The 54,775-nt window shown below is 71.8% G+C and carries 54 protein-coding genes, 1 pseudogene and 1 riboswitch (2 of these 56 cut by a window edge); of the genes and pseudogenes, 26 read left to right on the top strand and 29 right to left on the bottom strand.

What is annotated here, in order from left to right; genetic code table 11:
- On the top strand, positions 1–292 hold the end of the coding sequence (locus BG418_RS34060; protein WP_188277922.1) for a CbtA family protein. The gene continues 473 nt to the left of window position 1, outside the view; only the last 292 of its 765 coding nucleotides appear in the window; its start codon lies off the left edge, out of view; its stop codon occupies positions 290–292.
- 105 nt (positions 293–397) lie between these two features.
- On the opposite strand, the gene BG418_RS34055 is transcribed toward BG418_RS34060, so the two are convergent.
- Both BG418_RS34055 and BG418_RS34050 read right to left on the bottom strand, forming a co-directional pair.
- A complete protein-coding gene (locus BG418_RS34055; protein WP_317453853.1) occupies positions 398–682 on the bottom strand; it encodes a hypothetical protein in 285 nt (94 codons plus the stop codon).
- Between the two features lie 186 nt (positions 683–868).
- Positions 869–1,267 carry an RNA-binding S4 domain-containing protein gene (locus BG418_RS34050; RefSeq protein WP_188277921.1) on the bottom strand — a complete coding sequence of 133 codons (399 nt, stop codon included), beginning with the start codon at positions 1,265–1,267 and terminating at the stop codon, positions 869–871.
- 24 nt (positions 1,268–1,291) lie between these two features.
- On the opposite strand from BG418_RS34050, the gene BG418_RS34045 reads away from it, so the two are divergent.
- Positions 1,292–1,744, top strand: a complete 453-nt coding sequence (locus BG418_RS34045; protein WP_188277920.1) for a helix-turn-helix domain-containing protein — start codon at positions 1,292–1,294, stop codon at positions 1,742–1,744.
- On the opposite strand, the gene BG418_RS34040 is transcribed toward BG418_RS34045, so the two are convergent.
- Positions 1,741–2,184, bottom strand: coding sequence for a PaaI family thioesterase (locus BG418_RS34040; protein ID WP_188277919.1), 444 nt, complete (start codon positions 2,182–2,184; stop codon positions 1,741–1,743). The genes BG418_RS34045 and BG418_RS34040 overlap by 4 nt on opposite strands.
- 90 nt (positions 2,185–2,274) lie before the next feature.
- On the opposite strand from BG418_RS34040, the gene BG418_RS34035 reads away from it, so the two are divergent.
- On the top strand, positions 2,275–2,505 hold the full coding sequence (locus BG418_RS34035; protein ID WP_188277918.1) for a DUF2277 domain-containing protein: 231 nt from the start codon (positions 2,275–2,277) through the stop codon (positions 2,503–2,505).
- Positions 2,506–2,544: 39 nt separating this feature from the next.
- Here BG418_RS34035 and BG418_RS34030 read toward each other — a convergent pair whose 3' ends face one another.
- The 3 genes from BG418_RS34030 to BG418_RS34020 all read right to left on the bottom strand — a co-directional run bounded on the left by BG418_RS34030 (position 2,545) and on the right by BG418_RS34020 (position 5,717).
- Complete coding sequence (locus BG418_RS34030; protein ID WP_188277917.1) at positions 2,545–3,174, bottom strand: VTT domain-containing protein; 630 nt, start codon at positions 3,172–3,174, stop codon at positions 2,545–2,547.
- Between the two features lie 146 nt (positions 3,175–3,320).
- Positions 3,321–3,803, bottom strand: coding sequence for a DoxX family protein (locus BG418_RS34025; protein WP_188277916.1), 483 nt, complete (start codon positions 3,801–3,803; stop codon positions 3,321–3,323).
- Between the two features lie 234 nt (positions 3,804–4,037).
- Complete coding sequence (locus tag BG418_RS34020; protein ID WP_188277915.1) at positions 4,038–5,717, bottom strand: alkaline phosphatase D family protein; 1,680 nt, start codon at positions 5,715–5,717, stop codon at positions 4,038–4,040.
- A gap of 103 nt (positions 5,718–5,820) precedes the next feature.
- On the opposite strand from BG418_RS34020, the gene BG418_RS34015 reads away from it, so the two are divergent.
- Together BG418_RS34015 and BG418_RS34010 are read left to right on the top strand one after the other, a co-directional pair.
- Entirely contained in the window at positions 5,821–6,564 is a 744-nt protein-coding gene (locus tag BG418_RS34015) for an ABC transporter permease (RefSeq protein ID WP_188277914.1), read from the top strand.
- A 321-nt stretch (positions 6,565–6,885) separates the two neighbouring features.
- Positions 6,886–7,467, top strand: a complete 582-nt coding sequence (locus BG418_RS34010; RefSeq protein WP_188277913.1) for a TMEM165/GDT1 family protein — start codon at positions 6,886–6,888, stop codon at positions 7,465–7,467.
- A 132-nt stretch (positions 7,468–7,599) separates the two neighbouring features.
- Here BG418_RS34010 and BG418_RS34005 read toward each other — a convergent pair whose 3' ends face one another.
- Together BG418_RS34005 and BG418_RS34000 are read right to left on the bottom strand one after the other, a co-directional pair.
- On the bottom strand, positions 7,600–8,265 hold the full coding sequence (locus tag BG418_RS34005; protein ID WP_188277912.1) for an HAD-IA family hydrolase: 666 nt from the start codon (positions 8,263–8,265) through the stop codon (positions 7,600–7,602).
- A 179-nt stretch (positions 8,266–8,444) separates the two neighbouring features.
- On the bottom strand, positions 8,445–9,479 hold the full coding sequence (locus BG418_RS34000) for a peptidoglycan-binding protein (protein WP_188277911.1): 1,035 nt from the start codon (positions 9,477–9,479) through the stop codon (positions 8,445–8,447).
- A gap of 149 nt (positions 9,480–9,628) precedes the next feature.
- Here BG418_RS34000 and BG418_RS33995 point away from each other — a divergent pair, with 149 nt between their 5' ends.
- Positions 9,629–11,716 carry an MDR family MFS transporter gene (locus tag BG418_RS33995; RefSeq protein ID WP_188277910.1) on the top strand — a complete coding sequence of 696 codons (2,088 nt, stop codon included), beginning with the start codon at positions 9,629–9,631 and terminating at the stop codon, positions 11,714–11,716.
- A 3-nt stretch (positions 11,717–11,719) separates the two neighbouring features.
- Here BG418_RS33995 and BG418_RS33990 read toward each other — a convergent pair whose 3' ends face one another.
- The gene (locus BG418_RS33990) at positions 11,720–12,223 is read right to left on the bottom strand and encodes a GNAT family N-acetyltransferase (protein WP_188277909.1); all 504 of its coding nucleotides are present in this window, start codon (positions 12,221–12,223) and stop codon (positions 11,720–11,722) included.
- A 104-nt stretch (positions 12,224–12,327) separates the two neighbouring features.
- On the opposite strand from BG418_RS33990, the gene BG418_RS33985 reads away from it, so the two are divergent.
- Both BG418_RS33985 and BG418_RS33980 read left to right on the top strand, forming a co-directional pair.
- Positions 12,328–12,891, top strand: coding sequence for a hypothetical protein (locus BG418_RS33985; RefSeq protein WP_188277908.1), 564 nt, complete (start codon positions 12,328–12,330; stop codon positions 12,889–12,891).
- Positions 12,891–13,298, top strand: a complete 408-nt coding sequence (locus BG418_RS33980) for a hypothetical protein (protein WP_188277907.1) — start codon at positions 12,891–12,893, stop codon at positions 13,296–13,298. Before BG418_RS33985 ends, BG418_RS33980 begins: the two co-directional genes overlap by 1 nt.
- A gap of 264 nt (positions 13,299–13,562) precedes the next feature.
- Here the strand turns inward: BG418_RS33980 and BG418_RS33975 are convergent, their stop codons facing one another.
- Complete coding sequence (locus BG418_RS33975) at positions 13,563–13,889, bottom strand: antibiotic biosynthesis monooxygenase (protein WP_188277906.1); 327 nt, start codon at positions 13,887–13,889, stop codon at positions 13,563–13,565.
- Between the two features lie 282 nt (positions 13,890–14,171).
- On the opposite strand from BG418_RS33975, the gene BG418_RS33970 reads away from it, so the two are divergent.
- Positions 14,172–16,172: a bifunctional glycosyltransferase 87/phosphatase PAP2 family protein gene (locus tag BG418_RS33970; RefSeq protein ID WP_188278328.1), complete on the top strand. Its 2,001-nt coding sequence runs from the start codon at positions 14,172–14,174 to the stop codon at positions 16,170–16,172.
- Here BG418_RS33970 and BG418_RS33965 read toward each other — a convergent pair.
- The gene (locus BG418_RS33965) at positions 16,076–16,765 is read right to left on the bottom strand and encodes a pyridoxamine 5'-phosphate oxidase family protein (RefSeq protein WP_188277905.1); all 690 of its coding nucleotides are present in this window, start codon (positions 16,763–16,765) and stop codon (positions 16,076–16,078) included. The genes BG418_RS33970 and BG418_RS33965 overlap by 97 nt on opposite strands.
- 43 nt (positions 16,766–16,808) lie before the next feature.
- The gene (locus tag BG418_RS33960; protein ID WP_188278327.1) at positions 16,809–17,240 is read right to left on the bottom strand and encodes an ATP-binding protein; all 432 of its coding nucleotides are present in this window, start codon (positions 17,238–17,240) and stop codon (positions 16,809–16,811) included.
- A gap of 118 nt (positions 17,241–17,358) precedes the next feature.
- Here BG418_RS33960 and BG418_RS33955 point away from each other — a divergent pair, with 118 nt between their 5' ends.
- Together BG418_RS33955 and BG418_RS33950 are read left to right on the top strand one after the other, a co-directional pair.
- Positions 17,359–18,210, top strand: coding sequence for a Scr1 family TA system antitoxin-like transcriptional regulator (locus BG418_RS33955; RefSeq protein WP_188277904.1), 852 nt, complete (start codon positions 17,359–17,361; stop codon positions 18,208–18,210).
- Positions 18,167–18,436 carry a DUF397 domain-containing protein gene (locus tag BG418_RS33950; protein WP_188277903.1) on the top strand — a complete coding sequence of 90 codons (270 nt, stop codon included), beginning with the start codon at positions 18,167–18,169 and terminating at the stop codon, positions 18,434–18,436. The genes BG418_RS33955 and BG418_RS33950 overlap by 44 nt, the downstream gene beginning before the upstream one ends.
- On the opposite strand, the gene BG418_RS33945 is transcribed toward BG418_RS33950, so the two are convergent.
- A complete protein-coding gene (locus tag BG418_RS33945) occupies positions 18,426–19,667 on the bottom strand; it encodes a cytochrome P450 (RefSeq protein WP_188278326.1) in 1,242 nt (413 codons plus the stop codon). The genes BG418_RS33950 and BG418_RS33945 overlap by 11 nt on opposite strands.
- A 290-nt stretch (positions 19,668–19,957) precedes the next feature.
- Here BG418_RS33945 and BG418_RS33940 point away from each other — a divergent pair, with 290 nt between their 5' ends.
- Entirely contained in the window at positions 19,958–21,127 is a 1,170-nt protein-coding gene (locus tag BG418_RS33940; RefSeq protein ID WP_188277902.1) for a steroid 3-ketoacyl-CoA thiolase, read from the top strand.
- Positions 21,128–21,269: 142 nt separating this feature from the next.
- Here BG418_RS33940 and BG418_RS33935 read toward each other — a convergent pair whose 3' ends face one another.
- The 6 genes from BG418_RS33935 to BG418_RS33910 all read right to left on the bottom strand — a co-directional run bounded on the left by BG418_RS33935 (position 21,270) and on the right by BG418_RS33910 (position 28,088).
- On the bottom strand, positions 21,270–21,695 hold the full coding sequence (locus tag BG418_RS33935; protein ID WP_188277901.1) for a transglycosylase SLT domain-containing protein: 426 nt from the start codon (positions 21,693–21,695) through the stop codon (positions 21,270–21,272).
- 310 nt (positions 21,696–22,005) lie between these two features.
- On the bottom strand, positions 22,006–22,854 hold the full coding sequence (locus BG418_RS33930; RefSeq protein ID WP_188277900.1) for an ECF transporter S component: 849 nt from the start codon (positions 22,852–22,854) through the stop codon (positions 22,006–22,008).
- Positions 22,851–24,683 carry an ABC transporter ATP-binding protein gene (locus tag BG418_RS33925; RefSeq protein WP_188277899.1) on the bottom strand — a complete coding sequence of 611 codons (1,833 nt, stop codon included), beginning with the start codon at positions 24,681–24,683 and terminating at the stop codon, positions 22,851–22,853. The genes BG418_RS33930 and BG418_RS33925 overlap by 4 nt, the downstream gene beginning before the upstream one ends.
- Complete coding sequence (locus tag BG418_RS33920) at positions 24,680–26,131, bottom strand: energy-coupling factor transporter transmembrane protein EcfT (protein ID WP_399001354.1); 1,452 nt, start codon at positions 26,129–26,131, stop codon at positions 24,680–24,682. The genes BG418_RS33925 and BG418_RS33920 overlap by 4 nt, the downstream gene beginning before the upstream one ends.
- Positions 26,132–26,145: 14 nt before the next feature.
- Positions 26,146–26,841: an SCO2322 family protein gene (locus tag BG418_RS33915; protein WP_223185817.1), complete on the bottom strand. Its 696-nt coding sequence runs from the start codon at positions 26,839–26,841 to the stop codon at positions 26,146–26,148.
- Positions 26,841–28,088: a prenyltransferase/squalene oxidase repeat-containing protein gene (locus BG418_RS33910; protein WP_188277898.1), complete on the bottom strand. Its 1,248-nt coding sequence runs from the start codon at positions 28,086–28,088 to the stop codon at positions 26,841–26,843. The genes BG418_RS33915 and BG418_RS33910 overlap by 1 nt, the downstream gene beginning before the upstream one ends.
- Before the next feature lie 130 nt (positions 28,089–28,218).
- A riboswitch (cobalamin riboswitch) is annotated at positions 28,219–28,291 on the bottom strand.
- Positions 28,292–28,702: 411 nt separating this feature from the next.
- On the opposite strand from BG418_RS33910, the gene BG418_RS33905 reads away from it, so the two are divergent.
- Positions 28,703–28,948 (top strand): hypothetical protein, encoded by a 246-nt coding sequence (locus tag BG418_RS33905; RefSeq protein WP_317453851.1) that lies wholly within the window; start codon positions 28,703–28,705, stop codon positions 28,946–28,948.
- A 148-nt stretch (positions 28,949–29,096) separates the two neighbouring features.
- On the opposite strand, the gene BG418_RS33900 is transcribed toward BG418_RS33905, so the two are convergent.
- On the bottom strand, positions 29,097–30,122 hold the full coding sequence (locus BG418_RS33900; RefSeq protein WP_188277897.1) for an MBL fold metallo-hydrolase: 1,026 nt from the start codon (positions 30,120–30,122) through the stop codon (positions 29,097–29,099).
- A 210-nt stretch (positions 30,123–30,332) separates the two neighbouring features.
- On the opposite strand from BG418_RS33900, the gene BG418_RS33895 reads away from it, so the two are divergent.
- The 6 genes and pseudogenes from BG418_RS33895 to BG418_RS41025 form a co-directional block, all read left to right on the top strand.
- Positions 30,333–31,796, top strand: coding sequence for an aldehyde dehydrogenase (locus tag BG418_RS33895; protein ID WP_188277896.1), 1,464 nt, complete (start codon positions 30,333–30,335; stop codon positions 31,794–31,796).
- Entirely contained in the window at positions 31,796–32,029 is a 234-nt protein-coding gene (locus BG418_RS33890; RefSeq protein ID WP_188277895.1) for a ferredoxin, read from the top strand. The genes BG418_RS33895 and BG418_RS33890 overlap by 1 nt, the downstream gene beginning before the upstream one ends.
- Positions 32,030–32,185: 156 nt before the next feature.
- On the top strand, positions 32,186–34,810 hold the full coding sequence (lanKC, locus tag BG418_RS33885) for a class III lanthionine synthetase LanKC (protein ID WP_188277894.1): 2,625 nt from the start codon (positions 32,186–32,188) through the stop codon (positions 34,808–34,810).
- A 42-nt stretch (positions 34,811–34,852) separates the two neighbouring features.
- A complete protein-coding gene (locus tag BG418_RS33880; RefSeq protein WP_188277893.1) occupies positions 34,853–34,978 on the top strand; it encodes a SapB/AmfS family lanthipeptide in 126 nt (41 codons plus the stop codon).
- Between the two features lie 165 nt (positions 34,979–35,143).
- Positions 35,144–36,868 (top strand): ABC transporter ATP-binding protein, encoded by a 1,725-nt coding sequence (locus BG418_RS33875; RefSeq protein ID WP_188277892.1) that lies wholly within the window; start codon positions 35,144–35,146, stop codon positions 36,866–36,868.
- Positions 36,861–38,225 (top strand): annotated as a pseudogene (locus tag BG418_RS41025) (ATP-binding cassette domain-containing protein); the annotation flags it as partial. The gene BG418_RS33875 and the pseudogene BG418_RS41025, both read left to right, overlap by 8 nt.
- Before the next feature lie 261 nt (positions 38,226–38,486).
- On the opposite strand, the gene BG418_RS33865 reads toward BG418_RS41025, so the two are convergent.
- Positions 38,487–39,095 carry a response regulator transcription factor gene (locus BG418_RS33865; protein WP_317453850.1) on the bottom strand — a complete coding sequence of 203 codons (609 nt, stop codon included), beginning with the start codon at positions 39,093–39,095 and terminating at the stop codon, positions 38,487–38,489.
- A 248-nt stretch (positions 39,096–39,343) separates the two neighbouring features.
- Positions 39,344–39,976, bottom strand: a complete 633-nt coding sequence (locus BG418_RS33860; RefSeq protein ID WP_188277891.1) for a TetR family transcriptional regulator — start codon at positions 39,974–39,976, stop codon at positions 39,344–39,346.
- A 224-nt stretch (positions 39,977–40,200) separates the two neighbouring features.
- Here BG418_RS33860 and BG418_RS33855 point away from each other — a divergent pair, with 224 nt between their 5' ends.
- From BG418_RS33855 to BG418_RS33845, 3 genes are all read left to right on the top strand, one after another.
- On the top strand, positions 40,201–41,544 hold the full coding sequence (locus BG418_RS33855; RefSeq protein ID WP_188277890.1) for a glycosyltransferase family 4 protein: 1,344 nt from the start codon (positions 40,201–40,203) through the stop codon (positions 41,542–41,544).
- Positions 41,545–41,650: 106 nt separating this feature from the next.
- Positions 41,651–42,412 (top strand): class I SAM-dependent methyltransferase, encoded by a 762-nt coding sequence (locus BG418_RS33850; RefSeq protein WP_188277889.1) that lies wholly within the window; start codon positions 41,651–41,653, stop codon positions 42,410–42,412.
- Positions 42,409–43,485 (top strand): prenyltransferase/squalene oxidase repeat-containing protein, encoded by a 1,077-nt coding sequence (locus tag BG418_RS33845; protein WP_188277888.1) that lies wholly within the window; start codon positions 42,409–42,411, stop codon positions 43,483–43,485. Before BG418_RS33850 ends, BG418_RS33845 begins: the two co-directional genes overlap by 4 nt.
- 34 nt (positions 43,486–43,519) lie before the next feature.
- Here BG418_RS33845 and BG418_RS33840 read toward each other — a convergent pair whose 3' ends face one another.
- Entirely contained in the window at positions 43,520–43,813 is a 294-nt protein-coding gene (locus tag BG418_RS33840) for a hypothetical protein (protein WP_188278322.1), read from the bottom strand.
- A gap of 171 nt (positions 43,814–43,984) precedes the next feature.
- On the opposite strand from BG418_RS33840, the gene BG418_RS33835 reads away from it, so the two are divergent.
- Positions 43,985–44,551, top strand: a complete 567-nt coding sequence (locus tag BG418_RS33835; protein ID WP_188277887.1) for a hypothetical protein — start codon at positions 43,985–43,987, stop codon at positions 44,549–44,551.
- A 131-nt stretch (positions 44,552–44,682) separates the two neighbouring features.
- On the opposite strand, the gene BG418_RS33830 is transcribed toward BG418_RS33835, so the two are convergent.
- The 4 genes from BG418_RS33830 to BG418_RS33815 form a co-directional block, all read right to left on the bottom strand.
- The gene (locus BG418_RS33830; RefSeq protein WP_188277886.1) at positions 44,683–45,693 is read right to left on the bottom strand and encodes an LLM class F420-dependent oxidoreductase; all 1,011 of its coding nucleotides are present in this window, start codon (positions 45,691–45,693) and stop codon (positions 44,683–44,685) included.
- A 225-nt stretch (positions 45,694–45,918) separates the two neighbouring features.
- Positions 45,919–46,752: a DUF5336 domain-containing protein gene (locus BG418_RS33825; RefSeq protein ID WP_188278321.1), complete on the bottom strand. Its 834-nt coding sequence runs from the start codon at positions 46,750–46,752 to the stop codon at positions 45,919–45,921.
- Positions 46,753–46,937: 185 nt separating this feature from the next.
- The gene (locus BG418_RS33820) at positions 46,938–47,936 is read right to left on the bottom strand and encodes an N-acetylmuramoyl-L-alanine amidase (RefSeq protein ID WP_188277885.1); all 999 of its coding nucleotides are present in this window, start codon (positions 47,934–47,936) and stop codon (positions 46,938–46,940) included.
- Between the two features lie 125 nt (positions 47,937–48,061).
- A complete protein-coding gene (locus BG418_RS33815) occupies positions 48,062–48,709 on the bottom strand; it encodes a class I SAM-dependent methyltransferase (RefSeq protein WP_188277884.1) in 648 nt (215 codons plus the stop codon).
- A gap of 190 nt (positions 48,710–48,899) precedes the next feature.
- Between BG418_RS33815 and BG418_RS33810 the strand changes: the two genes are divergently transcribed.
- The 3 genes from BG418_RS33810 to BG418_RS33800 all read left to right on the top strand — a co-directional run bounded on the left by BG418_RS33810 (position 48,900) and on the right by BG418_RS33800 (position 53,852).
- The gene (locus tag BG418_RS33810; RefSeq protein WP_188277883.1) at positions 48,900–51,056 is read left to right on the top strand and encodes an acyl-CoA dehydrogenase; all 2,157 of its coding nucleotides are present in this window, start codon (positions 48,900–48,902) and stop codon (positions 51,054–51,056) included.
- Positions 51,057–51,067: 11 nt separating this feature from the next.
- Positions 51,068–52,255, top strand: coding sequence for a lipid-transfer protein (locus BG418_RS33805; protein WP_188277882.1), 1,188 nt, complete (start codon positions 51,068–51,070; stop codon positions 52,253–52,255).
- Between the two features lie 166 nt (positions 52,256–52,421).
- Positions 52,422–53,852, top strand: a complete 1,431-nt coding sequence (locus BG418_RS33800) for an MFS transporter (RefSeq protein WP_188277881.1) — start codon at positions 52,422–52,424, stop codon at positions 53,850–53,852.
- On the opposite strand, the gene BG418_RS33795 is transcribed toward BG418_RS33800, so the two are convergent.
- The gene (locus tag BG418_RS33795; RefSeq protein ID WP_188278320.1) at positions 53,853–54,485 is read right to left on the bottom strand and encodes a response regulator transcription factor; all 633 of its coding nucleotides are present in this window, start codon (positions 54,483–54,485) and stop codon (positions 53,853–53,855) included.
- A 100-nt stretch (positions 54,486–54,585) separates the two neighbouring features.
- Positions 54,586–54,775 carry the 3' portion of a hypothetical protein gene (locus tag BG418_RS33790; RefSeq protein WP_188277880.1) on the bottom strand. It continues 68 nt past the right edge of the window, so the window shows 190 of its 258 coding nt (coding positions 69–258); its start codon lies off the right edge, out of view; the stop codon is at positions 54,586–54,588.

Raw genomic sequence — 54,775 nt, 5'->3', positions numbered from 1 at the left:
CCGGCTCGCGCCGCGCCTCGGCAACTGGAACGCGACCATCGCCGCGTCGGCCGCCTTCCTGGTCGCGGTCGGGCTCGCGTACGCGTTCCTGCCCGCCGTCAACGAGGTGCCGAAGGACTTCCCGGCGACGCTGCTCTGGCAGTTCCGCCTGGCGGCCCTCGCGATGCAGGTCACCCTGTGGGCCGGCTTCGGTCTGGTCTTCGGCCATCTCGCCGAACGGCTCCTGGTGCCCGCGAAGGCCGAGCGCCCGGCGGCCACGTCCGCCAACAGCACGGCGGCGTCGGTGCACTGACAGCGCTGACGCAACGGCACGCACGAGGGCCCCGGAACGTTCGACGTTCCGGGGCCCTCGCGCGCGTGGGTCGTGCTCCTTGCAGATGGTGCGGATGGCGCTCGTTCAGTCCGGGCGGCGCAGCGAGAAGAAGCGGCTCTGCCGCTCCCTGCGATAACGCCGCTCCCACCGGGCCATACGGTCCCGGCGGTCACGATACGACCGGTAGTCCGTGTCCATGCCACGGCCCGAGCCGCCGGCTCCGGACGAGCCGGCGGACGGCGCCGTGGAGCGGCCACGGCGTGAGGCGCTGAAGAGTACGGCCACCACGGCGACGCAGAGCACTATGCCGCCGAGACTGAAGCCGAAGCCGTACAGGACCAGCGCCAGGACGAGAATCCACAGGATCATGGCGTGTTCCTCTGGGGACGGATCGGGGGCTCCCCTGGCCCCCTGGCCCTCCAAGTTACTCCCGTACGGCGGAAGTTCGCCTCCGAGTTACGTTCCGGCCAACGCCCTACGCAGGGCCGTGTCCGGCTGATGTCGTACGCAGGATCGTCCCCCGCGCGTCTTCCCGGCGGCCACGCGCGCGTGCGTTCACAGCCCGCGCAGGCGCTCCATCTCGCGGCGGTCGCGCTTGGTCGGGCGGCCCATGCCCCGGTCGCGCACGCCCGCGGCCAGCACGTCCGCGCGCGGGGGCGGCGGCGGGCTGTTGTCGACGTAGGCCTCCACCGCGACCGCCGCGCCCACCCGCTTGCGGATGACCTGCGAGACCACCACGATCCGCTCGCGCCCCTCAAGGCGCAGCCGCACCTCGTCGCCGACCTTCACGGTGTGCGCGGGCTTCACGCGCTCGCCGTTGAGCTGGACATGGCCGGCCCGGCACGCCGTCGCCGCCATGGAGCGCGTCTTGGTGAGCCGTACGGACCAGATCCACGCGTCGATCCGTACCGGTCCCGCCGACCCCGCTGCCTTCACCTCGTCTGCTGCCGCCATGCCCCCGACTCTAGACTCATCACCATGCGGTGGAGCGAGATCGGGACGGCGAACTGTTCGGTGGCCCGCGCCCTGTCGGTGGTCGGCGACCGCTGGACCCTCCTCGTCCTGCGCGACGCGTTCCGCGGTGTACGGCGCTTCGAGGACTTCCGGGAGAGTACGGGGGTGTCGCGGCCGGTGCTGACCGAGCGGCTCACCGCGCTGGTGGAGCACGGGGTGCTGCGCCGCGAGCAGTACCAGGACCGGCCCGAGCGGTACGAGTACCGGCTCACCGAGAAGGGCGTCGGGCTCTACCCCGTGATCGTCTCGCTGATGGGCTGGGGCGACCGCTGGATGGCCGGGGACGACGGGCCGCCGGTGCGGCTGCGCCACGAGCCGTGCGGGCACACGGTGGTACCCGTACTGGCCTGTCCCGAGTGCCGGGAGGACATCGACCCGCGCGCGATGCGGCCCGTCGTCGAGGGCGACGTCTGCTAGCGGATGATCAGGCAGGTCGTGGTGGCGTGCGCGACCAGCTTGCCCTCGGCGCTGAGCACCTTGCCCTCGGCCGTGGCGGTGCGGCGCCCGACATGGATCGTGGTGCCCTCGGCGGTGAGCCGTCCGGCGTCGAGCGCGACCGGGCGGATGTAGTTCACCTTCAGTTCGAGGGTGGTGTAGCCGACGCCCGCCGGGAGCATGGTGTGCACCGCGCACCCCATCACCGAGTCGAGCAGGGTTGCCGCGATGCCGCCGTGGACCGTGCCGAGCGGGTTGGAGAACTCGGGACGGGGATCGAGTGACATCACCGTGCGGCCCTCGTCGATCTCGTCGAAGGTCATGCCGATGAGCTTGCCGATGGAGGGGACCCGGCCGGGCTCGCGCTGGGCCCAGCGCAGCAGTTCGAGGCCGGACATGGTGGAGAAGTCAACGGTCGTCATGGGGCCGAAGCTATCAGTTCGAAAAGAGAACTGACTGGGTCCGCGAAGATCTCCGGGTCCGTTGTCAGTGGTACCCGTCACACTTGAGGCATGTGCAGAAGCATCAAGACACTCAGGCCGCCGGCCCTCCCCGAGGAGGCCACCGACGAAGAGATCCGCGCCGCGGCTCTGCAGTACGTACGCAAGGTGTCCGGCTTCCGGGCGCCCGCCGAGCACAACCGCGAGGTCTTCGACCGGGCGGTCGACGAGATGGCCGAGGCGACGGCCCGGCTGCTGGAGGGGCTGGAGATACGGGGAGTGCCGGTCAGGACGCCGGCGTAGCGCGGCGGCTCGTGGTGCGCTGGGCCGTGGTGCGCCCGGTCAGGCGGCCGTGGCCGGTTCCGGGCGGCGCATGACGTACGCGGCGAGGGAGCCCGCGGCGAACAGGGCGAGCACGGAGATGCCCGTGCCGAGCCAGGTCGCGCCGAGCCAGCGCCCGCCGAAGTAGCCGAGGCCGACGCTGTAGCCGGCCCAGGCCACCCCCGCGAGGGCGGACCAGGGCAGGAACTCCCGGGGGGTGCGGTGTGCCGCGCCCGCGCCGAGGGAGACCACGGAGCGGCCCGCCGGGGCGAACCGGGCGATGACGACGAGCGCGCCGCCGCCCCGGCTCAGCGCGGCGCCGAGACGTTCCTGTGCGCGGGTCAGACGGCGCGAGCGGGAGATGGCCCGGTCGAGCCGTGCCCCGCCGCGCCAGGCGAGGCGGTACGCCACGAGGTCGCCGGCGACGGAGGCCGCGGCGGCGCAGGCGGCGAGAAGCAGCAGATCGGGTACGTCGCGTATGGCGTGCGGGGCGCCCGCGGCGGTGGTCGAACCGGCCGCCGCCGAGGTCGCGGCGGTGATCACCAGCACCCCGCTGGGGAGCACGGGGAGGAACACGTCAAGGAGAACGGAGACCGTCACCACGGCGTAAATCCATGGGCTGCCCGTCAGCGACCCCACACTCTCCAGCACTGCGACCCCCGAACGGAATGCGCCCCGCTCTCGCTGGTCTGCGGCCGGGACGCTGTACAGCCGTACAGCGTACGCCTGGGGCGCATGGGGTTTCCGTTCGGGGGTGAGGTGTCACCTTCGAGCCGGTGAACTGCTGTGCCCCCGGGTCAGCGTGACGCTCCCGCAGTCGCGGCGGCGGGCGTGACGTCGGGGAGTTCGGCGGTCCGGCGGCGACCGATCAGCTGGTCGAGGGCGAGCGCGCCGGGGCCGGTGAAGACGAGCAGCAGGAAGGCCCAGCTGAACATCGCGGAGGCCTCGCCGCCGTTCTGGAGCGGAAGCAGCGCGCCGGACTGGTGGACGTCGAAGTACGCGTACGCCATGGATCCCGAGGAGAGGAAGGCGGCGGAGCGGGTGAAGAGACCGGCCATGATCAGCAGGCCGCCGACCAACTGGATGGCGGCGGCGTACCAGTTGGGCCAGAGGCCGACCTCCAGCGAGCCGCCGGTGCCGGGCGCACCGCCGAACCAGCCGAAGAGGGAGGCGGCGCCGTGGCAGGTGAAGAAGAAGCCGATGACGATACGGAAGAGGCCGAGTACGTACGGCTTGGCGCGGTCGGTGTTCAGAGCGGAGAGCTGTGCGGGGGAGGCCATGGGGGACGGGCTCCTTCGGGGTGGGGGGACGGGGTCGTTGAAGTCTCAAGGTTAGGTAGGCCTGAGTAGTACTTGCAAGTTCAAGTTTAAGTAAGTGACCTGATTCCGCTTATGGTCGGCCAGAAATCGCCTTTACGGGGGGCATACATGGACACACCGCGAACGTGTCGCGACGCAGGGTTACGCGGCCTGCGGGGTTTACGCCGCGTGCTGGGGCTGCTTGGTCTGCTCGCCTTATTCGGCCGTGAGGTCCTGCGTGAGGTCCCGGTCGAAGACCGTGGTCAGGCGGGCGGGCCCGTGGCCGCGTCCCGCTCGGGCCCGGTCGAGCCGCAGGCGTGCGGAACGGCCGCGCAGGGTCAGGGTCATCAGCTGGTTCCCGAACCACGGGCCGCCCGTGCGGTGCCAGCGCACCGGGGGCCGTCCGGTGCGACCGTGCCGGGCCAGCACACGGCCGAGGCGGCGCCCCGCACGGCTCCAGCCGAACCGGAACCCGGCCCGGATCACGGCGTGCACCGCGTTGTGGACGGGCGAGCAGGTCAGCTGGAACACCCGCGCGCCGGGAGAGGTGCTGATCCGCGCAGACTCGGCCACGTACGCGTGGTGCACATCGCCGGAGAGCACGCAGACCGTGGCCGGGGCGGCGGGGCCCGAGCCGACGCGGGCGATCAGTTCGGCGAGCCGGGCGAACGACGCCGGGAAGGCCGCCCAGTGCTCCAAGTCGGCCCGGCGGCGCAGTTTTTCGGCCAGCCGCGCCCAGCGCGGGCCGCGTACGCCACGGCACAGCGCCGCGCTCCAGGCCTCCGCGTCATGGACGAGCGGCGGCAGCAGCCAGGGCAGCGAGCTGCCGATCAGCAGATGGTCGTAGTCGCCGGGCCCGTCGAGCGCCTGCTCCCGGAGCCAGTCGGCCGCCGCCTCGTCGAGCATCGCGCGCTTGTCCTCGTCCAGGACGCGGGCCGCGCGGGTGTCCACCATCAGCAGCCGCACCCGCCCGAAGTCGCGGCGGTAGCTCCAGCGCGGTCCTTCGGGAGAAGGGGCGGTCGGCGCACAGCCCCGCCGCAGCGCCTCCGTTCCGTCGGGGGTCGCCCGGACCGCCGAGTACAGCGGATCGGCGGCCAGTTGGGCCGGGGAGAGATTACCCAGGTGCTGGTAGACCCAGTACGACATGAGCCCGCTCGCCAGCCGCTCAGGCCACCACGCGGTGGCGCGCATCCCCGCGAGCCAGGCGGCGCTGGTGTTCCAGTCGTCGATCAAATCGTGGTCGTCGAAGATCATGCAGCTCGGCACGGTGGAGAGCAGCCAGCGCACCTCGGGGTCGCCCCACGACTCGTCGTAGAGCCGGGTGTACTCCTCGTACTCCCCGACCTGCGCCCCCGGCGGGTCGCGCAGATCGCGCCGGGCGGCCAGCCACCGCCGGGTCGCCCGCGAGACGGCGTCGGCGTACACCTGGTCGCCGAGCAGCAGCAGGACGTCGGGGCGCTCGGCGCCGGGGTCGGCGGCGAGGCGCACGGCGAGCGTGTCGAGGGCGTCGGGCCCGACGGGGTCCTGCTCGCGCTCCGGCGGCGCGGCCCACCGGCAGGACCCGAACGCGACCCGCAGCTCCCGTCCGCCCGGCGCGGGCGTACGGATCACCGGCGGGGGAAAGGGGGAGCGCTCGGGCGGCCACACGCGCCGTTCGTCGAGCAGCACTTCATACGGTGTGGCGGCGCCAGGGGTGAGGCCGGTGACGGGGACGAGCGCGTAGTGGTGCCCGGCGATCTGGAACGTACGGGAGGAGCCGGAAGCGGTGCCCGGGCCGCCGTCGCCGCAGCGCACCCGGACCGTCGACGGCCGGTCGGTCTCCACCCACACCGTGGCCGAGGTGCCCAACTCCCCGTCGACGTAGCGCAGCAGTGGTCCCAGGCGCAGTCCGGCCATGTCGTCCCCCTCCGTCGTTCCGTACGGTACGGAACGACGCGGTGGCGAGATAGTGCCGTCGGTGCCACCCTGCGCGCGGGTTCCACCGGCGTACCGTGGGCGCGTGCTGCTGCCCGTCAACCTCACGCTCGGGGTCGTCCTCGCCGTACTGCTGCTGGCCGCGGCCGGTGTCGCGGCGGCCGCGCACCTCGGGCGGGGCCGGGAGATCCTGGTCGCCGGGGTGCGGGCGGCCGTTCAGCTCGCGGTGGTGGCGAGCGCGATCCGGTGGGTCGTCGGGTCGGTGCCGCTGCTGCTCGGGTTCCTGCTGCTGATGTACGCGGTGGCGGTACGTACGGCCGGGCGGCGGCTGACGCCCAACGGCACCTGGTGGTGGGCCGGGCTGCCGATCGCGGCCGGGGTCACCCCGGTCGTGGCCGCGCTGCTGCTCACCGGGCTCGTCCCGGTCAAGGGCATCGCGCTCATCCCCGTCACCGGCATCCTCATCGGCGGCGCGCTCACCGCGACGGTGCTCGGTGGGCGGCGCGCGCTCGACGAGCTGACCGTGCGGCGCGGCGAGGTGGAGGCGGCGATGGCGCTCGGGCTGCTCGACCGGGACGCGCGGATGGAGGTGGCCCGGACGGCGGCGTCCGACGCGCTGCTCCCGGGTCTCGACCAGACCCGGACGGTGGGTCTGGTCACGCTGCCGGGCGCGTTCGTCGGCATGCTGCTCGGCGGCGCGTCACCGGTGCAGGCGGGCGCGGTGCAGCTGTTCGTCCTGGTCGCGCTGATGGCGGTGCAGGCGACGGCGGTGTCGGTGGTGCTTGAGCTGGTGGCCCGGGGGAGGGTGCATCGGGATGTGGCGGGGTGACGTCGCCTCTGGCGGCGGGCCTCGGCGGGTCTCGGCGGTCTCGTGTGGGACCAAAGTCCCTGTCGGGGGATTCTTCGCGTCCCGTATTCTGTACGGAGCAGAAGGGGAGTAGCTCTTCGCCGGACCGTCGACATACTGCTGGAACCTCCCTAGGGAGAGCCCAGCCGGCGCCCGGAGGCAGGCCCGCGAGGGTCGGCCAGCGAGACCTTCGGCCGCAGTGACCATGACCGTTCATGGCGCTGCCGTGCCGAAGCGACCCCGGATCTTCTTCGTGAAACGCTCTCGGTACGGCCGTGCCCGACCGATTGAGGAATCTTTTCCGTGCTCAGCTTCACCATCCTGGCGATCACGTTCGGCGTGGTCTTCCTTGCCGAACTCCCCGACAAGACCGCGCTCGCGGGCCTGATGCTCGGCACCCGTTACAAGGCGTCGTACGTGTTCGTCGGCGTCGCGGCCGCGTTCGCGCTCCATGTCGCGCTCGCCATCGCGGCGGGCAGCGTGCTGACGCTGCTGCCGCACCGGCTGCTCCAGGCGATCGTGGGCGTGCTGTTCCTTGCGGGGGCGGCGGTGCTGCTCTTCAAGAAGGACGACGACGAGGAGGACGTCGCGGCCCCGGCCGATCAGTCCTTCTGGAAGGTGTCCGGGGCGGGGTTCATGTTGATCCTGGTCGCGGAGTTCGGTGATCTGACGCAGATCATGACCGCGAACCTGGCCGCCCGTTATGACAGCCCGCTGTCGGTGGGCCTGGGTGCGGTGCTCGCTCTGTGGGCGGTCGCGGGTCTGGGCATTCTGGGCGGGCGGACGTTGATGAAGTACGTGCCGTTGAAGCTGATCACCAAGGTTGCGGCGTGTTTGATGGCCGCGCTTGCTGGGTTCAGCCTGTTCGAGGCGATCGCGGGCTGAAGCCTGCACCATTCGGTCCGGGCTGCGCTTTCGGCTGCGGGTTGGTCGTGGCTGGTCGCGCAGTTCCCCGCGCCCCTAAGACGCCCCTGCGGGGCGATCGCGGGCCGACGCGCCCCTAGCGGGTACGGGTGCTCAGGGCCTGATCGTCAGGCGGATCGATCCGTCCGTCTGCGGCGTCACCGTTACGTGCGTCAGGTCCGGCACGTACGCCGTCGGCTCATGCTCTGCCGCTCGCGGGCCCACGCCGATCACGCGCATCCCCGCCGCCTTGCCAGCCCGTATGCCCGCCTCCGAGTCCTCGAAGACGATGCAGTCCGACGCGTCGAAGCCCAGTTCCGCGGCGCCCTTCAGGAAGCCTTCGGGGTCGGGCTTGCTGGCGCCTACTCGTTCGGCGGTTACCTGGACGGTGGGCATGGGGAGGCCCGCCGCGGCCATGCGGGTGCGGGCCAGGGGCTCGTTGGCCGAGGTGACCAGGGCGTGGGGGAGATCGGCGAGGGCGGCCATGAAGGCGGGGGCGCCGGGGACGGGGACGACGCCGTCGGTGTCGGCGGTCTCCTGGGCGAGCATCACGCGGTTGTCGGCGTGGTTCTGCTCCATCGGGCGGTCCGGCAGGAGGACGGCCATGGTGGCGTAGCCCTGGCGGCCGTGGACGACCTTCAGCGCCTCGTCGGGGTCGAGCCCGTGCTCGACGGCCCAGGCGCGCCAGCAGCGCTCGACCACGGCGTCGGAGTTGACGATCGTGCCGTCCATGTCGAGCAGGAGGGCGCGGGCGGTCAGGGTGGTGGGCGTGGCCGTCATCGGCGGACTCCTGGGAGCGGGAGCAGAGACACAAGCGGCCCCGCCCGCCGGTCAGGGAATACGGACGGAGCCACTTTGTTCCTCCACGATACAAAACGTAGGGCCGAATACGCCAACCGCCCCCACCCGACCGTTCGACTGCGGACGTGGTGGGGGCGGTTTTGTATCTGTTTGCTCGGTTATGAACCGGACGTCTGGGCTTCCAGGGTGCGGCGCGTCTCCGGGCCGTAGACGCCCGGCGGGTCCGCGTCGAGGCCCATGTACGACTGGTACGTGCTCACCGCGCGCTCGGTGCGCGAGCCGAACCGGCCGTCCGCGTTCCCGTCGTAGATCGTCAACTGCGCCAGCCGGTCCTGGAGTTCGGCCACCTCGGGCCCGCTGTCACCCCGGCGCAGTACGGGTGCGGCGGCGGGCTGATCGGCCGGGGCGCTGTCCACGCTGCCGGTGGCCTTCGACGGGGAGGGCGTCGGGGAGACCGGCTTGCGGGACGGGCTGGGGGAGCGCCCGGGCGTACGGCTCGGCGTCGGTGAGCTCTTGCGCGGCGACGGGCTCGCGCTCGGGGCGCCGTGGGCGGACTTCGACGCGGTGGGGGAGGGCGTCGGGTCGGCCACGGAGGGGGTGTCGCCGTACGGGAGGGTCGAGACGGTCGTGTCGGGCAGCGCCGCCGAGTCGCCGTGCCCGCCGCCGAACAGCCCGCCGCCCGCGAAAGCCGCCGTACCGACGGCGAGGATCGTCGCGGCGGCGACCGAGGCCAGGAGGAGGGGGCGGCGACGGCGGGAGCGGGACGGGGCGGCGGCCGGGCGCAGTACGGGCTCGTAGGCGTCGGAGTCGGTGTACGTGTCGGTGTCGCCGTCGCCCGCAGCGGCCACCGGGCCGGGCGCGCCCGCGAAGGCGTCACCACCGGCGGCGGCCCGACCGGCGGCACCCCCGAAAACCGGCCCCGCCACCGGCCCCGCCGGCACCGCCCGCAGCGGCATCGTCGCCGTCGGGTCGCCGGCCGAAGGGGCCCCCGCACCCGAACCCGCCCCCTCCACCCCCACGTTCTCCAGCGTCACGTACGGCCGCAGGCGCAGCGGGTCGAAGTCCTCGCTCGCGGCTATCTCGGCCGAGCGCTCGGCGCGTGCGGCCTCGGCGGCGCGGGCGGCGCAGGGGCAGCCGGGTCTGCCGTCGTGCTCGCGTTCCGTACCGCATTCAGGACATACGTGTGCCCGCATGGTGGGTCCCCTCCCCTTGAACTGCCAGCGATTATGCAGGCTCGCGGCAGGCCCCGCGCCGCCCGATCACCGGCCCCCGCCGACCCCGGCAGGCCATATCCGGACATTGCGATCAGGATGGAGGAAGTAGGAGACAGAGAGGGGCGGCCATGGCTCAGGAAGCTCGGGAAACGGCCCCCAGGGACCCCAGGGAACCCACGGATCCCGCAGACCCCACCGCCATACCTCCCGGTGCGGGACAGGAGCGGCGGACCGTGCTCGTCGCCATCGGCGCGCTGCTCCTCGGCATGCTGCTCGCGGCCCTCGACCAGACCATCGTCTCCACCGCCCTGCCGACCATCGTCAGCGACCTCGGCGGGATGGAGCATCTGTCCTGGGTCGTCACCGCGTACATGCTCGCCTCCACCGCCGCGACCCCGCTCTGGGGCAAGCTCGGCGACCAGTACGGCCGCAAGAAGCTGTTCCAGTCGGCCATCGTGCTCTTCCTCATCGGCTCCGTACTGTGCGGAGTCGCCCAGAACATGGCGCAGTTGATCGCCTTCCGGGCCGTGCAGGGGCTGGGCGGCGGCGGGCTGATCGTGCTGTCGATGGCGATCGTCGGCGACATCGTGCCGCCCCGCGAACGCGGCCGCTACCAGGGCCTGTTCGGCGCGGTCTTCGGTGCGACGAGCGTGCTGGGGCCGCTGCTCGGCGGCTTCTTCACCGAACACCTCAGCTGGCGCTGGGTGTTCTACGTCAACCTGCCGGTCGGCGTGGTGGCGCTCATCGTCATCGCGGCCGTGCTGCACATCCCGGTGCGCGGCACCCGCCACACCATCGACTACCTCGGCACGTTCCTGATCGCGTCCGTCGCCACCTGTCTGGTCCTGGTGGCCTCGCTCGGCGGGACGACCTGGGCCTGGGGATCCGCCGAGATCATCGGGCTCGCGGTGCTGGGCGCGGTGCTGCTCGGCTGCTTCGTGGCGGTGGAGCGCAGGGCGGTGGAACCGGTCCTTCCGCTGAAGCTGTTCCGTATCCGTACGTTCTCGCTCGTCGCGGTCATCAGCTTCGTCGTGGGCTTCGCGATGTTCGGCGCGATGACGTATCTGCCGACGTTCTTGCAGGTCGTGCAGGGTGTGACACCGACGATGTCCGGGGTGCACATGCTCCCGATGGTGTTCGGCATGCTGCTCACCTCGACGGCCTCGGGCCAGATCGTCTCGCGCACCGGCCGCTGGAAGGTGTTCCCGATCGCGGGCACGGCGGTGGTGACGATCGGCCTGATGCTGCTGCACCGGCTCACCGAGGCGAGTTCGACGTGGGAGATGAGCGTCTACTTCTTCGTCTTCGGCGCGGGCCTCGGCCTGGTGATGCAGGTCCTGGTCCTGGTGGTGCAGAACGCCGTCAGTTACGGGGACCTGGGCGTAGCCACGTCCGGAGCGACGTTCTTCCGCTCGATCGGGGCGTCGTTCGGCGTGGCCATCTTCGGCACCATCTTCACCAACCGCCTCAACGACAAACTCGCCGACGCCCTCGCGGGCCGACCGCTCCCGGCGGGCACCGGCCCGTCCCAACTGGCCGCCGACCCCCGCACGATCGCGGCCCTGCCGCCCACTGTCCGTCCCCCGGTCCTGCACGCGTACTCACAGTCGATCACGGACGTCTTCCTCTATGCGGTCCCGGTGACGCTAGTTGCCTTCGTGGTCGCCTGGTTCCTGCGCGAGGACAAGCTGCGCGGCGCCGTCACCGCGCCCGACGTGAGCGAGACCGTGGCCTCGAACCCGGTCCAGCGTTCGTCGTACGACGAGTGCGCGCGGGCGCTGTCGGTGCTCGGCACGCGGGAGGGGCGGCGCGATCTGTACGAGCGGATCACCGCCCGCGCCGGACTCGACCTGCTCCCCGCGTCGAGCTGGCTGCTGCTGCGCATCCACCGCTACGGCTCCGCCGAACCGGCTCTCCTCTCCGAGCGTGTGCCCGTACCCCTCACGGTGATCACCGCGGCGGGCCGCCAGCTGGAGGAGCGGGGCCTGGCCCGCCGCGAGGGCATCGCGCTCGTCCCCACGGAACCCGGCCGCGAGACGGCGCTCCGCCTCGCCTCGGCCCGCGAGGAGTCCCTTGGCGAACTCCTCGGCGACTGGTGGGGCCCGGACCGTCCCACCGATCTGGCCAAGCTGGTGGAGGAGTTGACGGCGGAGATGTCCGGCTCGGACGGCGAGTCGCCCCGGGGCCCGGAGCTGCGCCGCGACCATGCACGGTAGTGCTTAGAGCTCCTTCGCGAACCACCGTTCCGCGTAAGGACGTTGGACGTACGCGGGGATCTCGCGGTAACCGTTCCTGGCGTACAGCGCGCGGGCCTCGACGAGGTCGTGGCGGGTGTCCAGGGCGAGACGGCGGGCGCCCAGGCGGCGGGCGGCGTCCTCCAGGGCGGTGAGCAGGGCCGCGCCGCCGCCGCTTCCGCGCAGCTCCGGTCGTACGTAGACGCGGGTCAGCTCGGCGGTGGCCGGGGCGGTGCCGTTGATGACGGGAGGGGTCTCGCAGAGCTGGATGCCGCCGCAGGCGCCGGGCCTGCCGTTGTGGCGCCCGACGACGAAGTCGCCCAGAGGGGGCCGCAGTCTCTCGGCCCCGTCGTCGGTCAGCCCCTGCTCGATCTCCTCGGCGGTGGCCGGCCGTCCGTACCAGCGGCTCGCGACCTCGTCGTAGTAGTCGCGGCGGAGCAGTGTGGCGTCCGGGGTGTCGTACGGCTCGCGGATCATGATCCAACTCATGGCGCCTGCCTACCCGAAGCGGTTGCTGTTTGGCCACCGAATTCCTGGTGACCCGGTGTGCGGACCCATGTCGCGTCCGTACGCACACTCACCGGAGGGTAGTCATGTCCACGATCGTGATCGTCGTTCTGATCGCGGTGTCCGTCGTCGTGCTCGCCGCCGTCGCGCTCCTCGTCGTACGGGGTACGGCGGCGGGCGGGCGCGGGCTGCGACGGCGTTTCGGCCCCGAGTACGACCGGGCGGTCGTCCTGCACGACGGGGATCGCCGCGCGGCCGAACGCGAGCTCGGCGAGCGGCTGAAGCGGCACGGTTCGCTCGCGGAGCGGCCGATGCCGGTCGAGGTGCGTGAGCACTACCTCGTCCGCTGGGCGGGGATCCAGGAGCAGTTCGTCGACTCGCCCCGGCATGCGACGGAGGAGGCCGACAAGTTGATGGCGCGGCTCGCTGAGGAACGGGGTTTCCCGGCGGCGAAGGCGTACGACGACCAGATCGCGGCGCTGTCCGTGCACCACGCCGGTCGCCTCGACGGCTACCGCCGGGTGCATCGGGCGGCTCGGGGCGCGGCCGACACCGAGGAGATGCGCGAGGCGATGATCGAGGCGCGCACGCTGTTCGAGGAGCTGCTGACGGCTGGGCCCCGGCATGCGGCCAAGCGGGGTGCGGCGTGATGCGGGGCGAGGAGTACGGCGCGGTGGATGCGGGGCCGGGGCCGTTCCCGGTCGACCCCGCGTCGGGCTCGGGCTCGGCTCCGGTCGGCCCCGTGGAGGCCTCGGCCTCGGCCCAGGGTGAGTCGCCTGTGCCGCCTCCGCGGCCTGAGCTGTCGCCTGTTGCTCTGCTCCCCACGGAGGAGCGGGACAAGTGGGCGCTGCGGTTGCACCGGGCGGTGAGTGGGTTCGTGGATGAGCCTCGGCAGGCTGTGTCCGAGGCGGATGCGGTGCTGGGGGAGGTCGTCGCGCGTCTTCCCGACCTCGTCCGCGAGCGCCGGGCCGTGGCCTCCGGCAAGGCCGACACGGAGGAGTTGCGGCTGGCCCTGCGGGAGTGCCGTGCGCTTACGGAGCGGTTGCTGGAGCTGTAGCTTTCCCCACCCCGCCCCTTCCCGAAAGCCCTTGGCGGGCGGCCGGGTGGTGGGCGAGGCCGGTCTCCCGGGGGCTACGCCCCCGGACCCCGTTCTTCGGCTGACCGCCGGTGGGGGCTGGTCGCGCAGTTCCCCGCGCCCCTAAAGGAGGGCCCGAAGGGCCCATCAAGGGGCGCGGGGAACTGCGCGAGTAACCCAGCACGGTCCGCTGGCGAAGAGATCCCCCGGAGGGTTTCGGGAAGGGGTGGGGTGGGGGCTCAGCCGTCAGGCCTTCGGGGCCGCCTGCTGGACCACTTCGAAGGACCACAGCGTGGAACCGGTGGCGGCGGGCTTCGGGCGCTCACCCTCGGCCGAGTCGCCCCCGCCGTGCGACGCACGCATCGTCGTAGACATCCACGCCTCGAAGTCCGCCTCGCTACGCCACCGCGTATACACCAGGTACTGGTCCGTCCCCTCGACCGGCCGAAGAAGCTCGAACCACTCGAAACCGTCGGAGTTCTCCACCGCCCCGGCCCGCGCAGCGAACCGCTGCTCCAGCACCTCGCGCTGCTCGCTGGGAACCGTCAGGACGTTGATCTTCACAATGCTCATGCCTCGACAATAACCACCCCGCCCCGCCGCCCCCGTTCCGGTACGTTGCGGATTCGCGCAAACGTGATTTCGGTCGAAACACCGATGACTGTCAGGCGAAATGGGGGTTGCCTGAGTCTTCTCATCCGGGTGGTGCAAGGCTCTAGGGATGCCGCCCCGGAGCCGGGGGCGGCGGGAACTCGACCAGAAGAACGGTGGGAGGTTCGGCGGGGCGTGGCGAAAGCGGAGCACGGCCAGCGCGGCAGCACGGTGGACACGGGGTCCGCCGACACCAGGATGAGCATGGCCCGGGTGGCCCTGTGGCTGGTCGCCGCAGTGCTCGCGATACGGCAGATGGCTCACGTCCTGCGGCTCCCACCGGGTCAACGGCTCACCGACCTGGAGACCTGGACCGGCGTCAACAGCGTCGACGGCGTCAATGGTGTTCTGCATGTGAAGGGCTCGCTCTACGACAAGGAACACTTCACCGGCACCCCGTTCGCCGGTTTAGTACTCAAACCGCTCACCCACTCCGCCGAGAAGGCGCTCGGCGTCGCCTGGACGTTCTCGACACTTCTCCTCGTCGCCGTGATCGGCGTCATCGTCGCCCGCGCCCTGCCGGGACCGATCTCGCGGCGCAGCCAGCTGCTCGCCGCGCCCGTCGCCATCAGCCTGTTGATGGTCTCGCTGCCCGTCCGCAACGCCCTCACCACCGGCCAGACCAGCATCATCCCGGTGCTCCTCGTCCTGCTCGGCTGTTTCGCCGTACGGGGTGAACGCGGGTCCGGGGTCCTCATCGGCATCGGCGCCGCCCTCCAGCCGACCGTGCTGCTCTTCGTCCCGCTGCTCTGGCTCACCGGACGCAGACGCGCGGCCGTCACCACCGCCGGGACCTTCGCCGCCGCCACCGCCCTGACCTGGGCGGTCATGCCGCACGACTCCTGGACGTACTGGGTGCACCATGTGGCGGGCGCGGGGCTCGGCGCGCGCGCCGACAGCCTCGCCAACCAGTCGCTGCACGGCGCGCTGCTCCGGCTCGGCCTGGAGGGGCCGTTGGAGATCGCGCTGTTCCTGGTGCTCGCCGCCGCCGTCATCTTCCTCGGGCTGCGCCGAGCGGTCCGCTACGCGCGCGACGGCCAACTCCTCCTCGCCGTCGCCCTCACCGGCTGCGTCGCGGTCGCCGTCTCGCCGACCGCCTGGCAGCACCAACTGCTGTGGGTGCTGCTCGCGATGGTCGGCCGGGTCGGAGCCAAGGCCCGCGACCGGCTGGCGTGGCCCGCCGTCGTCGTCCTCGTCATGACGCTGCCGGGCACGGTCCTGCTGCCGAACATGTCGGCGCTGTACGCGATACGTGACAACGTTCCCCTCATCACGGCGCTCGTCGCCGCGTGCGCCGTCCCGTTCCTTCCGCGCACCTCCAAACACTTCCGCGCGCCGATCCCCACGGAGTACGGGACGTCGGCCCCGGCGCGCTGGGCCAAAGTCCCGCTGCTGCCGTTCTGGCGCCGGGTGTTGAGCCGCCCGAACCTGCTGATGGAACTGCTGGTCATCCGCGTCGGCTACTCCGCGTACTCGCACATCCGCCTCGCCGCGAGCGCCGGGCGCGAGACGGCGGAGGCGCACGGCCGGACCGTCGTGTCGATCGAGCGCGCGCTCCACATCGACATCGAGCACTGGGCGAACCACTCGATCCAGCACGCGAAATGGCTGCTGTCGTTCTTCAACTTCTACTACGAGACGTTCCACTTCATCGTCCCGCTGACGATCCTGGGCGTCCTGTACGTACGCCGCCCGGCCGACTACCGCTGGGCCCGCTCCGCCCTCGGCTTCGCGACGCTGCTCGGCCTGGTCGGCTTCTGGCTCTTCCCGCTGGCGCCGCCGCGCCTGATGCCGGGCATGGGGTTCATCGACACGGTCCACGGCCCGCAGGATCTGGCGAACCCGGAGTACGGCCCGATGACGCAGGTCACCAACCAGTACGCGGCGATGCCGTCGCTGCACTTCGGATGGTCCCTGTGGTGCGGCATCGTGATCGCGGTGGTGGCGCCGAAGCTGTGGATGAAGGCCCTTGGCCTCCTACATCCTCTCTTCACGGTCTGCGCGATCATCACCACCGCCAACCACTGGGTCCTCGACGCGATCGGCGGCGCGACGGTCGTCGGCGCGGGCTTCGCCCTCGTCCACGTACTGGCCGGGCCGCGCGGGATTCAGCTGCCGGACCTGCCCGGGCCCAGGGCCGCGACATGGGGCGGCAAGGCGATGCCGGCGGGCAGAGCCGGGTCGGGCTCCGGCGCGTCGAAGTAGCTCCGCATCGGTATCACCCCGGCCCACAGCCCGAGTTCACCGTCCGGCCCGTCCCCGTCCTGGGGCGGGCCGGACGCCGTCTTCACGGACGCCTCGTCCAGCGAGAGCGCGAGCAGCGAAGTGGCCGCGAGTTCCTTGCGGTTGGGCCGGCGCGCGTACTCCCACTGCCCCGGCGCGCACTGCTCGGTCACCACCCGCAGCCCGTGCAGCAGCTCGTCCCCGTCCGCGATCAGCCGGGGCACGGCGTACACCATGGCGCTGCGGTAGTTGACCCCGTGCTCGAACACCGACCGCGCGAGCACGAGCCCGTCGATGTGCGTCACGGTCACGCAGACGGTGGCGTCAGGCGCCTGTACGAGGCTACGACTGGCCACGGACCCATGCACGTACAACGTCCGCGTCCCGAAGTCGACCCCGTACACGGTCGGCACGACCATCGGCACCCCGTCGACGACGACGCCGAGATGACAGACGAACCCGGCGCGAAGGATCGCGTCGAGGTCGGCCACGCTGGTACTGCCCTGCTCCCGCAGCCGCCGATGCCGCGTGCGCTCGGTGACCGCGAGCTGCTGATTCTGTTCCTGGGTGCTCATTCCCCCACCGATCCGGTTGAGATCATGTTCGATCTCAACTGTTTCAGTCGCAGGAGGGTTCATCAAGGTCTATTACGGAGCGGACGGGGAGCGCGGTCGAGGAAGCGGGCGGTGGCGTCCCGCACTCGAACCAGATCGTCTTGCCCGTCTTCGTCAGGCCGGGGGAGACGCCCCACTTGTCGACGACCGCGTCGAGCAGGACCAGGCCCCGGCCCGACTCGTCGTCGTCCGACGCGGTTCTGGGGAGCGGCAGTTGCGGGAAGCCGTCCGACACCTCGACCCGTACGCCGTGGGGCGTGCGCCTGAGCTTCAACACGCAGTAGCGGTCGGGCACATGGCGCACCACGTTCGCGAGCAGTTCGGTCACGGCGAGCTCCGCCGCCTCCGACAGCTCGGGCATGGCCCACTGGGCGAGGTGGGTACGGACGATCCTGCGTACATGGCGGGCTGAGTGCGCGCCGACCGTGAAGCGCATGCCGTACTGGGAATTGTCGTTCACGGTACGAGCGTGCCGCGTGATGGCTACTCTCGGCTACGGAACGAATACAACCCGCTTGAAAGTAAGCGGAGTTGAGCCCGAGGAGGTACCCGCCGTGGTCCACATCAACGTCCTCGACCCGAGCGCGTCGCCGCTCGACTACTACGGATACGAGCTGCGCCGCTACCGCGAGGCGGTCGGGCTCACCCAGAAACAACTGGGCGCGATCATCTCGTACACAGGCTCACTCATCGGTCAGATCGAGACGGCGCGGAAGCTGCCGACGTCGGACTTCAGTGAGCGCGCGGACATCGCGCTCGGGACTGGCGGACTGCTGTCCCGGCTGTTGCCGCTCGTGCTACGAAGCCAACTTCCCGCTTGGTTTCAGCAGGTTGCGGAGCTGGAGTCGCGAGCGATCGAGATCGACACCTTTCAAACGCACATGGTGCATGGACTGCTCCAGACCAAGGCGTACGCGCGTGCGGTGCTCGGTGCGGTGGATGCCGCCAAGCTGGACGATCGGACGACGGTCCGACTCGCTCGGCAGCGGATCCTGCAGAAGGAGAAGCGCCCGGTGCTGTGGGCGATCCTCGGAGAGGCGGCGTTGCGCCAGGACATCGGTGGGGCGGGCGTGATGCGAGAACAACTTGAGCGCCTGTTGAGTTACGAGAACGTCCCGCAAGTCAACATCCAGGTGCTGCCGTACGAGGTCGGGGCCCATGCCGGGCTGCAAGGTTCCTTCACCGTCTTCCGCTTCTCCGATGACCCTGCGATCGTCTACACCGAGGGCTACGGGATGGGGCACCCAACGGCCAACCCGGATATCGTCAAGGAGTGTTCCCTCTATTACGATCACCTCCAGGCAGCCTCCTTGTCTTTGCGGGACTCGGCAGAGCTGATCCGGCAGGTGATGGAGGAACGCTATGGCGAGCAACCACTCGGAGCTGGCGGACGCCCAGTGGCGTAAGTCGAGTTACAGCGGTAACCAGGGCGGTGAGTGCGTCGAGTGCGCCACCCTCCACGGTGCCGCCTGGCGCAAGTCCTCGTATAGCGGTGACCAGGGCGGCGAGTGCATACAGATCGCCGACCTCCCCCACGCCGTAGCCGTCCGCGACTCCAAGAATCCAGACGGCCCGGCGATCATGTTCACTCCCGCCGCGTTCGGCGCGTTCGTGCGGTCCGTTACGGCGTGACCTGAAGTTCCTTGATGCCGTTCAGCCAGGCCGAGCGCAGGCGGCGTGGGGCGCCCGCGAGGGTGAGGTTGGGCAGGGCGTCGGCGATGGCGTTGAAGATCAGGTTGATTTCGAGGACCGCCAGCGACTTGCCCAGGCAGAAGTGCGGGCCTCCGCCGCCGAAGCCGAGGTGCGGGTTCGGGTCGCGGAGGATGTCGAACTTCTCTGGCTGAGCGAATAGTTCGGGGTCGTTGTTCGCCGACGAGTAGAACAGGCCTACCCGGTCGCCCGCCTTGATCTTCTGGCCGCCGAGTTCCGTGTCCTGTGTCGCCGTACGCTGGAAGGACACCACCGGCGTCGCCCAGCGCACGATCTCCTCGGCCGCCGTCTCGGGGCGTTCGCGTTTGTAGAGTTCCCACTGGTCGGGGTGGGTGAGGAACGCGTGCATGCCATGGCTGATGGCGTTGCGCGTCGTCTCGTTGCCCGCGACGGCGAGCAGGATGACGAAGAAGCCGAACTCGTCGGCCAGCAGGTTGCCTTCGCCCTCGGCCGCGACCAGCGTCGACACGATGTCCTTCGCCGGACACTCCTTGCGCGCCGCCGCGAGGTTCATCGCGTACGACACGATCTCCATGGCGGCCTCGGCGCCGATCTCCTCGGTGATGGCGTACTCGGGGTCGTCGTACGCCGCCATCTTGTTGGACCAGTCGAAGATCTTCGTACGGTCCTCCTGCGGGACGCCGATGAGTTCGGCGATGGCCTGGAGGGGGAGTTCGACGGCGATGTTGGTGACGAAGTCGAAGGAGTCGCGGCCCTTGGAGGCGGCGAGGGCCGTGTCGACTATGCGGCGGGCGCGGTCCCGTAGCGCGCCCTCCAGCGAGCGGATCGCGCGGGGGGTGAAGCCGCGCTGGACGATCTGGCGGACGCGGGTGTGCTCCGGCGGGTCCATGTTCAGCATGATCAGCCGCTGGACCTCGATCTGGTCGCGGCTGATGTTCTCGTTGAAGCGGATGACGGCCGTGTTGGTGGTGGAGGAGAACAACTCCGGGTGCGTGGACACGTATTTGACGTCGGCGTGCCGCGTCACCACCCAGTAGCCGTCGTCGCCGAAGCCGGCGATGCCGTGCGGCTGCGGGCACCAGAGGACCGGGGCCGTCTGCCGGGCCTCGGCGAACTCCGGGTACGGGACGCGGGCCTGGAGCAGGTCGGGGTCGGTGAAGTCGAACCCCTCGGGAAGGTGGGGGCAGCGCATCGGCAACTCCATCTGCATCTGGTCGCCACTTGTCTGACGACCCATCAGAATTTGACTGAAAGGTAGTAACGGGTTCTACAAGTGGCAAGGGGCGGTACGGGATCCGTTGCGGGCGCGGGAGCGCGTGTGGTGCGTGCACAACCCTTGCGTACCGGGGGTAAGTCTCACCAGACTGCACTGAGAACTAGAACGCGTACTAGTTCGACCTGATCCGATCTGATTCGATCTTGTCCGGTCGCCGTGGCGGCTCCGGGAGGCCCCCGGCGACTGCGTGAGGAGAGGACGAGCTCATGGCCGCGGAACCCGTCATCGTCGAAGCCGTACGCACGCCGATCGGCAAGCGCGGGGGCGCGCTCGCCAATCTCCATCCCGCCTATCTGCTGGGCGAGACCTACCGTGAACTGCTCGGCCGTACCGGGATCCACGCCGACTGCGTCGAGCAGATCGTCGGCGGTACGGTCACCCACGCCGGCGAGCAGTCCATGAACCCCGCGCGCAACGCGTGGCTGGCGATGGGACTGCCGTACGAGACGGCGGCGACCACCGTGGACTGCCAGTGCGGGTCGTCGCAGCAGGCCAGCCATATGGTCGCGAACATGATCGCGGCGGGGGTGGTGGATGTGGGCATCAGCTGCGGGGTGGAGGCGATGTCGCGCGTACCGCTGGGGTCCGGGTCCAAGCACGGGCCGGGCAAACCGTTCCCGGACGAGTGGAACGTGGATCTGCCCAACCAGTTCGAGGCGGCCGAGCGGATCGCCCGTCACCGGGGGCTGACGCGGGAGCGCGTCGACGCGCTCGGGCTGCGGTCGCAGGAGCGGGCCGCGGTGGCGTGGGGCGAGGAGCGCTTCAAGCGGGAGACGTTCGCGGTGCAGGTGCCGACGACGGAGGAGGAGCAGGCGGCCGGTCAGGGCATGTGGCGGCTCGTCGACCGGGACGAGGGGTTGCGGGACACGTCACTGGAAGCGCTGGCGCGGCTGAAGCCGGTGATGCCGACGGCGGTGCATACGGCGGGGAACTCGTCGCAGATCTCGGATGGTGCGTCCGCGATCATGTGGGCGTCGAAGCGGATGGCGCGGGCGCTGAAGCTGCGGCCCCGGGCGCGGATTGTGGCGCAGGCGCTGGTGGGGGCGGATCCGCACTTCCATCTGGACGGGCCGATCGATGCGACGCGCGCTGTCCTGGGCAAGGCGGGCATGTCCCTACGGGACATCGACCTGGTCGAGATCAACGAGGCGTTCGCGTCCGTGGTGCTGTCGTGGGCGCAGGTCTTCGACCAGGATCTGGAGAAGGTGAACGTGAACGGTGGCGCCATTGCCCTGGGGCATCCGGTGGGGGCGACGGGGGCGCGGCTCATCACGACGGCGCTGCATGAACTGGAGCGGCGGGATCGGGAGTTCGCGCTGGTGACGATGTGTGCGGGGGGTGCGCTGGCTACGGCGACGATCATCCAGCGCCTGTAGGAGGACTCCCGGGGCTGCGCCCCCGGACCCCCTGTTTTTCCGCGGACCGTGCTGGGTTGCTCGCGCAGTTCCCCGCGCCCCTTAATGGGCCCTTCGGGCCCTCCTGGGGGCGCGGGTGAACTCAGCTGCTGGCACGTGCGGCTCAGTACCAGCTGTTCTGCTGCCAGAAGTTCCAGGCGCCGCACGGGCTGCCGTAGCGGGAGTTCATGTAGTCCAGGCCCCACGCGATCTGCGTCGCGGGGTTGGTCTGCCAGTCGGAACCCTTGGCGGCCATCTTGGAGCCGGGCAGCGCCTGGACCAGACCGTACGCACCGCTCGACGGGTTCGAGGCGTGGACGTTCCAGCCGGACTCGTGCTTGACGATGTTGCTGAAGCACTGGAACTCGGCCGAGCTCGAAATCATCTGCTTGGCCACGTCCTGGGCGCCCATCGGGGCGGCCTGGGCGGGGACAGCGGCCACCGCGACACCGGCGGCGGCGAGCAGCGTGGCAGCACCGGCGGCGATGGACTTCTTACGGGCGGCGATACGAGCGGCGAACGACACAGAGCGACCTAACGTCGGGGACATGGGCGTCGCGGGCAGGCGGCAGCTCCGGAGAGCATGCGGATGCTCCTCGGGAGAAGCGGGGGTTCGTCCTGCGTGGGCTTCCGCGGCCCGGTGACGGGCCAGGCGGTGCCCGGCGACTGGACCAGTTTTAGCGACCCGCACACCCCGCCGCAACGACCCCTTTTACTAGTCGTCCTCGCATCGGGGGCGGAACGGCCCCGGTCGGTGGGTGGGGAGGACTGCCTGGTCAGGTGCCTTGTTTGTGGGCTTATGTGGGGGGTGTAAAGGCTACTATTCCGGGTCGTGCAGGACTAAGGGCCTGTGGGGGGCCTCACCCCGTGGGACCCCCCTCGGACCCCGTAAATGTGACCTGGGCCTCGAAGTTGGCGCGTCGGGTGGCCCTGCGTAGTGCCTTCAGCACGGTCGAGCCGAGTGCGAACGTGAGCACCGTCGTCAGCACCGCGCGGCCCAGGTCCCAGCCGAGCGACGTGGTCGCGCAGTACGCCGCGAAGCGCAGCAGGTTCTCGCCCAGCGGGTCGCCCGGGTGGAAGGAGATCCCGGACGACATCCCGCCGATGTACGTCCAGCCCTGCAGATTCATGACCGTGCCGTACGCGAACGACGCCACGAAGCCGTAGAGGGCGAGGAGGGCCAGTTCCGCCCGGCCTCGGAGCCGGTGCCTGCCGGGGAGCAGCCCGGCCCCCATCGCGAACCAGCCCATCGACAGCATCTGGAACGGCATCCAGGGGCCCACACCCCCCGTGAGCAGCGCGGACGCGAACATCGTGACCGCGCCGAGCACGAAGCCGAAGCCGGGTCCTAGGACTCTGCCGCTCAGCACCATGAGGAAGAACATCGGCTCCAGGCCCGCCGTACCCGCCCCCAGTGGGCGTAGCGCCGCGCCCACCGCCGCGAGCACGCCGAGCATCGCGACGGCCTTCGCGTCCATGCCGTTGTCCTCGTCCGCGATGGTGGCGACCACCACACCCACGAGGAGCGGCAGCAGCGCGGCGAAGAGCCAGGGGGCGTCCTGGGAGTGGGCGAGCCCGGAGTCCCCGTCGGCGAGCAGGGGCCAGCCGAAGGCGGCGACGCCTATGGCTGTGATGAGGGTGAGGGCCGTGGCGGCCCGTGGGCCGACTCTTATCGCTTTGACCTGGCGGTCCTCGGGCTCGGTGGTCATGTCAGGGCCTTCTTCACCTGCGACACCGTGAGCCATGACTCCGGGGCCAGGATCTTCGCCACCTGGGGGGCGAAGGACGGGGACGAGACGACCACGTCCGCCGTCGGGCCGTCCGCGACGACCTCGCCGTCGGCCAGGATCACCACCCGGTGGGCGATCTCCGCGGCCAGTTCCACGTCGTGGGTGGCCAGGATGATCGCGTGGCCCTCGGCGGCGAGGGTGCGCAGGACGTCGGCGAGGCGGGCCTTCGCCGCGTAGTCCAGACCTCGGGTCGGCTCGTCGAGGAGGAGCAGCGGCGGGCGGCCCGTCAGGACGATCGCCAGCGCGAGCGCCAGGCGCTGGCCCTCGGAGAGGTCGCGGGGGTGGGTGTCGTCGGGGACGCCGGGGAGCAGGGCGGAGACCAGGTCGCGGCAGGTGCCGCCGGGTGCCTGGGCGTCCGCGTCGGCTGTCGCGCACTCGGCTGCGACCGTGTCCGCGTACAGCAGGTCGCGGGGCTCCTGCGGTACGAGGCCCACCTCGCGGATCAGGTCGCGCGGGGGTGTGCGGTGGGGGGTGCGGCCGTTCACCGTCACCGTGCCGGTGGTGGGTTCGATCATGCCGACGAGGGTGTTGAGGAGGGTGGATTTGCCTGCGCCGTTCCGTCCCATCAGCGCGACTGTTTCACCGGGGGTGACTGTGAGGTCTACGTGGCGTAGGGCCTCTATGCGGTCGCGGTGGACTGCGAGGTTTGTTACGGCGGCTGTGGGCGTTCCGCCGGGCGTTTGCTGCGTGCGTCCTCGGCGGAGGCGGGTCAGGGCTGCTCGGAGGCCGTTTTCCTGTGCGGGGCGGTTTTCCTGTGCGGGGCGCGGGGTGGGCACCCGGCCTTCGGCCGGGTTGTTGTACCCACCCGCTCCGCCCGTGCCAGGGATTGCGAAAGTACGGGTTTCCCCGTGGGGCGCCTTCGCCGTCGGCGGCTGCGGGACGTGGTGCGGTGCCTGCGCGGTGCCGGGTGCCGTCGGGGGGTGCGGGACGTGCGCGGCGAGGGAGGCTCGGAGCTCTGTTGCCCTGCGGCGGGCGTCCCGTACCGACAGTGGGATCGGGGTCCAGCCCGCCAGGCGGGCCAGGGCCACCACCGGGGGGTGGACCGGGGACGTGGTCATGATTTCGGACGGGGTGCCCAGGACCGGGGGCTCGCCTCGGGACGGGAGGAGGATCACTCGGTCCGCGTACTGGATCACGCGTTCCAGGCGGTGCTCGGCCATCAGGACCGTCGTGCCCAGGTCGTGGACCAGGCGCTGGAGTACGGACAGGACCTCTTCCGCCGCCGCCGGGTCGAGCGCCGACGTCGGTTCGTCCAGGACCAGGACCTTGGGGTGCGGGGTCAGGACCGAGCCGATCGCCACGCGCTGCTGCTGGCCGCCGGAGAGGGTGGCGATCGGGCGGTCGCGGAGGTCGGCGAGGCCGAGGATGTCGAGGGTTTCCTCGACTCGGCGGCGCATCACGTGGGGGGCCAGGCCCAACGACTCCATGCCGTACGCGAGTTCGTCCTCGACCGTGTCCGTGACGAAGTGGGCCAGGGGGTCCTGGCCCACCGTGCCCACCACGTCGGCGAGTTCGCGGGGTTTGTGGGTACGGGTGTCGCGGCCGTCGACCGTGACGCGGCCGCGCAGGGTGCCGCCGGTGAAGTGGGGGACCAGGCCCGACACCGTACCGAGGAGGGTTGACTTGCCGACTCCGGACGGGCCGACCAGGAGGACCAACTCGCCCTCCGGGACGGTGAGTTGCGCGTTGTTGAGGGTGGGGGCCGCGGCGCCCTCGTACGTTACCGACACCCCTTCGAAACTGATCACTTCGGCTCCTTGGGGGTCGGGGTCGGCGCTGGGGCTATCGCTGCCGGGAGCAGGCCCAGGAGGATCGACAGCGCCGGCCAGAGCGGGAGGGTGGGGGCGGTCAGGGGGAGCACGCCGGGGTGCAGGGCCTCCGGTGCGTACGTACCCGCCCAGATCATCAGTACCGCCACCGCCGCGCCGGAAGCGGACACCAGCCAGGCGCGGGCGCCCCAGCGGTCGGGGCGGTAGCGGGTGCGGACCGAGCGGCGGCCCCCCAGGCGCAGGCCTGCGAGCGCGGCGGCGAGGCCGGTGAGCAGGACGGGGAGGCCGTAGCCCGCGCCTTCGGAGGCGAGGAGTCCGTACGTACCGGCGCAGACGCCGAGGAGTCCGCCGAGGGTGAGGACCGTGGTGGTGTGGCGGACTGCGGGCGGTACGTGCGCGGTGCGGCCGTAGCCTCGGGCGTCCATGGAGGCGGCGACGGCGACCGAGCGTTCGAGGGCGCCCTCCAGGACCGGGAGGCCGATCTGGAGGATCGCCTTGATGCCGCCGGTGGGGCGGCCGCGCAGTCTTCTTGCCGTACGGAGTCGTACGACGTCGGCGACCATGTTCGGCGCGAACGTCATCGCGACGACCACGGCGACGCCTGCCTCGTACAACGCGCCCGGGAGGGACTTGAGGAGGCGGGCGGGGTTGGCGAGGGCGTTCGCGGCGCCTACGCAGATGAGGAGCGTGGCCAGCTTGGCGCCGTCGTAGAGCGCGAAGAGCATGCCCTCGGCGGTGACGCGTCCGCCGATACGTATCCCCTTCGCCCAGTCGGGGAGGGGGGCCTCGGGGAGGGTGAGGAGGGTGTGGGTGCCGGGGATCGGGGAGCCGAGGGCGATGTTGAAGACGAGGCGGATGGCTACGACGGCCAGGCCGAGTTTGATGAAGGCGGTGTACGAGCGGGCCCAGGGCGCGTCCGTCTTGCGGGCGGCCACTACGTAGCCGGCGACGGTGACGAGGAGACCCAGGAGGAGGGGGTTGGTGGTCCTGGACGCGGCCGTGGCAAGGCCGAGCGCCCAGAGCCACCAGGCGGCGGGGTGGAGGGCGTTGGCTCTGCTGGCGTAGGGGGTGCGGGGTGCCCGTGGGGCGCGGGGAGCCTGGGGTCGGCGCTCGGCCGCGGGCCGGTGGGTGGACACCCGGCCTTCGGCCAGGTCGTCGTACCCACCCGCTCCGCCCGTGCGAGGGGTTGCGATGGTGCGAGGCCTCTCGTGGGGCGCCTTCGCCGTCGGCGGCTGCGGACCGCGGGCGGGCACCCGGCCTTCGGCCGGGTTGTCGCTCCCACCCGCACCACCCGTCTCGGTGAGTGGGTCGGTGCGGGATTCCCCGTGGGGCCCCCTCGCCGTCGGCGGCTGCGGACCGCGGGCGGGCACCCGGCCTTCGGCCGGGTCGGCCGAGTGCTGGTCGTACTCCGGTGATTCCTCGGGCATCTGCGGCCGTCGCGTCATCGCCTGCGGCGGCGGGATTGCCAGATTGCGGCTGCCGCCAGGGTCAGTACGGCTGCCAGGCCCGCCACGAGGCCCATCGACGGGCCGGAGTCCGAGGACTTCTTCGGTTCGGCGGAGGACTGGGCGGGGGCCGTTGTCCCGGTCTTGCCCGACACCTGCTCGCCGCACCCCGTCCTCGGGTACCCCGCGATCGCGCACAGCAGTGCCGCGCTGTTGTAGCGGAGCGGCTTGGCCACGGCGGCCAGGGCGTCGGCCGTGGTCGCGTCCTCGGACACCCGCGCGCACGCCGTACGCGCCGCCGGGGGCGTCTCGCCGCCCGGGGCGTCCTGCGGGGTGCCGAAGTCGATGACAAGGGCGATGCGCTTCTTGCCCGGCTCGGCCGGGGTCGCCGCGCACACCGCGTCGAACGACGGCGCCGAGCGCGGCTTCGAGGCGTCCTTGGAGTCCGCGCTCACGGCGAAGCGGAGGCCCTCGACGTCGCCGTCGGAGGGGTGCGCGGTGGCCGGGCCCTGGGTGGCGTACGTCCAGGTCGAGCCCTGGCCGTCCCAGAACGACCAGTAGCGGTACCCGGTCGCCTGGGCCGACGCCGCCCCCACGCCGACCGTCAGCGTGAGGGCGAGCGCGGCCACCACGGCGAGGCGCCGTACGTACGGCATCTGCCGTACGTACGGCATCCGTCGCGCGTACGGCATCACGGGCGCTGGTTCTTCTTGCGCGAGCTGACCAGGAAGCCCACGCCGATGCTCGCGACGAAGAACACGCCGACGATCCACCACACCGACGTGTTGGAGTCCTTCTTCTTCGTGGACTCGGCGGAGGGCTTCTGGGCGGCGGCGGACGCGTCGGACGCCGGGGCCGGGCCGGTCGCGTTCAGCTGCTTCACCAGGTCGGCGCCGCCGAAGTTCTTCGGGTCGGCGCCGGTGGCGTTGGCGGCGAGGACGAGCTGGGCGTACGCGGCCGGGCCGTTGTCCTTGGCCCACGCGGCGGTGTTCTTCTCCAGCCACGTAAGCGACTGCTTGGCCTGGTCGGCGAGGCCGTCGGTGGCCAGGGCGACGACGGCGTCGGCGGTGTTGCCGTAGTCGGGCTGGCTCTCGGCGCCCGGCATCGCGGAGTTGAGGTGGCCCGTCTTGGCCATGGTCTTCGCGAGGTACGCGGCGCCGTTGTGCGCGGCCTGCTCCGGCGTCGACGCCTTCTCGCACTCCGTGCCCTTGGCGTCGGGCTGACCGGCGGTGGCGGCGAGGCCCTTGCCGTGGGCGGCGGTGACGGCGGCGGCGCTGGCGTCACCGTTCGCGTACAGCTTTCCGGTCTTCAGGTCGCCCTGGTACGCGAACGCGCCGCTGCCCGGCGAGCTGTCGCACGGCAGCGCGAACGTGAGGAGCGCGTCCAGCGGCGACTTGCCGCCCTTCGCGGACTTGACGTCGGCCGGCTTCTCACCGGCGGCGGCGAGCGCGCCGATGACGACCGAGGTGGAGTTGGCGTCGCTCTTGCCGCCGGGGTTGAAGGCCCAGCCGCCGTCGTCGTTCTGGACGCTCTTGAGCCAGGAGACGCCCTTCTTCACGACGTCCTGCTGCCCGCCGAGCGAGACGAGGGCCTGGACGGCGGCCGAGGTGGCGTTGGTGTCCGGCATCGTCTTGGCGTCGCACGGCTTGGTGGCGTCGGCGCGGTACGAGGCGAACGCGCCGCTCTCGCACTGCTGGCCGGTGAGCCAGGTTATGGCCTGCGCGGCGGGCTTCACACCCACGGTGCTCTGGGCGAGCAGGGCGAGCGACTGACGCCAGACACCGTCGTACGTCGGGTCCTTGGTGCCGTACAGGCCCTGCGGGATCGTCGCCGGGGCGGAGGCGGACGGCGCGGTGCCGTCGGCGAATGCGGCCGGGGCGGCTCCGCCGAGGACGACGGTGGCGGCGGCGAGCGCTGCGGCGCAGCGGCGTGCGGTCATGGCGGGCGGTGCCTCTCCTGCGGGCCGGGCAGGCGCGCGGGCACGCGCTGGCTCCGGCTCCGTGTACCTCGACGGGGCCGGTCACCGACGTGCTTGCCGGTGACCCGAGCCGGCTCATGTCCGCCGGGGCGGTCCGGCTTACCGCCAGCGTTTTGCGGCGGATCACGGTTGCGGGTCAGCGCCGGGTTTGCACCGGCTTTCCCCCGTACGGGCATGGACGACGGGCCCACTGTACCGGGGGTGGTTCGGGGGCGGCGATGGCGGTTACCGCCTGGAGTCCCCCACCCCGCCCCTTCCCTGAACCCTCCGGGGGTGGGTGGGGGGTGAGATGTTCTCCCGGGGGCGGGGCCCCCGGCTCCCCGGCGGGGGCTGCGCCCCCTGCACCCCGCTTCGGGGCTGCGCCCCGGACCCCGCTGGGGGTGGGTGGGTCAGCGGGCTGCGGCCCGGGGGTGCCCGGTCGGGGTTGGGCGGGTAGGCGGGTTGCGCCCCGGACCCCGGTCGGGGGTGGGTGGGCAAGCGGGCTGCGGCCCGGGGTGGGCGGGGAGCGGGGCTGCGCCCCTGCACCCCCTCGGAACACCCGGCGACGTCCCTAGCCTGCCGGTACCCTGCGAGGCGTGGACGTATGGCCGCCGGAACTGGACCCGCTTCCCGAGCCCGAGCCTCTGGTGACGCCCGAGATCACCGAGGCTTCGTGCCGGAAGTGCGGTACGCGGGTGTCCGGCCTCGACGGCCGTTACGCGTGCGGAGTCTGCGGCTGGACCAACGACTGGTCCGAGGGACACCGCCCCCTGCCCAGCACGGAGGACGACCCCGACTATCCGGGCCCCGGAGCCTCACCCGTAAACCCGCTGGCCCGCTGAAGAACACCGCGCTCGCGCGTCATCTACCCGGAGTGGTGGGCAAGTTCAGCCTCTCCGGCGTTTGAGGAGTCGGCTCCGGGGTGTAGCCCCCGGGAGATCACCCTCCGCCCACCCCCGGAGGGTCTAGGTGAAGGGGCGGGGTGGGGTATCACACCGCCCGATACGTCACCGGGTCCCCCGGTACCGGCTCCGCCAAGTCGGACTTCACCAGGCGGCGGACGTGTGCCTCCGCCTCTGATACCGCGATGTTGCGGGAGCCGTAGGGGATGTCGGACCAGGGGCGGTTCCACTCCATTCTTTCCGCCAGTTGCCAGGGGGTCAGAGGGGTTGAGAGGAGGTGGAGCAGGCTCGTCAGGCGGTCCTCGTGGTGGGTCAGGAGTTCGGTCACCCTCCCCGCCGCGTCCCCGAACGCGTGCTCGTGGGCCGGTAGTACCTCCGCCACTCCCAGGCGGCCCACGCGTTCCAGGGACGAGAGGTAGTCGCCCAGCGGGTCCGTCACCGTCGTGTCGTCGGGGTCCTCGTACAGGCCGATGTGCGGGGTGATGCCGGGCAGCAGGTGGTCGCCGGAGAACAGGCGGCCGTGGCCCGGGCGGTTCGCGGGGTGGTCCTCCTCCAGGTGCAGGCACACGTGGCCGGGGGTGTGGCCGGGAGTCCAGATCGCGCGCAGGCGGCGGCCCGGCAGCGGGAGCAGGTCGCCGGGAACGATCTCCCGGTCCGGCAGTGCCGCCCGCAGGCCCGGCAGGCTCCGCCCGCCCCCCTTCGCCCGCGCCGCCCGCAGCGGTGCCATGTGCTCGTCCGGCGCCCCCGCCGCCGTCAGCCTCTCTACCAAGTAGTCGAGCCATACGGCTGGTTCCGCCTCGCGGGTGCGCCGTACCACCGCCGTGTCCGCCGCGTGCATCGCCAGCCATGCGCCGGATGCCTCGCGTACGCGGGCCGACAGCCCGTGGTGGTCGGGGTGGTGGTGGGTCAGCACCACCCCCTGGATGTCGCCTACATCCGTACCCAGCGAAGCAAGGCCGTCCGTCAGCGCGTTCCACGACTCCGGGTCGTCCCAGCCCGTGTCCACCAGGACCGGGCCCGCGTCCGTCTCGATGACGTAGACCAGCGTGTGGCCCAGCGGGTTGTCCGGGATCGGTACCCGTAGGGAATGGACGCCCCCTCCATGGTCGGTCACCGCACCACCTCCGCCATCGTCCGCCGCCCCCGCACCCAGGCGTTCACGTCACAGTAGAACGTGTTTCAGTCGGCCCTCAAGGGTCATCGACCGCCTTCCCGGTCCGTGGACTCCTCGTACTAGAACTGGTATCAGTTCTTGCGGATGTACATGTCTGAAATACCGTCAGGAATGCCGTCAGGAACTTGGCCTGCGGGAGGCGTCACGCCCATGTCCGATCTCGTCGAACACGTACAGCTCTACATCGGTGGGGAGTTGGTCCACCCCCACTCCACCGACACCATCGAAGTCATCTCGCCCCACACCGAACAGGTCATCGGCCGCGTGCCGCACGCGTCCCGGGACGATGTCGACCGGGCCGTGGCCGTCGCGCGGCGGGCGTTCGACGACGGGCCCTGGCCTCGGATGGCGCTCGCCGAGCGCGTCGAGGTCGTCACGCGTATCAAGGACGCGATCGCCATACGACATGAGGAGATCGCCCGGACCATCAGCGCGCAGAACGGGTCCCCGTACTCCTGGAGCGTGCTCGCGCAGGCGCTCGGGGCCATGATGGTCTGGGACTCGGCGATCACCGTGGCGCGCGACTTCCCGTACGAGGAGCGGCGGGCCGGGGTGCTCGGGCCGATCCTGGTGCGGCGCGAGCCGGTGGGGGTCGTGGCGGCCGTGGTGCCGTGGAACGTGCCGCAGTTCGTCGCCGCCGCCAAGCTCGCGCCCGCGCTGCTCGCGGGGTGTTCGGTGGTGCTCAAGCCGTCGCCCGAGTCGCCCCTCGACTCGTACATACTCGGCGAGATCGCCCGCGAGGCCGGGCTGCCGGAGGGCGTGCTCTCCATCCTGCCCGCCGACCGCGAGGTCAGCGAGTACCTGGTGGGGCACCCGGGGATCGACAAGGTGTCGTTCACGGGGTCGGTCGCGGCCGGCAAGCGCGTCATGGAGGTCGCCGCGCGCAACCTCACCCGGGTCACCCTCGAACTCGGCGGCAAGTCCGCCGCCGTCGTCCTGCCGGACGCCGATCTGGCCGCCACCGTCGCCGGGGTCGTCCCGGCCGCGTGGATGAACAACGGGCAGGCGTGCGTGGCCCAGACCCGGATCCTCGCGCCCGTGAGCCGGTACGACGAGTTCGCCGACGCGTTCGCGGCCGCCGCCTCGCAGTTGGTCGTCGGCGATCCGCTGGACGCCGCTACCCAGGTCGGGCCGCTCGTCGCCAAACGGCAGCAGCAGCGCTCGTTCGACTACATCCGGATCGGACAGGAGGAAGGGGCCAAGATCCTTGCGGGAGGCGGGCGTCCGGCCGGGCAGGACAAGGGGTGGTACGTCGAGCCCACGCTCTTCGGCGGCGTCGACAACTCCATGCGGATCGCCCGCGAGGAGATCTTCGGGCCGGTGATCTGTCTGCTCCCGTACGACGACGAGGCCGAGGCGCTGAGGATCGCGAACGACTCCCCGTACGGGCTCAGCGGCAGCGTGTGGACCGGTGACGTCGAGCACGGCATCGACTTCGCCCGGCAGGTGCGCACCGGCACCTTCAATGTGAACACCTTCAGCCTCGACATGCTCGGGCCGTTCGGCGGCTACAAGGAGTCCGGTCTGGGGCGGGAGTTCGGGCCCGAGGGGTTCGGGGAGTACCTGGAGCACAAGATGATCCACCTCCCCGCCGGATATGGCGGTGAGGCGTGATGGGTGACCGCTGGCACGTCGAGGTCGACCGGAGTGTGTGCATCGGCTCCGGTATGTGCGTGAACACCGCGCCGGGCTCCTTCGCGCTCGACACCGCCCGCCAGTCCCGGCCCACGGCCGCCGACACCGACGCGAACGAGCAGGTGCTCGCGGCGGCGGAGGGGTGCCCGGTGGAGGCGATCGGCATCTCGCTCCTCGACTCGGGGGAGGCCGTCTTCCCGCCCGAGGAGTGACCGGAGGAGTAGCCAGAGGCGTACGAGGGGTCCGTTCTCCCGCGATCGAACAGAAGTTGACGCGTGCGTACCGCACGGCGACCCCGTGACATCCGCGACTGTCCGGCCCCTCGGTGGCGTGGCACCTTCGTTGCCACGCCACCGAGGGGGGAAGCAATGGACAAGCGGTACGAGGTCTTCTGCCTGGCCGACAGGTATTTCTACGAGACTCCGGACCGCCTGTCCTTCTCCGCGCTCGCCGGAACCGACGCGACCGTCACGCTCTTCGAGGCCGCCAAACGCCCGGTCCCCGAGGGGTGGCAGACCTCCCTCTCCGGGGACTGGCTCAATTTCAGCCCGGTGGACGCGGCCGGTGAGCCGCGCCCGGGCCGACCCCGGCAGGGCTGGAAGATCCATGTCTCGGCGTGTCTGGACAACGCCGAGAAGATGGCGGCCCAGGTGTGGGAGTACTGCGTGCCGCGGGCGATCCCGTTCAAGTTCGTCCCCGGCCGCCAGCCGCTGCACCTGCGCAACTCCAAGTACGCCGGACGCGGCTCCAGCGGCAAGTTCGCCACGATCTACCCGGCCGACCCGGGCGAGCTGGAGAGCATCCTGCACGAGCTGGGCGACCTCCTCGACGGCGAGCCCGGGCCGTACATCCTGACCGACCTGCGGTGGAACTCCGGGCCCCTGTACGTGCGTTACGGGGGATTCGCCAAGCGGCACTGCGTGGACGAGGACGGCGCGCTCGTCCCCGCGATCGAGAACCCCCAGGGCGTCCTGGTCCCCGACCGAAGAGACCCCGCCTTCCAGGTGCCCGAGTGGGTGGCGCTGCCCGCGTTCCTGCGCCCGCAGCTGGACGCCCGCAACGCGACGACGGTGAGTGATCTTCCGTACCGCATCGAGAAGGCGCTGCACTTCTCCAACGGCGGTGGTGTGTACGCCGGAACGGACACCCGGGACGGCAGCAAGGTCGTCCTGAAGGAGGCCCGGCCGCACGCGGGGCTCGCCGCCGACGGCAGTGACGCGGTGGCCCGCCTGGAGCGCGAGAAGGCCGCGCTGGAACGTATCTCCGGCCTCGGTGTCGCCCCCGAGGTGCGCGACTGGTTCGAACTCGGCGAACACCGCTTCCTCGTCATGGAATTCCTTGAGGGGCGCACCCTCAACGCGTTCTTCGCCGAGCGGCACCCGCTGCTCGCCGTCGACCCGGACCCGGACGCGGTGGCCTCGTACACGAGTTGGGCGCTCGGGATCCACCGGGCGGTGGAGCGGGCCGTGGCGGCGGTGCACTCGCGCGGGCTCGTCTGCAACGACCTGCACATGTTCAACGTGATGGTCGGGCCGGACGAGGACGGCGAACCGGCCGTGCGGCTGCTCGACTTCGAGGGCGCGGTGCCGCTGGCCGAGCACCGGGGGCAGACCATGGCCCACCCCGGGTTCGTGGCGCCCCGCGACCGCACCGGCTTCGAGGTCGACGCGTACGCGCTGGCCTGTCTGCGGCTCGCGCTCTTCGTGCCGATGACGACGCTGCTCGTGGTCGACCGGGAGAAGGCGGCGCATCTGGCCGAGGTCGCGGCCGGCCAGTTCCCCGGGGTGCCGAAAGGTTTCTTCGAGGAGGCGGTGCGGGTCATCCGGGGTGCGCAGACGCCCGTGCGGAAGCCGTATCTGCCCGCCCGGCCCGACGAGTGGCCCGCCGGGCGCGAGTCCATGGTCCGCGCGATCCTCGCCTCCGCGACGCCCGAACGCGACGACCGGCTCTTTCCCGGCGACATCTCCCAGTTCGCCGACGGCGGCGGCCTCGGCGTCGCGCACGGCGCGGCCGGAGTGCTCTACGCGCTGGACGCCACCGGTGCCGGGCGCCACCACGACGGCGAGGACTGGCTCCTTCGGCACACCGACCCGCCGCCCGCCGGAACCCCGCTCGGCTTCTACGACGGGCTGAGCGGCGTCGCGTACGTCCTGGACCGGCTCGGCCACACCGACCGCGCCCTCGACCTGGTCGACCGGGTGCTCGACGAGAAGTGGCAGCGGCTCTCGCCCACGCTGCACGGGGGCCTGGCCGGGCTCGGGCTCGCCCTGGACTCGCTCGGCCGCACCACCGGCGAGAGCGATCTGCGCGACCGGGCCCTGGAAGCGGCCTGGACCATCGCCGGGCAACCGGCGCCCGAGACCGGAACGCGGGTGCGTGCCGGGCTGATGCACGGTGCCAGCGGCCCCGCGCTGCTCTTCCTGCGGCTGTACGAGCACACCCGCGAGCCCGCGCTGCTCGACCACGCCGCCGAGTTCCTGCGCCGCGACCTCGCCCGCTGCGTACCCGACCGGTCGGGCGCTCTCCAGGTCGACGAGGGCGTGCGCACCATGCCCTACCTCGGGTCGGGTGGCGTCGGCATCGCCATGGTGCTCGACGACTTCCTGGCGCACCGCGACGACGAGGAGTTCGCGCGGGCCAGAGCCGCGATCCTGCCCACCGCGCGGCAGCGCTACTACGCCCAGCCGGGGCTGTTCAACGGCCGCGCGGGCATGGTCCTGCACCTCGCCCGCACCCGCGCCCCGCGCGAGGACCTGGCCGCGCAGAGCGCCGCGCTCGCCTGGTACGCCGTGCCCTACCAGGGCCATCTCGCCTTTCCCGGCAACCAGATGATGCGGCTCTCCATGGACCTCGCGACCGGCACGGCGGGCTGTCTGCTCGCCGTCGGTTCGCTGCCCGGCGCCGCCTCGGCCCGCCGGCGGCCCGCCGGGCTGCCCTTCCTGCCGCCGCTTCCGGCGGCCCCCAAGACGGCCCCGCGAGGGGCCGGACGGTGAACCCGTCCCCACGGAAAGATCCCGACGAAAAAGGAGATGGCGATGACCCTTCTCGACCTGCAGAACATGGACATCGAGGACAAGGGCGACCACGGCGGTCACGGCGGCGAGAGCAGCGTGAGCCTGCTTCTCTGTGACAGCACGGCCAGCGTCCTGCTCTGCCTCTGAGCACGCCGGACACTGTGATCAATCCCTGTTCCAACGGTTCCATCCGATCGACCTGATCAACGCTGATCGATCCGGCTGCACCGATCGATCCTGATCACTGTGTGCGAAGCGGCCCCGGGCGGTTCTGCTCAACCGCCCGGGGTACGCGCGCTCCGGAGGGCACGCATGGCACAGCGCCCCAGGGCACCGAGGACACCGCGCCCCTTCCTGCGCGAGACCGTCCGGCACGGCGCGGCCCCCGCCGCCCTCGTCCTGGTCCTGACCACCGCCCTCGCCGGCGCGGGCCTCGCCTTCCCGTGGGCGCTCGGCCACACCCTCGACCTGCTGCTCGGCGACGACCGCGCGGCCGCCGGACCCTGGCTCGCGCTGTGCGCGGCGCTCACCGGACTCACCGTGGTGCTCGGCGCCCTCGACGGCCTGGTCACCGCGACCGCCAACGCCCGCAGCACCGCGTGGATACGGGACCGGGTGCTGCGGCACGTACTCGCGGCCGGGCCGGACTCCGGGGCCGCCAAGGGCGACCTGGTGGCCCGGCTCGTCGGCAACGCGGCCCAGGCCGGGCCCGTGCCCGCCACCCTCGCGGCCACCGTCGGCGCCGCGCTCACCCCGGTCGGCGCTCTGGTGGCGCTGGTGCTCACCGACTGGTGGACGGCGCTCGCGCTGCTCGTCGGGATGCCCGTACTCGCGCTGCTGCTCAAGGTGTTCATGCGCACCTCCGGCGACACCAACGCCGCCTATCTGCGCGCCCAGGGCGAGATCGCCGGGCGGCTCACCGAGGCCGTCGAGGGCGCCCGTACGATCGCGGCCGCCGGGACCGCCGAGCGGGACGCGGCCCGGGTGCTGGCCCCGCTGCCCGAACTCTCCGCCCAGGGCCACCGCATGTGGCGCGTCACCGGCCGCTCCACCGCCCAGGCCGCCGCCCTGCTCCCGCTGCTCCAGCTCATCGTGCTCGCGGTCGCCGGGCTGCGGCTCGCCGACGGGGCGCTGACCGTGGGCGGGATGCTCGCGGCCTGGCGGTACGCGGTCCTCGCCACCGGCACCGGCGTCCTGGTCGGCCAGCTCAACGGTCTGGTACGCGGCCGCACCGCCTCCGACCGTCTCGCCGAGGCGCTTGAGCCGTCGGCCATGACGTATGGACGTCGTCAACTGGCCGAGGGCGAAGGTGCGTTGGAGTTACGCAGCGTGTGCGCCGGGCCGCTGCGGGATGTCGACCTGTATGTGCCCGGTGGGGCGGTGGCGGCCGTGGTGGGGCGCTCCGGGAGTGGCAAGACGGCCCTCGCGGCGGTCGCGGGGCGGCTCAGGGACCCCGAGCGGGGGACGGTCCTGGTGGACGGGGTCCCGCTGCCCGAACTCTCCCGGGACGCACTGCGCCGCGAGATCGGCCACGCCTTCGCGCGCCCGGCGCTGCTCGGCGCGACCGTCGGCGGGACGATCGCGTTCGGGGTCGACGAACCCGGCCCCGAGGCGATCCGGACGGCCGCGCGGGCGGCGTGCGCCGACGAGTTCGTGCGCAGACTCCCGCTCGGCTACGACACGCCCTGCGCACAGGCGCCGATGTCCGGCGGCGAGGCACAACGCCTGGGCCTGGCACGGGCGTTCGCGCACTGCGGGCGGCTGCTGATCCTCGACGACGCCACCTCAAGCCTGGACTCGGCGACCGAACTGAAGGTCTCCCGCGCGCTCCTCGACGGCCTGACCCCGGGCACCCGCCTGGTCGTCGCCCACCGGGTGAGCACCGCGGCCCGCGCCGATCTGGTGGTCTGGCTGGACGGCGGCACGGTCCGCGCGACGGCCCCGCACGAGGAACTGTGGCGGCTTCCGGAGTACCGGGCGGTGTTCGCGGAGGAGCCGGAAGACTCGTACGAATCCGGGGAGTTGGTCGATGATTGAGCGGCTGCTCGCGCTCGCGCGCCCCCGGTGGCGGGTGCTGCTCCGGCTCGCGGCATGGTCGGCGCTGGAGGCGGGGGAGACGTTCCTGCTGGGATACGCGCTCGCCCGCGCCCTCGACCGGGGCTTCCTGGCCGGACACACCTCCATCGGCATCGGCTGGCTGGCGCTCGCCGCGCTCGGCGTGGTGGCCGGGTCCTTCGGCACCGGCCGGGTGCATCTGGCCGTCGCCGCGCTCGTCGAACCCGTACGGGACGATCTCGTACGCACCGTCGTACGCCGGGCGTTGCGCACGCCGGACGGGGCGGCGGTCTCACGGCTGACCCACCAGGTGGAGATCGCCCGCGACACGCTCGCCGGTCTGGTGATGGTGTCGCGGACCTTCGTGGTCACGGCGGTGGGCGCGCTGATCGGGCTCTGCTCGCTGGCGCCCGTCCTGCTGCCGGTCGTGGCGCTGCCGCTGTTCGTCGGGCTCGCCCTGTTCCTGGCCACCCTGCGGCCGCTGGCCCGCCGCCAGGAGGAGTTCCTGGTCGCCGACGAGGCGCTGTCCGCCGAACTCGGCCTGGCGGTCGGCGGATTACGGGACATCACGGCGGCCGGGGCCGAGGACCGGGTGGCGGACGATGTACGGACCCTGATCGACGCCGAGTACCGCGCGTCCCGGTCGCTGGCCCGCTGGGGCGCGCTGCGGACGCTGGCGGCGGGGGTCGGCGGGCGCATGACGGTGGTGCTGCTGCTCGCCACCGCGCCATGGCTGCTGGACCACGGCGTGACCCCGGGCGCGTTCGTCGGCGCCCTCGCGTATCTCACCCAGTCCCTGATCCCGGCCCTGGGGTCCCTCACCCAGGGGCTCGGCACGTCGGGGGCGCGGCTGTTCGTGGTGCTGCGGCGGCTGCGGGCGGGGGGCGAGGAGGTGCAGGTCGCGAGCCCCGTGCGCCCCGCACGACCCGGTCCCGGCGAGGCCGTGCGCCTGCGCGGGGTCACCTTCGCGTACGGGCCCGGCGCCGCCCCCGTCGTCGACCGCCTCGACCTCGCCGTCCCGCTGGGCGGGCACCTCGCCGTCGTCGGGCCCAGCGGGATCGGCAAGTCCACCCTGGCCGAGCTGATGGCCGGGGTGCGGGTCCCGGACTCCGGCGAGGTGGCCCGGGAGTGCGCGCGGGTGCTCGTGCCCCAGCAGGCGTACGTCTTCACCGACACGGTCCGCGCCAACCTCGCCCATCTGTGCCCGGGTGAGCCGCCCGGCGACGACGAACTGCTCGGCTCCTGCACGGCCGTGGGGGCGCGCGCCCTAGTCGACTGCATCGGCGGGCTCGACGCCACCGTCCGGCCGGGCGAACTCTCGGCGGGGGAGCGGCAGTTGATCGCCCTCGCCCGCGCCCACGCGGCTCCCGCTCCCTTGGTCCTGCTCGACGAGGCGACCTGTCATCTGGACCCGGCGGCCGAGGCGCGCGCCGAGCGGGCGTTCAGCCGGCGGCCCGGGACGACGCTGGTCGTCGTGGCGCACCGGATCGGTTCGGCGCGGCGGGCTCGGCAGGTGCTGGTGCTCAACGGAGCCGCCGTCGAAGCGGGTACGCATGATGAGCTTTTGCAACAGTCTGCCTTCTACCGGGAGTTGACCGGATTACACCCATCCCTCGCCCTGCGAGATGCGGATGGCGTCCACCCGGTTGCGCGCTCCGGTCTTCCGGGTGATCGCCGCCATGTAGTTGCGCACGGTCCCGTTGGACAGATGGAGGCTGTGCGCGATGTCGGCGATCGAGGCCCCCTCGGCGGCGAGTGAGAGGACGCTCAGCTCCCGTCTTGTCAGCGGCATTTCGGCCGCCCGCAGAAAGCCGCAGCCCAGCGAGTCGTCCACGAACCGCTGCCCGCCGGCGACCTGCCGTATCGCCGCTATCAGCCGTTCCGGGGTGGCGTCCTTGTCGACATAGCCGAGCGCGTGCGCCTCCACGGCCTGGCGCAGCGGCCCGGGCCGGTTGGCGCTGGCCAGGACCACGAGCCGGGTGCCGCCCGGACCGTGGCCCCGGCTCTGTAACTCGCCGAGGGGCGCGATGCCGTACGAGTCGGAACAGTCCAGGTCCACGGCGCACACATCCGGCCGCAGGACGCGCGCGCGGGCGGGCGCCGAGCGCCACGGCGCGTGGTGGACCTCCAGGCCGGGTTCACGGGCCAGGCGGTCGGCCAGCGCCGACCGCATCAGACAGGATTCGTGCACGAGAAGTACCCGGATCACGTTTCAGCCCCCTCCAGCTCCCCGCCTACCGGTTGCCTTCCTTCGGCACGCGAAACATTTCTATCGGCGTCCAGGGAGAGGGGAAGCCGGATTATCGGCCATGGGGTGGCACGGGGGCGCGCACGGCGCACAGCGCGGGCGCGGACCGGTACCACCCGCCACGCGTGCGCGCCGGGCGCAAAGCGGATTCACCCCGACCGCATCGTGCGAGAGGCCGGGGTGACTGCTCAAAAGCAGATCAGAAAGCTTCAGGCCGAGCCCGCGTCGTCCGACTCCGGCGCCGTCAGATCGATGAGGCGGCACACCGTCTCGATGTCGATCTTCACCTGCGCGATCGAGGCCCGCCCCGACAGCCAGGTGATCAGCGCCGAGTGCCAGGTGTGCTCGATCACCCGTACGGCCGAGAGCTGGCGCGGAGTCGGGTGGTCCAGGCCCATCGCGTCCAGAATGATCGCGGTGGTCTGCCGGGACACCGTGTCCACCTCGGGGCTGACCGAGCGGTCGGCGAAGGTGAGCGCGCGGACCATCGCGTCCGCGAGGTGCGGCTCGCGCTGGAGCGCGCGGAACGCCCGCATCAGGGTCTCCGCGACCCGGTCCGCCGCCGAGTCGCCGGACGGCGGGTGCTTGCGCAGCGTGGTGTGCAGCTGCTGGAGCTGGTCCTGCATGGTGGCGACCAGCAGATGGATCTTGGACGGGAAGTAGCGGTAGAGGGTGCCGAGCGCGACCCCCGCGGCCTCGGCCACCTCGCGCATCTGGACCGCGTCGAAGCCGCCCCGGCTGGCCAGCTGGGCGCTCGCGTGCAGGATGCGGCGGCGGCGGGCCTCCTGGCGCTCGGTCAGAGCGGGGGACGCCGGAATGGCTGCTTTTGCTTCCGCTGTCATCTGTCCCGTTCCGTCGCGTCCTGGTTGCCGGTGGCACAGCATGGCAGGGGCTCCGGTGGTGGCGCGAATCACCCGATCCGGCCGTCACAGGCGGGCTACCTGCCGGTAGATTCGAACCTCCTTGAGGCTCCTCGGAGAGATCAAGAAGGATCAAGTCTGGAACTTGTTCTAGATTAGCGTGAGCGGTTACGCTCCGGCGAAACGCAGCGATGAAGGGGCCGCGAGTGACCGCTGAGGCCATAGAGGCAAGCCCCCGCGCAGGGGAGCCGGCCCGTGCGGGCGAGCAAGCCCTGCGGATCGCGCTCCTCACGTACAAGGGCAATCCGTTCTGCGGCGGCCAGGGCGTCTACGTACGCCACCTCTCCCGCGAACTCGCCCGGCTGGGACACAGCGTCGAGGTCATCGGCGCGCAGCCGTATCCCGTCCTGGACGAGGGCGTACCGCTGACCGAGGTCGCGAGCCTGGACCTGTACCGCTCGCCGGACCCGTTCCGTACGCCCAAGAAGGACGAGTACCGGGACTGGGTCGACGCCCTTGAGGTCGCCACCATGTGGACCGGCGGGTTCCCCGAGCCGCTGACCTTCTCGCTGCGGGCCCGGCGCCATCTCGCCGCCCGCAAGGGCGAGTTCGACGTCGTCCACGACAACCAGACGCTCGGCTACGGCCTGCTCGGCGACCTCGGCGCGCCCCTGGTGACCACGATCCACCACCCGATCACCGTCGACCGGCAGCTGGAGCTGGACGCCGCCGAGGGCTGGAAGCGGCGCGCCTCCGTACGGCGCTGGTACGGCTTCACACGGATGCAGAAGCGGGTCGCGCGGCGGCTGCCGTCCGTGCTCACCGTCTCCGGGTCCTCGCAGCGCGAGATCGTCGAGCACCTCGGGGTGCGCGAGGACCGCATCTCCGTCGTGCACATCGGCGCCGACACCGACCTGTGGTCGCCCGATCCGTCGGTGGCCGAGGTCCCCGGCCGGATCGTGACCACCTCCAGCGCGGACGTCCCGCTCAAGGGGCTCGTGTACCTCGTCGAGGCGCTGGCCAAGGTGCGCGCCGAGCGGCCGGACGCGCATCTCGTCGTCGTCGGCAAGCGCGCCGAGGACGGGCCGGTCGCGCAGGCCATCGAGAAGTACGGACTCGGCGACGCGGTCCGGTTCGTCAAGGGCATCACCGACGCCGAACTCGTCGACCTCGTACGGTCCGCGCAGGTCAGCTGTGTGCCGTCGCTGTACGAGGGGTTCTCGCTGCCGGCCGCCGAGGCGATGGCGACGGGCACGCCGCTGCTCGCCACCACCGGAGGCGCGATCCCCGAGGTCGCCGGGCCGGACGGCGAGACCTGCCTCGCAGTACCGCCGGGCGACCCGGACGCGCTGGCCGCCGGGCTCGTACGGCTCCTCGGCGACCCGGAGCTGCGGGCGCGGCTCGGCGCGGCCGGGCGCGAGCGGGTCCTGGACCGGTTCACCTGGGCCCGGGCGGCCCAGGGCACCGTGGAGCTCTACCGCTCCGCGATCGAGGCCAAGGGCCGCTCCGCGGCGAGGGGCCGCTCCGCGGCCGGAAAGCCGGCAGGGTGACCCGGCACCGCCCGGTGACCCCGCACCCCGGAGCAGTAGGCCGCTCCGCGCCCCAGAACCAAGGCCGCTCCGCGGCCTCACCGCACCTTCCGAAAGGGCAGACCCCGTGCTGACCGTCGACTTCTCCCGCTTCCCGCTCGCCCCGGGCGACCGCGTGCTCGACCTGGGCTGCGGGGCGGGACGCCATGCCTTCGAGTGCTACCGGCGCGGCGCGCAGGTCGTGGCACTCGACCAGAACGGCGAGGAGATCCGCGAGGTCGCCAAGTGGTTCGCGGCGATGAAGGAGGCCGGGGAGGCGCCCGAGGGGGCGACCGCGACCGCCATGGAGGGTGACGCGCTCAACCTGCCGTTCCCCGACGAGTCCTTCGACGTCGTGATCATCTCCGAGGTCATGGAGCACATCCCGGACGACAAGGGCGTGCTGGCCGAGATGGTCCGCGTCCTGAAGCCCGGCGGGCGCATCGCGGTGACCGTGCCGCGCTACGGGCCTGAGAAGGTCTGCTGGGCGCTCTCGGACGCGTACCACGAGGTCGAGGGCGGCCACATCCGCATCTACAAGGCGGACGAGCTGCTCGGCAAGATGAAGGAAGCGGGCCTCAAGCCCTACGGCACGCACCATGCGCACGCGCTGCACGCGCCGTACTGGTGGCTCAAGTGCGCCTTTGGCGTCGACAACGACAAGGCGCTGCCGGTCCGCGCGTACCACAAGCTGCTCGTCTGGGACATCATGAAGAAGCCCCTGGTCACGCGGCTCGCGGAGCAGGCGCTCAACCCGATCGTCGGCAAGAGCTTCGTGGCGTACGCGACCAAGCCGCATCTCGCCCCGCTCGCTGCGGCCGCCGCGACCGACAAGGCCGACGCCAAGTGACCTCACCGGAGCGGACCGAGCACCTGGTCCTGCCGGGCGTGCTCACTGCCGAACAGGCCCGGGCCACGGTGAACGGCATCCTCGCCGGGCAGCGCGAGGACGGCGCCATACCGTGGTTCCGCGGGCACCATCTCGACCCGTGGGACCACACCGAGGCCGCGATGGCGCTGGACGCGGCGGGCGAGCACGAGGCGGCGGCGCGCGCGTACGAGTGGCTGGCGCGGCACCAGAACGCGGACGGCTCCTGGTACGCGGCGTACCACGACGGCGACTTCGAGCAGATCACCGACCGCGGCCGGGAGACCAACTTCTCCGCGTACGTGGCCGTCGGCGTCTGGCACCACTACCTCGCCACCGGCGACGACACCTTCCTCGACCGGATGTGGCCGGTGGTGTACGCGGCCGTCGAGTTCGTGCTGCGCCTCCAGCAGCCGGGCGGGCAGATCGGCTGGAAGCGCGAGGAGGACGGCACCGTCGTCAACGACGCGCTCCTGACCGGCAGTTCGTCGATCCACCACGCGCTGCGGTGCGCGCTGGCCGTCGCCGAGCAGCGCGAGGAGCCGCAGCCCGACTGGGAGCTGGCGACGGGCGCGCTGGCGCACGCCGTGCGCAGCCACCCCGAGCGCTTCCTCGACAAGTCCCGCTACTCGATGGACTGGTACTACCCCGTCCTCGGCGGCGCGGTGAGCGGGCCCGAGGCCAAGGACCGTATCGAGTCGATGTGGGACGACTTCGTGGTGCCCGGGCTCGGGGTCCGCTGTGTGCTGCCCAACCCGTGGGTCACCGGCGGCGAGAGCTGCGAACTCGCCCTGGCGCTCTGGGTGATGGGCGAGTCCGACCGGGCCCTGGAGATCCTCCAGTCCATCCAGCATCTGCGCGACGAGGCGTCGGGCATGTACTGGACGGGTTACGTCTTCGAGGGCAACCGGGCGGTCTGGCCCGAGGAGCTCACCACCTGGACGGCCGGGTCGCTGCTGCTCGCGGTGGCCGCGCTCGGCGGGGACGAGGCGACCACCGCGGTGTTCGGCGGCGAACGGCTGCCGCGGGGGCTGGCGCCGGACTGCTGCGGCTAGCCGTTCGCCTAGCGTGTACCGGCTGCCGTCGCTCTCAGTAGCGGCGCAGCCGGTTGGCTATGGCGTGGCCCGCGAAGAGGTACACCACGGCGGCCAGGCCGTAGCCCGCCACGACCCGCGCCCAGGCGTCGTGGAAGGTGAACAGGTCGTACGACCAGGCGGCCAGCCAGCGGGCCGTGTGCTGGGTGAAGGACACCAGGTCGTTGGCCCGGTTCGCGTCCAGCAGATACATCAGGATCCACAGGCCGATGATGAAGGCCATGACGTCCGCCAGGACGGTGACGACCCTGGCGGCCTCGTTCGTGCCGCTGTAATGGCGAGGAGACATGCAGGACGAGTAGCCGCATCGCGCTGCGTGAAACCCGTACGGAGCGGTGCGTGGTGGTGCGTGGTGGTGCGCGGTGGTGCGCGGAACCCGTACGGAGTCGCCCGGGTGGCGCAGCGCCAGGGGCCGGGTGAGGCTGCCAGCGAGGCCGAACATCCCACCCGGAGGTCCATCGTGCCCAGTACGCTCCCGATCCGCCGCATAGTCGTGGCGGTCGTCCTGTCCAGCACCGTCCTGGTGTCGACGACCGCCTGTGGTGGCGAGACCAAGAACGACCAGGCCAGTCTCACCGCGGCGGAGAGCAGCGCGTCGCCGACCAGTTCCGCCGAGCGCCAGAGACTCGCGAAGACCCGGTTCGTGGCGAACGCGGGGCTCGCGGCGGGCGCGGCGTATCAGTGGATCGTGAAGCCGTTCAAGGCGGGGAAGTTCAAGAAGGGGACGAAGGGGCGGACCGTCGCCCTCGTCAAGGCGGGCGTCGCAGGCGCGTTCACGTACAACCGGCTCAAGGCGGCCGTGCGGAACGCCGAGGGTGACCCGTTGCTGTCGAAGGCGCTTGCGCCGCTGTCGTCCGGTATCGACTCGCTGAAGAATCTGCCTGGGAAGTTGCGGAAGGGGGACGCGACGGATGCGGATGTGGGGACGTTCGAGAACGTTATTAACGGGGTCAAGGGGGCCGGGAAGTCCGCCGGTGCGCCCGTGACGGATCAGGTTCCGACTGCCAGTCAGTTGAACGGCGGGTAGCCCCTTCGGGGCGCGATTGTTGGGGAGCTGCGGGCCGGTGGGGGCTGGTCGCGCAGTTCCCCGCGCCCCTTAAGTTGCTCGGTACCGTAGCGCCCAGCCATCAGGCGCTCAGCCCCGCCAGCTGCGGAGCATCAGCCGTTGAGCTCGGCCAAGAGTCTCAGCGTCTTTTCGTCCGGTGACGTGACCAGCAAGTCCGTCACCGGGCCCTTTTTCCACAACTCCAGTCGCTCCGCTATCCGTTGGCGCGGGCCCACCAACGAGATCTCGTCCGCGAACGCGTCCGGGACCGCCCGTATTGCCTCCTCTCGGTGGCCCTCCGCGAACAAGTGCTGGATGCGGTGGGCCGCCTCCTCGTAGCCCATTCTCGCCATCAGGTCGGCGTGGAAGTTGCGGGCGGCGTGGCCCATTCCGCCGATGTAGAAGCCGAGCATCGCCTTCACGGGCCATAGGCCCTCCGCCACGTCGTCGCAGAGTTGCGCCCGGACCATCGGGGCCACCACGAAGCCCTCGCGGAGGTCGCCCAGCGACGCCTCGTACACGTCGAGGCGGGTCGGGGACCAGTACAGGGGGAGCCAGCCGTCCGCGATCCTGGTCGTCTGGGCGATGTTCTTGGGGCCCTCCGCGCCGAGCAGCAGCGGCAGGTCCGCGCGGAGCGGGTGCGTGATGGGTTTGAGGGGTTTGCCGAGGCCCGTGCCGTCGGCGCCCCGGTACGGGTGCGGGTGGAAGCGGCCGTCCAGCTCAACAGGGCCGCCGCGCCGCAGGACTTGGCGTATGACGTCCACGTACTCCCGTGTCGCCGTCAGCGGGCTCGACGGGAACGGACGGCCGTACCACCCCTCCACCACCTGCGGCCCCGAGAGCCCCAGGCCGAGCGACATGCGGCCGCCGGAGAGGTGGTCGAGGGTGAGCGCGTGCATCGCGGTCGCCGTCGGGGTGCGGGCCGCCATCTGCGCCACCGCCGTGCCCAGGCGGATACGGGAGGTGTGCGCGGCGATCCAGGTCAGGGGGGTGAAGGCGTCCGAGCCCCAGGCTTCTGCTGTCCATACGGAGTCGTAGCCGAGTCGTTCCGCCTCTTGGGCCAGTTCGAGATGGGACGGGTTGGGACCGCGTCCCCAGTAGCCGAGTGCGAGTCCGAGCCGCATGGTGGAGCCTCCCGACGGAATCTGACGAATCGTCAGGGGAGGGTACGGGAACGGCCCCTCGCCCGGAAGGGGCGAGGGGCCGTACGCTCTTCGCGCGGATTTGCCGCCCGCTGCGGTTCGGAGCCCCCTAAGGGGCGCGGGGCTGTGACATTTGCGGCTCCGCCGCGTGCGCGCGACCAGCTCAAGGCGGCCCGCAGTTACATGACCGCACTTCCAGCGGAGCGCTTAGCCGCGCTGGATGCCGGTGGTGTCCTGGAGGACACCGCGGCGGCCGTCCTGCGTCTGCGCGACCAGGGCCGCGCCGCGCTGCTCGACCGCCAGGTACCAGGTGCCGGGCGCGAGTTCCGCGATCGGCGTCGGGGAGCCGTCCTCCGCGTACAGCGGACGGGCCACCGGGACCGCGAACCAGAACGGGGTGAAGTCCCCGGCCGGAGCGGCGGCCGCGGCGGGCTGCTGCTGGGCGGCGGCGGGCGCCGGGGTCTGGCCGCCCTGGCCGGGCTGACCGGCGACCGGCTGGGCGCCGAACGGCTGCTGCTGGGCGCCGGCCGGGTAGCCGTAGCCGCCCGCGGGCTGCTGGGCACCGTAGGGCTGCGCGCCGTACGGCTGCGCGACCGCCGGGCTCGGGGCGCCCATCAGCGGGGCCTTGAGCGGCGCGACCAGCGGGCTGGCCACGGCGCCACCGGCGAGCACGAGCGCCGCGATCAGGCCGAGGATCATGCCGGCGCCGGCGCTGTTCATGTCGACGATGGTCCAGAACGCGGTCCAGGCCGAGAAGATCGTGAACGCGGTGCCGAACTGGGCCAGGTCGAGCCCGGCGATCTTCTTCGGCTGCGGCAGCGCGCGGGCCACGACGATGAGGGCCGCCCCGATGATGCCGGCCAGGAACATGCTCATCAGCAGGCCCAGCGCGTCCCAGGCGTTAGGTACGTTGACCTTGGAGCAGAACGAGCCGACGCACGAATTGTCGATCGAGTAGAGATCGAGGAACGAGGCGATGAACAGCACCACCGCTGCTCCGATCACCACGCCGTCGCCTCGCGTGAGGGAGCGGATGTTCACGTAATAGTCCTTTTGGGTCGTCTCGTCGGGGCGGTCATCGCTGCCGCCGGTGTACGTGCACACGGCGCGAAGCACGAGGGCGGTTCCCCGCCCGGGGGAGAATCTATCGTCTGACCGGGCGGGAAGTCCCCTCGGTGGTCAGACCGTGACCGACCCGCAGCCCGACGACCCGTCGGGAGCGCGCGCTACTTCGTGAGAAAACTGTCGATGCCGTCCGCGATACCCTGTGCGGCCTTCTGCCGCCAGTCCGCGCTCGTCAGGAGCTTGGCGTCGCCGGAATCCTGCATGTTCCCGCACTCGATGAACACCTTCGGCACGGTCGAGAGATTGAGCCCGCCGAGGTCCCCCCGGACGTCCAACCCGGTGCCGTCGCCGATGTAGTTGGAGGGCGGCATGCCCGTGGCGTGGACGAACTTCCCCGCGATCCTCACACCCAGCTCACGTGACGGGGCCACGATCTGCGCGGTGTTCGCCTTTCCGGCGTCCACGAGCGCGGGCAGGATCACATGGAAGCCGTGGTTCCCCTCGGCCGAGCCGTCGGCGTGGACGGAGACGACCGCGTCCGCCTTCGCCGCGTTGCCGATCCGCGCCCGCTCGTCCACGCAGGGGCCCCACGCGTGGTCGTTGTCCTGGGTGTACGTGACGGTCGCGCCCAGCTTCTCCAGGATCGCCCGCAGCCGGTGCGAGACGTCGAGCGTGAACGCGGCCTCGGTGTAGTCGCCGCCGATGGTCTCGGTGCCGGTGGTGTCGCATTCCTTCTTGTTCGTCCCGATATCGACCTGGCGGTTGATCTCGGTCGCGTGCTGGAAGTTCTTCGGGTTGTGCCCGGGGTCGATCACCACGACCTTCCCGGCGAGCGGGCCGGAGAGGGGGCCGACGGGCGGCGCGGACTGGGTGGACGGCGAGGGGGCCGCGGCGGTGCCGCCCGACGGGGTCGCCGTCACGGTCACCGTCGGCGTCCTCCCCCCGGCCGGTCGCTTGTCGTCCGTGGTCGTGTGCGGCGCCGACCGGCTCGGCAGCGGCAGCACCTTCGCCTTGTCGTCGTGGCCGCCGGAGCCGTCCATGGCCTGCCACACCAGCCACCCGGCCAGACAGGTCGGGACCAGGGCGGCGGTGGCGATGACGAGGTTGCCGCGCAGGCGTCGCCGGCGGCCGGGCGTGGGGGACTCGCTGTCGTACGACACGTTGCGATGCTAGCGGGGACGGCCGCGCGGGGCGGTCACCCCGCGTACGGCGAAGGGGTGCATCGCGCAGTGCGCCGGGGGCCGTGTCGTGGAGTGCGCCGGGAGGTCCGCCGTGGAATGCGGCGTCACACTCCGGCGCGCGTGCGGCGCAGGACGCGCAGCGAGTCCGTCGCCGAGACCTCGGTGAACGCGCCGGACGCGAGGGCCCGCAGATAGACGCGGTACGGGGCCTGGCCGGTGAACTCGTCGACCGGGTCCGGGAAGACGTCGTGGATCACGAGCATCCCGCCCTCGGCGACGTGCGGCGCCCACCCCTCGTAATCCGCGTTGGCGTGCTCGTCGGTGTGCCCGCCGTCGATGAAGACGAGCCCGACCTCGCCGCCCCAGGCCCGCGCGACCTGCGGCGAACGTCCGACGACGGCGATGACGTGGTCTTCGAGGCCTGCCTTGTGCAGGGTGCGGCGGAAGGTGGGCAGCGTGTCCATCAGGCCGACCTCGGGGTCGACCGTCTCCGGGTCGTGGTACTCCCACCCGGGCTGCTGCTCCTCGCTGCCCCGGTGGTGGTCGACGGTGACGGCGACGGTCGCGGCCGCGCGGGCGGCGTCGGCCAGCAGGAGCGTGGAGCGCCCGCAGTAGGTGCCGACCTCAAGGAGCGGCAGCCCGAGCGTCCCGGCTGCCACCGCCGCGTCGTAGAGCGCCAGTCCTTCCCGTACGGGCATGAAGCCCTTGGCGGCCTCGAAGGCGGCGAGGATCTCCGGCTTGGGTGTCGCCATGGCGTGGCTCCCGGGAGTCGTACGTGGGTGGTCACCACATGCGCGAGGCGAATGTGGCTGGGCGCCACATGCTAATCCCCGTGTTCGGTTCCGTTGTCTGTGATCCGCTTCTCATCTGACCTTCCGTCAGATTGGAACGTGTTCTAGTCTGTCGCCGTTCCATCGGCGGCCGGGCGGCGGGGGAGTGCGCATGGGCATCGGGATCACGCGGGAGCAGCGGGAACTGGCCGAGGCCGTACGCGGCTGGCTGGCCCGGGCCGTACCGGTCGAGGAGGTGCGCAAGCTGCTCGACGCCCCGGCAGGGGCCACCACGCGGCCGCCGTACTGGGACGCGCTGGCCGAGCAGGGGCTGCTCGGCGTCCACCTCGGCGAGCGGTACGGCGGCGGGGGTCTGGTGGAGCTCGCCGTGGTGCTGGAGGAGGCCGGGCGGGGTGCGCTGCCCGGGCCGTATCTGCCCGGCGTGCTCGCGGCGGCGGTCCTGGCGCGGGCCGGGCACGACGCACTCACGGACGCGATCGCGACCGGCGCCCGTACCGCAGCCGTGGCGCTCGGCACCGGGACCCTGACCGCCGAGGCCGTGGAGGACGGCTTACGGCTCGACGGGATCGTGCCGCCGGTCCTGGCCGGTGGGCAGGCGGACCTGCTGATCCTGGCCGCCGCGCGCGACGACGGCACGGTGTGGCTGGCGGTGGACGCGTCCGCGCTCGACATCCGCACCCACGACAGCGCCGACCCCACTCGCCCCACCGCCGAGATCGCGGCGCGGGGTGTGGTGGTCCCCGCCGAGCGGGTGCTGGTGGTGGACGACGGTCTCGTACGGGATCTGGCGGCCGTGCTCTTCGCCGCCGAAGCGTGCGGCACGGCCGCGTGGGCGCTGGAGACGGCGGTCCAACACGCCCAGGTGCGAGAGCAGTTCGGGCGGCCGATCGGGAAGTTCCAGGCGGTCAAGCACCTCTGCGCCGACATGCTGGTCCGGCTCGAACAGTCCCGTGCGCTGGTGTGGGACGCGGCGCGGGCGGCGGACGCGTCTGCGGAGGTACGGGGCTTGGTCGCCGCGCTCGCGGCCGCCACCGCCCTGGACACCGCGTTCTCCTGCGCCAAGGACTGCGTCCAGATCCTCGGCGGGATCGGCTTCACCTGGGAGCACGACGCCCACCTCCATCTGCGCCGCGCCCTGGTCGCGCGCCAGCTGCTCGGCGCCGGGGACGCTCACCGGCAGCGAGCCGTCCGGCTCGCCCGGGCCGGGGCGCGGCGGGTGCTGCGGATGGAGCTGCCCGGGCGGGCGCGGGCGTACCGGGACGCGGCCCGGGAGGCGGCCGAGTCCGTACGCGGCCTCGACCCGGCGGCGGCCCGCCGCGCCCTCGCCCCCACCGGCTACGCGGCGCCGCATCTGCCCGCGCCCTACGGCCTCGGCGCGGATCCGGTCCAACAGCTCGTCGTCCAGGAGGAGTTCGCGAAGGCGGGGGTCGTGGTGGCCGAGCTGGGGATCGGCACCTGGGTGGTGCCGTCGCTGCTCGCCCATGGGGCGCCCGCGCAGCAGGAGCGTTACCTCCCGCCGACCCTGCGCGGCGACCTGCTCTGGTGCCAGCTGTTCTCCGAGCCGGAGGCGGGGTCGGACCTGGCGTCGCTGCGTACGCGGGCCGAGCGCACCGAGGACGGCTGGCGGATCACCGGCCAGAAGGTGTGGACGAGCGCGGCGCAGTGGGCGGACCACGGCATCCTGCTGGCGAGGACCGACCCGGGGGCGGCGAAGCACGAGGGCCTGACGTACTTCCTCGTCGACATGAAGAACACCCCGGGCATCGACATCCGCCCCCTCCGCGAACTCACCGGCGACTCCCTCTTCAACGAGGTGTACTTCGACGGGGCGCTGCTTCCGCCCGACGCGGTCGTCGGCGAGGTCGGCGGCGGCTGGCGGGTCGCGCGCAACACGCTCGGCAACGAACGCGTGCATATGGCCGACCAGTTGACGTTCGACACGGGCCTGGAGGCGCTGCTCGCTTCGTCCGACGACCTGGACGGCTCGTATCGCGCCCGGATCGGCGCGCTGGCCGCCGAGGCGCACGCGCTCGCCTGCATCGGGCTGCGGACGACCATGCGGCAGGTGTCGGGTCTGGAGCCGGGGGCGGGCGCGAGCGTACGGAAGCTGGTGCAGACCGTTCACCAGCAGAAGGTGGCCGAGCTCGCCCTCGAACTCCTGGGCCCGGCGGGCGCGGTGGCCGAGGGCGCGGGCGAGCGGGCGATCCACGGCTTCCTCATGTCCCGCTGTCTGACGATCGCGGGCGGCACCACCCAGGTCCAGCTGAACGTCGTGGCCGAACGGATCCTCGGCCTGCCGAGGGATTGAGGAGTACGGACGTGAAGAGCTTTGTGGTCGGCGTGGGCATGGCGAAGTTCGAGAAGCCCGAGTCGCGGGAGTGGCAGTACTGGGACATGGCGCGGGAGGCGGGCACGAAGGCGCTCGCCGACGCGCGGATCTCGTACGGGCAGGTGGAACAGGTCATGGCCGGGTACTGCTTCCAGCCGTCGACGGCGGGTCAACGGGCGGCGTACGAACTGGGGTTGACCGGCATCCCCGTCCACAACGTCAACAACAACTGCGCCACGGGTGCGAGCGCGCTGATGCTGGCGCGGCAGCTGGTGGAGGGCGGGGTGAGCGAGTGCGTACTGGCGCTGGGGTTCGAGAAGATGAAGCGGGGTGCGCTGGGCGGGGGCGCGGACGGCTCCGACTTCTCGACGTCGCCGGTGGCGCGCCACTACGCGGTGATGGCGGCCGCCCACGGCTTCGAGATGAGCCCGCCCACCGCGCAGATCTTCGGCGACGCGGCGCGTGAGCACATGGAGCTGTACGGGACCACGGCGGCGCAACTGGCGGCCGTCGGCGCGAAGAACCACCGGCATTCGGTGAACAATCCCAACGCCCAGTTCCAGTGGGAGTGTTCGGTGGCCGAGGTGCTGGCGGCGCCGGTCGTCCACCGCCCGCTGACGAAGTTCCAATGTTCCCCGACGTCCGACGGCTCGGCGGCGGCCGTGGTCGTCTCCGAACGCTTCGCCGACGCGCACGGCCTGGCGGACCGGGCCGTGGAGATCGTCGCCCAGGCGATGACGACGGACACGGAGGAGTCGTTCGCGTCCGGGCGGTGCATCGACGTGGTGGGGGTCGGAATGACGCGCTCCGCTGCGCGGGCGGTGTACGCGCGGTCGGGTCTCGACATCTCGGACGTCGATGTGATCGAGCTGCACGACTGCTTCTCGATCAACGAGCTGCTGACGTACGAGGCGCTCGGAATGTGCGGGGAGGGGGAGTCGGGGAAGCTGGTGGAGTCGGGGGCGACGACGTATGGCGGCCGGTGGGTGGTGAACCCGTCGGGCGGCCTGATCTCCAAGGGCCATCCGCTGGGAGCGACAGGTCTGGCGCAGGTGGCGGAGGTGGTGTGGCAGCTGCGGGGGGAGGCGGGGGTGCGGCAGGTGGGGGGCGCGGGGGTCGGGCTGACGCACAACATCGGGTTGGGCGGGGCGGCGTCGGTGACACTCCTACGGAGGTAGGCCCCATCGTGCTGGGTTGCTCGCGCAGTTCCCCGCGCCCCTAGGTATTTAGGGGCGCGGGGAACTGCGCGACCAGCCCCCACCGGCTCGCAGCCGACGAACTCGGCCGCCCGCCAAGGGCTTTCGGGAAGGGGCGGGGTGGGGAAAGAACCGCCCGGCTGCGAGCATGGCCCGCATGGTCCAAGCGCCCGCAGACACCGCGATACCCACCCGCACACCCGCCGCGCGAACCTGGCTCGTACTCCTCGCCGCCTGCGCCGGGCAATTCCTCGTCGTCCTCGATGTCTCCGTCGTCAACGTCGCTCTCCCCTCCATGCGGACCGGCCTCGGGATGACCCCGTCCGGGCTGCAGTGGGTGGTCAACGCCTACTCCATCGCGTACGCCGGTTTCATGCTCCTCGGCGGCCGCGCCGGAGACCTGTTCGGGCGCAAGCGCATGTTCCTCGTCGGCCTCGGCCTGTTCACCGCCGCCAGTCTCGCCGGCGGGCTCGCGCAGGAGGGGTGGCAGCTGCTGCTCGCGCGGGGCGTACAGGGCCTCGGCGCCGCCGTGCTCGCGCCGTCCACGCTCACCATCCTCACCGCCGCCGTCCCGGAAGGCGCCGCCCGTACAAGGGCCATAGGGACCTGGGCGGCGGTCGGCGCGGGCGGCGGCGCGGCGGGCGGACTCGTCGGGGGCGTCCTGACCGACACCCTGTCCTGGCGCTGGGTGCTGCTCATCAACGTGCCCGTCGGCGCCCTCGTCCTCACCGGCGCCGCCCTGTGGATCACCGAGAGCCGCGCCGGTGCCCACCAGCGCCTCGACCTGCCCGGTGCCGTCCTCGTCACCAGCGGGCTCGCCGTCCTCGCGTACGGCATCGTCCAGACCGAACAGGCGGGCTGGACCGCGCCCGAGACGCTGGCCCCGCTGTTCGGCGGGCTCGCGCTGCTCGGCGCGTTCCTGGCCGTGGAGGCGCGCGCGGCGGCCCCGCTGATGCCGCTGCGGCTGCTGCGGATCAGAGCCGTCTCGTCCGCCAACGTCGTGATGTTCGCCTGCGGCTCGGCGACCTTCTGCACCTGGTACTTCATGACGCTGTACGCCCAGAACGTCCTCGGCTACACCCCGCTCGGCGCCGGATGCGCCCTGATCCCCAGCTCGTTGAGCATCGTCCTCGGCGCGAAGATCGCCCCGCGCCTGATGCCGGTGACCGGTACGCGCAACCTCACCGTCATCGCCCTGCTGATCGCCGCCGCCGGGTTCGGCTGGCAGTCCACGATGCAGGCGGGCGACCCGTACTGGATGTCGATCCTGGTGCCGGGCATCTTGATGATGACCGGTGCCGGGCTCGCCACCACCCCGCTCGCCGCCCTCGCCACCTCCGGCGCGGCGCCGGGCGAGGCCGGACTGGTCTCCGGGCTCGTCAACACCTCCCGCACGATGGGCGGCGCGCTCGGCCTCGCCACGCTGTCGACGGCCGCCGCCGCCCGCACCGGCTCCTCGCTCACCCCCGACGCCCTCACCGACGGCTACGCGCTGGCCTTCCGCACCGGCGGGTTCGTGCTGATGGCGAGCATGGTGGTGGCGCTGGTGTGGCTGCCACGGGCCACCAGTAAGCGGTAGCTACAGCCAACCCTGCTGCCTCGCCGCCCGCACCGCCTCCATGCGGTTGCGCGTCTGGGTCTTGCCGATCGCCGACGAGAGGTAGTTGCGTACCGTCGACTCCGACAGATGCAGCTTGCCCGCGATGTCGGCGACGGTCGCGCCGTCCACCGACGCGTTCAGGACGTCCACCTCGCGGGCGGTGAGCGGGTTGGCGCCCGCGCTGAGCGCGGCGGCGGCGAGCGCCGGGTCGATGACGGTCTCGCCGCGCAGGGCCCGGCGGATCGCCTCGGCCAGGTCCTCCACCGGCCCGTCCTTGACGAGGAATCCCGCCGCGCCCGCCTCCATGGCCCGGCGCAGATACCCGGGCCGCCCGAACGTGGTGAGGATCAGCACCCGGCACTCCGGGCACTCCTCGCGCAGCTGCGCCGCCGCGTCCAGGCCGCTCAGGCCCGGGAGTTCGATGTCGAGGAGGGCGACGTCGGGGCGGGAGGTGAGCGCCGTCTCGACGATTCGGTCGCCCGCCGCCACCTGGGCGACGACCTCCATGTCCTCCTCAAGCCCGAGCAGCAGGGCGAGAGCACCGCGCATCATGCCCTGGTCCTCGGCGAGCAGGACTCTTACAGATTTGACCGGCCGGTGTTCCTGGGGCATCTCATCCACACGATGAGCCTACGGGGTGTGCCCCGGTCAGGGCGCGGAAGAGCCCCGGTCGGCGTCCGCGGTGAACGCCGACCCGGGCCGCATCAAGGGGTCAATCCTGTTGGGGCAGGAGGATGAATCCCCGGGTCGGGGCCTGCTGCTTCCCTGGGAGTTCAGGGCGGGTCGCGAGCAGCTTTGCCATGACATCCCCCAGCACGTCAGGGGCGATGGGCTTGCGGGTCGACGGCTCGGCGCTGTCGTACACGCCCCACCTCCCCGCCGGGGCCTCCGGATCCACCGGC

Source organism: Streptomyces sp. CBMA152 (genome assembly GCF_014596475.1).
GTDB lineage: Bacteria > Actinomycetota > Actinomycetes > Streptomycetales > Streptomycetaceae > Streptomyces.
This window is presented reverse-complemented; position numbering and strand designations above follow the sequence as displayed.

Bases quoted from the DNA above. Each gene is read 5' to 3' on its own strand.
- BG418_RS34055 (WP_317453853.1), bottom strand. From the start codon at position 682: ATGATCCTGTGGATTCTCGTCCTGGCGCTGGTCCTGTACGGCTTCGGC.
- BG418_RS34050 (WP_188277921.1), bottom strand. From the start codon at position 1,267: ATGGCGGCAGCAGACGAGGTGAAGGCAGCGGGGTCGGCGGGACCGGTA.
- BG418_RS34045 (WP_188277920.1), top strand. From the start codon at position 1,292: ATGCGGTGGAGCGAGATCGGGACGGCGAACTGTTCGGTGGCCCGCGCC.
- BG418_RS34040 (WP_188277919.1), bottom strand. From the start codon at position 2,184: ATGACGACCGTTGACTTCTCCACCATGTCCGGCCTCGAACTGCTGCGC.
- BG418_RS34035 (WP_188277918.1), top strand. From the start codon at position 2,275: ATGTGCAGAAGCATCAAGACACTCAGGCCGCCGGCCCTCCCCGAGGAG.
- BG418_RS34025 (WP_188277916.1), bottom strand. From the start codon at position 3,803: ATGGCCTCCCCCGCACAGCTCTCCGCTCTGAACACCGACCGCGCCAAG.
- BG418_RS34020 (WP_188277915.1), bottom strand. From the start codon at position 5,717: ATGGCCGGACTGCGCCTGGGACCACTGCTGCGCTACGTCGACGGGGAG.
- BG418_RS34005 (WP_188277912.1), bottom strand. From the start codon at position 8,265: ATGACGGCCACGCCCACCACCCTGACCGCCCGCGCCCTCCTGCTCGAC.
- BG418_RS34000 (WP_188277911.1), bottom strand. From the start codon at position 9,479: ATGCGGGCACACGTATGTCCTGAATGCGGTACGGAACGCGAGCACGAC.
- BG418_RS33995 (WP_188277910.1), top strand. From the start codon at position 9,629: ATGGCTCAGGAAGCTCGGGAAACGGCCCCCAGGGACCCCAGGGAACCC.
- BG418_RS33990 (WP_188277909.1), bottom strand. From the start codon at position 12,223: ATGAGTTGGATCATGATCCGCGAGCCGTACGACACCCCGGACGCCACA.
- BG418_RS33985 (WP_188277908.1), top strand. From the start codon at position 12,328: ATGTCCACGATCGTGATCGTCGTTCTGATCGCGGTGTCCGTCGTCGTG.
- BG418_RS33980 (WP_188277907.1), top strand. From the start codon at position 12,891: ATGCGGGGCGAGGAGTACGGCGCGGTGGATGCGGGGCCGGGGCCGTTC.
- BG418_RS33975 (WP_188277906.1), bottom strand. From the start codon at position 13,889: ATGAGCATTGTGAAGATCAACGTCCTGACGGTTCCCAGCGAGCAGCGC.
- BG418_RS33970 (WP_188278328.1), top strand. From the start codon at position 14,172: ATGGCCCGGGTGGCCCTGTGGCTGGTCGCCGCAGTGCTCGCGATACGG.
- BG418_RS33965 (WP_188277905.1), bottom strand. From the start codon at position 16,765: ATGAGCACCCAGGAACAGAATCAGCAGCTCGCGGTCACCGAGCGCACG.
- BG418_RS33960 (WP_188278327.1), bottom strand. From the start codon at position 17,240: ATGCGCTTCACGGTCGGCGCGCACTCAGCCCGCCATGTACGCAGGATC.
- BG418_RS33950 (WP_188277903.1), top strand. From the start codon at position 18,167: ATGGCGAGCAACCACTCGGAGCTGGCGGACGCCCAGTGGCGTAAGTCG.
- BG418_RS33945 (WP_188278326.1), bottom strand. From the start codon at position 19,667: ATGCGCTGCCCCCACCTTCCCGAGGGGTTCGACTTCACCGACCCCGAC.
- BG418_RS33940 (WP_188277902.1), top strand. From the start codon at position 19,958: ATGGCCGCGGAACCCGTCATCGTCGAAGCCGTACGCACGCCGATCGGC.
- BG418_RS33935 (WP_188277901.1), bottom strand. From the start codon at position 21,695: ATGTCCCCGACGTTAGGTCGCTCTGTGTCGTTCGCCGCTCGTATCGCC.
- BG418_RS33930 (WP_188277900.1), bottom strand. From the start codon at position 22,854: ATGACCACCGAGCCCGAGGACCGCCAGGTCAAAGCGATAAGAGTCGGC.
- BG418_RS33920 (WP_399001354.1), bottom strand. From the start codon at position 26,131: ATGCCCGAGGAATCACCGGAGTACGACCAGCACTCGGCCGACCCGGCC.
- BG418_RS33915 (WP_223185817.1), bottom strand. From the start codon at position 26,841: ATGCCGTACGCGCGACGGATGCCGTACGTACGGCAGATGCCGTACGTA.
- BG418_RS33910 (WP_188277898.1), bottom strand. From the start codon at position 28,088: ATGACCGCACGCCGCTGCGCCGCAGCGCTCGCCGCCGCCACCGTCGTC.
- BG418_RS33895 (WP_188277896.1), top strand. From the start codon at position 30,333: ATGTCCGATCTCGTCGAACACGTACAGCTCTACATCGGTGGGGAGTTG.
- BG418_RS33890 (WP_188277895.1), top strand. From the start codon at position 31,796: ATGGGTGACCGCTGGCACGTCGAGGTCGACCGGAGTGTGTGCATCGGC.
- lanKC (WP_188277894.1), top strand. From the start codon at position 32,186: ATGGACAAGCGGTACGAGGTCTTCTGCCTGGCCGACAGGTATTTCTAC.
- BG418_RS33880 (WP_188277893.1), top strand. From the start codon at position 34,853: ATGACCCTTCTCGACCTGCAGAACATGGACATCGAGGACAAGGGCGAC.
- BG418_RS33875 (WP_188277892.1), top strand. From the start codon at position 35,144: ATGGCACAGCGCCCCAGGGCACCGAGGACACCGCGCCCCTTCCTGCGC.
- BG418_RS33860 (WP_188277891.1), bottom strand. From the start codon at position 39,976: ATGACAGCGGAAGCAAAAGCAGCCATTCCGGCGTCCCCCGCTCTGACC.
- BG418_RS33840 (WP_188278322.1), bottom strand. From the start codon at position 43,813: ATGTCTCCTCGCCATTACAGCGGCACGAACGAGGCCGCCAGGGTCGTC.
- BG418_RS33830 (WP_188277886.1), bottom strand. From the start codon at position 45,693: ATGCGGCTCGGACTCGCACTCGGCTACTGGGGACGCGGTCCCAACCCG.
- BG418_RS33815 (WP_188277884.1), bottom strand. From the start codon at position 48,709: ATGGCGACACCCAAGCCGGAGATCCTCGCCGCCTTCGAGGCCGCCAAG.
- BG418_RS33810 (WP_188277883.1), top strand. From the start codon at position 48,900: ATGGGCATCGGGATCACGCGGGAGCAGCGGGAACTGGCCGAGGCCGTA.
- BG418_RS33800 (WP_188277881.1), top strand. From the start codon at position 52,422: ATGGCCCGCATGGTCCAAGCGCCCGCAGACACCGCGATACCCACCCGC.
- BG418_RS33795 (WP_188278320.1), bottom strand. From the start codon at position 54,485: ATGCCCCAGGAACACCGGCCGGTCAAATCTGTAAGAGTCCTGCTCGCC.